Raw genomic sequence first — 54,288 nt, 5'->3', positions numbered from 1 at the left:
GACGCCCGTACCTTCTATAGATGCGGGCCTATATGTTCAGTTCGAGGAATTGCCGATGAACCGCCTGATGGCCTCCGCCCTTTTGGGCTCCGTCGCCCTGTCGCTCAGCGCCTGTGGCGGCCATGACCGCCCGAAGGCCGATCTCGCGGCGTCGAAGGTCACGACGATCGGCGTCAACAGCTATCTGTGGCGCGCATCGCTCGACACGCTGAGCTTCATGCCGCTGTTGCAGACCGATTCCAACGGTGGCGTGATCGTCACCGACTGGTACGTCAATCCGAACACCCCGAACGAACGGATGAAGGTTACGGTGTCGATCCTCGACCAGGATCTTCGCGCCGATGCGCTGCGCGTCGCCGCGCTGCGCGAGGTGAAGAAGGACGGCCAGTGGGTGCAGGCGCCGGTTCAGGCGGCCACGGTCCAGAAGCTTGAAGACATCATCCTGACGCGCGCGCGCGATCTGCGCCGTCAGGCGATCGCCGCTGACTGACGCGGGGAGAAAAGGCAATAATGGCGTCGCGTTTCAATGCGCTGAAGGCGGACGCGGCCTGGCAGGCGGTCTGGGAAGAACGCCGCACCTTCGCCGCGAAGGACGATAGCCCGCGTCCGAAATCCTATGTCCTCGAGATGTTCCCCTATCCGTCGGGGAAGATCCATATGGGCCATGTCCGCAACTATACGATGGGCGACGTGCTCGCCCGGTTCCGCCGGATGAAGGGCATGGAAGTGCTCCACCCGATGGGCTGGGACGCGTTCGGCATGCCAGCCGAAAACGCGGCGATGGAAAAGGGCGTCCATCCCGGCGCCTGGACGTACCAGAATATCGACACGATGCGGTCGCAGCTGAAGCGCATCGGCTTCGGGCTCGACTGGAGCCGCGAATTCGCGACCTGCGACCCCGAATATTACGGGCACCAGCAGGCGCTGTTCCTCGACATGGTCGAGGCGGGGCTCGTCTATCGCAAGGAATCGGCGGTCAACTGGGACCCGGTCGACATGACCGTGCTCGCCAACGAGCAGGTGATCGACGGCAAGGGCTGGCGCTCGGGTGCGGTGGTCGAGCGGCGGAAGCTCTCCCAGTGGTTCCTGAAGATCACCGACTTCGCCGACGAATTGCTCGACGGGCTCAAGGAACTCGAGCACTGGCCCGACAAGGTCAAGCTGATGCAGGAAAACTGGATCGGCAAGAGCCAGGGCCTGCAATTCCGCTTCGCGCTGTCCGACGGCGGCGAGGTGGAAGTCTTCACGACGCGGCCCGACACGATTTTCGGCGCAAGCTTCGTCGCGGTGGCGGCCGACCATCCGCTGGCGCTCAAACTGGCCGAGGGGAACCCGGAAGTCGCGGCTTTCGCCGACAAGTGCCGCGCGGGCGGGACGAGCGCGGCCGAGATCGAGACGCAGGAAAAGCTCGGCTACGACACCGGGCTGACCGCGGCGCATCCGTTCGATCCCGACTGGAAGCTGCCCGTCTATATCGCCAATTTCGTGCTGATGGATTACGGCGTCGGCGCGGTGTTCGGCGTGCCCGCGCACGATCAGCGCGACCTGGATTTCGCGCGCAAATATGATCTGCAAGTCCGCCGCGTGGTCAGCGACGGTGCCGAGGAAGCGCCCGAATTCCACGGTGATGAGGCCTATACCGGGCCGGGCACGCTGGTGAATTCGCATTTCCTGAACGGCATGGACGTGGTCGATGCCAAGCGCGAGGTGATCGAGCGCGCAGAGGAAGGCGGCTGGGGCACGGGGACGACCGTGTGGCGGCTGCGAGACTGGGGTGTGAGCCGCCAACGTTACTGGGGCACGCCGATCCCGATCATCCATTGCGAGACCTGCGGCCCGGTGCCGGTGCCGCGCGACCAGCTGCCGGTGAAGTTGCCCGAGGATGTCAGCTTCGACATTCCGGGCAACCCGCTCGACCGCCATGCGACCTGGAAGCATGTCGATTGCCCCAAATGCGGCAAAGCGGCGCGGCGCGAGACCGACACGCTCGATACCTTCGTCGATTCGTCGTGGTATTTCATACGCTTCGCCAGCCAGCCCGACGACAAGCCGTTCGACAAGGCGGTCGCCGAACAATGGCTGCCGGTGGGCCAGTATATCGGCGGCGTCGAACACGCGATCCTCCACCTGCTCTATGCACGGTTCTGGACGCGCGCGCTCAAGCATATGGGCAAGCTCGACATCGCCGAACCGTTCGCCGGGCTGTTCACACAGGGTATGGTCACGCACGAGACCTATTTCCGCGATGAGGGCGAAGGTCGGCGTAGCTGGTTCGGACCCGATGACGTCGAAATTTCGGGCAAGACCGGAACGCTAAAGGCGGATGGCCAGCCGGTGACGGTCGGCCGCGTCGAGAAGATGTCGAAGTCGAAGAAGAACACCGTCGACCCCGGCCCGATCGTCGAACAATATGGCGCGGACGCGGTGCGCTGGTTCATGCTGTCCGACTCGCCACCCGAGCGCGACCTCGAATGGTCCGAGGCGGGAATCGAGGGTGCATGGCGCTTCGTCCAGCGACTGTGGCGGCTGTTCGACGGCCTCGACGAGGCGCAGGGCGATGACGCTGCCGAAGATCGGGCGCTCGACCGCAAGCTGCACCAGACGATCGCCGGCGTCGCCGACGACATCGAGGCGCTGTCGTTCAACAAGGCAGTCGCCAAGCTCTATGAGCTTGTAAACGCTATCGAAAAGGCAAAGCCCTCGGCATCGCGCGCCAATGCGGTCCGCACGCTGATCCGTATCGTCGCGCCCATGGCGCCGCACATCGCCGAAGAGGCCTGGGCAGAAGCCGGCGGCGATGGTCTGGTCGCCGACGCCGAGTGGCCCGAGGTCGATCCGGCGCTGATCGTCGAGGACGAGGTGACCATCGCGATCCAGGTCAACGGCAAGCTGCGCGATACGATCACCATGCCCAAGGGCGCCCCAAAGGCCGATGTCGAGGCCGCCGCGCTGGCGACCGACAAGATCGTGCGGCAGCTGGATGGCAAGGCGCCGCGCAAGGTGATCGTCGTGCCCGACCGGCTGGTCAACGTCGTGGCATGAAACGCGTCACCGCCCTGATCGCCGCTGCGCTCGCGCTTTCGGGTTGCGGGCTCCAGCCGCTCTATGGCGGCGGCGAAGGCGGCACGATCCGCTCGACGCTATCGGAAATCGAGGTTGCACCGATTGCCGGACAGAATGGCTGGCTCGTCGCCAATGCGCTGCGCGACCGGCTGATCCAGAACAAGGGCACAGCGGCGCGGTACCGGCTGGAGGTCAAGCTCGACGACCGGATCACCGGGCTGGGCGTGCGGCGCGACGATGCCATCACGCGCGAGAGGCGGACGCTGCGCGCGCGGTATCAGCTGATCGACCTGTCCAATGGCGAAGTGCTGCTCGACCAGACGGCGGGCTCCGATGCCGGAATCGACGTGGTCGGCTCCGAATATGCGACGATCGCGGCCGAGCAGAGCGCGCTTGAACGGCTATCGGGCATCGTCGCCGACCAGATCGTCTCGCGCCTCGCGCTCTATGCGCGGCGGGCGCCGACCGCGCCGTGAAGGTCAGCGCCGGCCAGATCAACGGCCAGATCGACCGGCTGGCCAGCGATGTCCGGCTTTATCTGTTCCACGGTCCCGACGAAGCGGGGGCGCAGGCACTGGCCGAACGGCTCGCACGCGCTGTCGGCCCCGATGCCGAGCGGATCGACATCGAACCCGCCGCGCTGCGCTCCAATCCAGGGCTGCTCGCCGACGAAGCTGCGTCGATCTCGCTGTTCGGCGGCAGCCGCTTCATCCGGGTAAGCGGGGCGGGCGAAGAGGTGCTCGCGGCGTGTTCGACGCTGCTCGACGCGCCCCAGGCCGGAAATCCGGTCGTCGTCATCGCCCCCGGCGTCAAGACGTCGGGAAAACTCGTCAAAGCGGCGATTGCGGCACCCGGCGCGGTCAGTTTCGGTTGCTATGTCCCCGAAGGCGCGGAAGCCTCACGAATCGCGGCGGCCATGGCGCGCGACACGGGGTTGAGGCTGACCGGCGATGCGCCGGCGCGCCTGTGGGAGGCGACGGGTGGCGACCGCGCGATTCTGGCGCGCGAAATCGAAAAGCTCGCCATGTTCCTCGACGCCGCACCGGATCGCCCGCGCGATGCCGACGGGGCGACGCTCGATGCGATCGGCGCCAATCTCGAATCGGTCGAAATGTTCGGCGCGATCGATGCCATTATCGGCGGCAATGCGGCGGAAGCGGGTAGCGAACTGACCGCACTCGATGAAGCCGGAATATCGGCGATCCCGCTGCTGCGACAGCTCGCGCGGCGGATGCTGACACTGGCGACGCTGCGCGCAGAAGTCGATGCCGGCGATTCGATCGACGAGGTGATTGCGCGCCACCGCATCTTCTTCCGCGAAAAGGCCGCGACATCGCGCGCGCTGCGCAAATGGAATTCACGCCAGATCGCGCACGCGATCGACCGGATCCGCGAAGCAGAACGCGCGACGATGGCGAATTCGACGCTCGACAACCTGCTCGCCGAACAGATGGGTGTCGCAATGGCGCGCGCTGCGTCGCGCTCCGGACAGACCCGGCGCTAGATGCGCTCGCCGCTCAACCGCTGACAGACCATATCGAGCTGATCGAGCGTCGAATACTGGATCGTCAACTGACCGCCAGCCTCGCCATGGGCGATCTTGACGTTGAGTCCCAGAACATCACTAAGCTGTTGTTCTAGCGCGATAATATCGGCATTCTCCGCGCCCGAAGCCGGTGTCCCCGGGCGGCTGCCGCCACCACCGCTACCCGGCCGCGTTCCGCGCGCCAGGCGCTCGGTGTCGCGCACGGTAAGCCCCTTGTCGCGAACCTGCTCGGCAAGCGCTTCGGGGTCTGGTGCGTTGATTAGCGCGCGCGCATGGCCCATCTGAATATCGCCGTCGATGACCATCTTCTGCACCGATACCGGCAGATCGAGCAGCCGCAGCAGGTTGGCAATATGGCTGCGCGACTTGCCGACCAGGCGTGCGAGCGCGTCCTGCGTATGGCTGAATTCATCGATCAGCTTGCGATAGGCATCGGCCTCTTCGATCGCGTTGAGGTCCTGCCGCTGGATATTCTCGACAAGCGCGATTTCGAGCGTTTCGGCATCGCTGAGTTCGCGGACGATCACCGGAACGTCATGAAGCCGCGCACGCTGCGCCGCACGCCAGCGACGTTCCCCCGCGACGATCTGATAATCCTTACCGTGTGGGCGCACGACGATCGGCTGAATCAGCCCCCGCGATGCGATCGAATTGGCGAGTTCGCTGATAGCCTGATCGTCGAAGGTGCGACGCGGCTGCCCCGGGTGCGGCGCGAGCGCGCTTACGGGAAGCATGCGGATACCGCTCTGCGGTGCGCCGTCTTCGCTCGGCTGGTTGCGAGGCGCGTCACCCATCAGCGCGCTCAGGCCCCTGCCCAGCCCCGGACGCGGACGCCGTGCCTGCGCGGGCTGGCCGGCTGATTCGGGATCGTTCATGCTGCCTCCGCAGATTTTGGAATGCGCGCGATCACCTCACGCGCCAAGGCTATATACGCCTCCGACCCCGCACACCGGTGATCGTAGATCAGCGCCGGCAGCCCGTGGCTCGGCGCTTCCGAAAGGCGGACATTGCGCGGGATGACGGTTTCGAACACGACCTCACCCAGCACAGCGCGAACATCGTCGGCCACCTGGTCGGTCAGCCTGTTACGGCGGTCGTACATGGTCAGGACAACGCCGAGGATCGACAGGCCGGGGTTGAAGCGGCTGCGAATACGCTCGACCGTGTTGAGGAGCTGGCTAAGCCCTTCGAGCGCGAAGAACTCACATTGCAACGGCACCAGCAGCGCGTGCGATGCGACCATCGCGTTGATCGTCAACAGGCCTAGCGATGGCGGGCAATCTATCAGAACCACGTCCCATCGACCCTCGCTACGCGCGATTGCGCGATCGAGTCGGTGGGTCCGGGCGTCGAAATCGATAAGCTCGATCTCTGCACCCGACAGGTCGACCGTCGACGGCACGATATCGAGCCGCGGCACGCGCGTGGCGATTGCGGCTTCGTTGAGCGAGGTCTCACCGATCAGCAGCTCATAGGTCGATTGCAACCGCTCGGATCGCTCTATCCCCAACCCCGTCGATGCGTTGCCTTGCGGGTCGAGATCAAGCAGCAGAACGCGCTGGCCGGTCGCGGCGAGCGCGGTGGCCACGTTGATCGCGGTGGTCGTCTTGCCGACGCCGCCCTTCTGGTTTGCGATGGCAATGCAGATCATTTGCGGCGAACCTCCCGCGCGACGACGATCCGTGATTCAGGATGGGTGATACTCTGTTCCACGTGGAACGAACCTTGCCATGCATCGCGCGCGGCTTCCACCTCCGATTGCGCCGAAGCGCCCTTGGGAAGCAACCAGATGGTATCGCGGCGCGAGCAGTGGCGCGCCGCGGCGAACAGATCGGGTAGCGCTGCCACCGCCCGCGCGCTGATGATGGCGGCCTTTGGACCCGAATAGCGCTCGATTTTCGCCGCGACGATCTGCGTTCGCGATCCTATTCCCAGAGCGTCGACGCAGCGCTGGAGAAATTCCGCACGACGCCTTCTCGGCTCTACCAGCACGGTTTCGGCCTCGCGCAGGGCCGCGGCTACGATTCCGGGAAAACCCGCCCCGGTGCCAATATCGATCCACAGCCCTGCCTTTGCTTCATCGGGTGCAAGCGTAAGCAATTGTGCCGAGTCTACGATGTGCCGGTCCCACATCGCGTCGAGTGTCGCCTTTGAGATCAGGTTTTGATGCGCTGATTCGTCACGAACCATTTCGCCGAATTGCGCCAGCAGCGTTTCACGTGAAACACCGAAACGCGTTCGGACCCATTCGCGTGCTTCGTCTTCGGTCATTTTCAGGCGGCATTCCGGCGCTTGCTGTGCAGCAAAATAGCGGAAAGCGCCGCCGGAGTGATGCCGCGAATGCGCCCGGCCACGCCGAGCGTTTCGGGCCGTGCGGCGGACAGCCTCTCGATCATTTCGGCAGAAAGCCCCGGCACCATCGCATAGTCGAGCGATTGGGGCAGCGGCAGCGATTCGTTTGCGCGCAGCTCTGCTACCTCTCCCTCTTGCCGCGCAAGATACGGGGCGTAGCGGGCATCTTCGATGACTTCGTCCAGTACCGACGGGTCGGTGTCGCTCACCGCGTCGGGAAGAACATGCGCGGGCGAAACCGCGGGAAAACGCAGCCATGCGCTACCGCGGTCGGTACCGGCATCAAGCGGAACGTCAGCACCACGCTGACGCAGCGCGTGCGCCGAAACCGGGCGCTCCAGCGCGTGTTCGATCCTGGCTTTGGCGTCCATCCTTTTGCGGAAACGAAGGCGGCGGTCCTCGGTTAGGCAGCCCAGCCTCTCGGCGATAGGCGTGAGCCTGGTCTCGGCATTGTTCGCGCGCAGCCGAAGACGGAATTCGGCGCGCGATGTCAGCATGCGGTACGGTTCGGTAACACCCTGCAGAACCAGGTCGTCGATCATCACCCCCAGATAGCTTGCCGCCCTATCGACGACCAACGGCTCAAGCCCCATAGCATCGGCCGCGGCGTTCGCGCCCGCGATCAGCCCCTGCCCTGCGGCCTCCTCATATCCGGTCGTGCCGTTGATCTGCCCCGCGCAGAACAGCCCCGGGATGTCGGAAGCGGCCAGCCGGCGATCAAGCGAACGCGGATCGACATGGTCATATTCGACGGCATAGCCAGGCACGACGATCTCGCAGCGCTCGAGCCCAGCCATCGAGCGCACCATATCGAGCTGGACATCGGTCGGCAGCGACGTCGAAATGCCGTTGGGATAGACGAGGTTCGTCGCGAGGCCTTCGGGTTCCAGGAACACCTGATGCCCATCGCGATCCCCAAAACGATGGATCTTATCCTCGATCGAGGGGCAATAACGTGGCCCCTGCGCGTCGATTGCGCCGGAAAATAGCGGCGACCGGTCGAGCGCGCGGCGGATGATCGCGTGGCTGGCTTCGTTGGTACGCGTGATTGCGCAAAAGATTTGCGGCAAGGCGCGCCGCCCTGTCATCGGTGACATCGTCCAGGGCTCGGCGTCGGACGGCTGCTCCGCCAGCGCTCCCCAGTTGATGCTGCGCGCATTGAGCCTTGGCGGCGTCCCCGTCTTCAGGCGTGATATCGGGAGGCCGAGTTCGCGAAGCTGGACTCCGAGGCGGGTTGCGGCGCGTTCGCCGATCCGACCGCCTTCATGTCGTTCTTCGCCGCGGAATATGCGCCCGCCCAGAAAAGTACCCGTGGCCAGCACCACGGAGGGCGCGACCAGATCGGTGCCGCCAGCCAGTGAAACTCCCGCGATCCGCCCACCCGCAAGTACGAGACTCTCCGCCTCACCTTCAACGAGCGTCAGCCCGGGCTGCCCGGCGAGCATATGCTGGACCGCCGCGGCATAATAGGCGCGGTCGGCCTGCACCCGCGGCCCCTGAACCGCGCTGCCCTTGCTTCGGTTGAGCATCCGGTAATGGATCGCCGCTGCGTCGGCTGCACGCGCCATCAGACCATCAAAGGCGTCTACCTCACGGACAAGATGACCCTTGCCGAGGCCGCCAATCGCCGGATTGCAGGACATCGCCCCGATCTTCGTCAGATCAAAGCTTACCAGCGCCACACGCGCACCGCGGCGCGCTGCTACAGCAGCGGCTTCGACGCCGGCATGGCCGCCGCCGATGACGATGACATCGAACGTGTGCATGGCTTCTCCGCTAAACGCGAAGGCTGCTCCCGTCAAAAAGTTCCACGTGGAACATCGCTATTTGCCGATGCAGAAGCGCGAAAAAAGTGAGTCGAGCATCGCCTCGACGTCAGCTCGCCCGGTGATCCGGTCGATGCTTGCCCGGGCCGCACGCAACGATTCGGCGAGCAAAATCGGATCTCGCTCGACCGCGGCGTCGTCCAGCGCACTTACACAGGCGGCGCACAAGTCACGCTGGCGCTGGTTCATCGCGGCCTGATCGGGGCGCGGAATCAGGTCTCGCGACTCCGATTCGATGAGCGCCCACAAATCTTCGATCCCCTCACCTGTATGCGCCGATACGCGAATCCTCCCTTCAACCGCATCGGCCCTCGCCGCCTCATCGCTGCGCGGATGAACCGGGATGATCCTCGTCAGTCCGTCGACGTGCGGGGGAGCGTCGTCGCCGAGCCATAATAGAATGTCGGCGGTCTGCGCCGCAACGCGCGCGCGTTCGATCCCGATCGCTTCCACCGGATCATCGGTGCGCTCGGCCAGTCCCGCGGTGTCGGTAAAGACATATCCGACCCCGTGGCGCCGCACAGCAGCGTCGACCCGGTCGCGAGTCGTTCCCGCAATCGGCGACACGATGGCCGCCTCCCGCTCGACAAGCCGGTTGAGCAATGTCGATTTGCCGGCATTGGGCGGACCGGCAAGCACGACATTGATTCCCTCATTCAAACGTTCGACCGGCGGATTCCGAAGCGCGCGGGCGATCGCCCCCGCAAGTGCTCTGCATTGCTGCCGGAGGACATCTAGGATTGAGTCTTCATCGATATCGTCCTCATCGGCGTGATCGAGCACTGCCTCGACCCTGCTGGAAAGATCGACAATCGTACCGCCCCAATCGTCGATCTGCCGCCGCAACGCACCCCCGCTGTTGGCAAGCGCGATCCGCCGCGCGGTTTCCGTCTCCGCCGTCAGCAAATCGCCAAGCGCCTCGGCCTGGGTGAGATCGATCCGGCCATTGATCAGCGCCCGACGCGTAAATTCGCCCGGTTCGGCGGCCCGAAGCCCTGAAACAGCCGCAAGCGCACCTTCGACCGCTCGGATAACGGCGCGTCCGCCATGACAGTGTATTTCGGCGAGATCCTCGCCGGTGGCCGTCGCCGGCCCCTGAAACCATAGGAGCAGCGCATCATCGAGCACGGCGCCGTCGCGGGGATCGACGATACGGCGCAAGACCGCCTTGCGTTGGGTCGGAAGGCTGTCGCGTCCCGTCAGCGCAAGAAGCGCATCGCCCGCTGCGGCCCCGCTGACGCGGATGACGCCGATACCCGCGGGCGGCAAACCGCTCGACAGCGCAAAAATCGTGTCCACAACGTGCAATCAGCCGCTCTTGCCGCTCGCGTCGAACATGCGCTGCCAGAATTGCAGCCCCGCCTCACCCATGGGAGACCAGCTTTTCATCATCGATTCGAGCAATTCGGGTGTGGCGCCTTTTTCCAGTGTTTCCAGCAACATCGACACATATTTGTCGTGCACCGGGGTGAAATCGGGCAGGCCCATCGCGCGACGTGCCTCTTCGGGGGTGCAATCGACCTCGACATTGATCTTCATCGGGTTCTCCGCTTGAGCGCCCGCATATCGGGCTGCTAGATCTGCACCATGTATGCGCGCGACCACGGCATGATCGCAACGCCCATCGGCACAATCCATGTCGAGGGCGATGACGAGCTGCTCTACGCAATCCGGATCTGCGACAGCGAACCCGGCGAGCGGCGCGGAAGCGCAACGATGGTGCGCACGGCGATCGAGCAAATCGGGGCATGGTTCGCAGGCGACCGGACCCGGTTCGACCTGGCGCTCGCGCCGCTCTCCACTCGGCGAGGCGAACAATTGCGCGCGGGGTTGATCGATGTCGGATATGGCGAGACGCTCAGCTATGGCGCGTTTGCGAACATATTGGGGTCGAGCGCCAGGGCAATCGGTCAGCTTTGCGCGCGCAACCCCTTTCCGATCGTCGTGCCATGCCACCGTATCCTCGCAGCCGGTGGCGTGTTGGGGGCATATTCGGCGGGAACCGGTCCGGCCACCAAACGCTGGTTGCTCGACCACGAACAAGCCCATTTGTCGTTCAACCAGACCGGAGATGCAGCATGACCAAGACGATTACGATCGATTCGCCCGATGGCGGCAGCTTTAGCGCCTATTGCGCCGAACCCGAGGGAGAGCCCAGCGCGGCGATCGTCGTCATCCAGGAAATTTTCGGCGTCAATGCCGGCATCCGTCGCAAGTGCGACAAGCTGGCCGAGGCTGGCTATCTCGCGCTGGCGCCCGATCTGTTCTGGCGGCTCGAACCGGGGATCGAGCTCGACCCCGATGTCGAGCCCGAATTCCAGAAGGCGCTCGATCTGATGGGCAAGTTCAATCAGGACGCCGGCGTTCGCGATATCGAAGAGACTATCAAGCGAGCGCGCGCGATGACGAACGGCGGAAAGGTCGGCGCAGTCGGCTACTGCCTCGGCGGTCGCCTCGCCTTCATGACTGCGACGCGAACCGATGCCGATGCGGTTGTCGGCTATTATGGTGTCGGAATCGATAACCTGCTTGGTGAAATGAACGCGATCGGAAAGCCGGTCATGCTCCACATTCCGCAAGAGGATCATTTCGTCGACAAGGAAGCGCAGGCGAAGATGCACGAGGGGCTCGACGACCATCCGAAGGTCACGCTCTACGACTATCCAGGCGAAGATCACGGCTTTGCAACCGAGGTCGGCAAGCGGCGTTCGGAAGAGTCGGCCGATCTCGCCGACAAGCGCACATCGGAATTTTTTGCCGAACATCTGCGCGGCTAACGCTGTCGGAGGGCGGAGCGCCCCGGCGGCGCTCCGCGGTCCCCCCTGCTACATCAGCAGCTGCAGAATTCCGACATCGTGATCGAGCACGCCCTCATAGATCATGCGTAGCGCGACATAGAGGATCACGATCAGGCCGATATATGCGATCCAACGATAGCGATCGATGATCTTGGCGATGAAGTTCGCCGCCAGCCCCATCAGCGCAACCGACAGGATCAGCCCGATCATCAGGATGCCTGGATGCTCGCGCGCCGCACCGGCAACCGCAAGCACGTTGTCGAGGCTCATGCTAACATCGGCAATCGCGACCGACCAGGCGGCGGCAGCAAAGGTCTTTGAAGGCGAAATGGCGGCGCCCTCGCCTTCCTCGCCGATCGCGCCGTGGCGAATCTCGCGCCACATCTTCCACGCGACCCACAGCAACAGGATCCCGCCGGCAAAGATCAGCCCGACAATGCCCATCAGATAGGTCATTGTCAGCGCGAAGGCGATGCGCAGCACCAGCGCTGCGATGATGCCGATCGCAATGACCTTCTTGCGGTCCTGCGCGGGAAGCCCGGCGGCGAGCGAACCGACGACGATCGCATTGTCGCCCGCCAGCATCACGTCGATCGTCAACACCTGCAGGAACGCGGCGAGTTCCGACGGGCCGGTGATGTTGGAAAAATCGGCGACGATATGCTGCCAGATCTCGGCCGGCGATCCCATGCCGCCGCCCGTGGTAGATGCGATCAGATCGATCATCCCGGCAACAACTCCCAACGAACCTTATTGGTTCATCGAGTCGAAGAAATCCTCGTTGGTTTTCGAATCCTTCATCTTGTCGAGAAGGAACTCCATCGCGTCGATCGTACCCATCTGCATGAGGATACGGCGCAGCACCCACATCTTCGAGAGCGTCGCCTTGTCGACGAGCAGCTCTTCCTTGCGCGTGCCCGACTTGCCGACGTCGAGCGCCGGGAAGATGCGCTTGTCGGCGACCTTGCGGTCGAGAACGATTTCGGAGTTGCCGGTGCCCTTGAACTCTTCGAAGATGACTTCGTCCATACGGCTGCCGGTGTCGATCAGCGCGGTGGCGATGATCGACAGCGAACCGCCTTCCTCGATATTGCGGGCGGCACCGAAGAAGCGCTTCGGGCGCTGGAGCGCATTGGCGTCGACACCGCCGGTCAACACCTTGCCCGACGACGGAACGACGGTGTTGTAGGCGCGGCCGAGGCGCGTGATCGAATCGAGCAGGATCACGACATCCTTCTTGTGCTCGACCAAGCGCTTGGCCTTTTCGATCACCATCTCGGCGACCTGGACGTGGCGCTGCGCGGGTTCGTCGAAGGTCGAGGAAATGACCTCACCGTTCACCGAACGCTGCATATCGGTGACTTCCTCGGGCCGCTCGTCGATGAGCAGCACGATGAGGAACACCTCGGGATGATTGTCGGTGATCGCCTTGGCGATGTTCTGCAGCAGCACGGTCTTGCCGACGCGCGGCGGCGCCACGATCAGCGCACGCTGCCCCTTGCCCTGCGGCGACACGATATCGATCACGCGCGCCGACTTGTCCTTGATCGTCGGGTCCTGCGGATCGAGCGTCAGCTTCTGCTCGGGATAAAGCGGCGTCAGGTTGTCGAAGTTGACGCGGTGGCGGACCGCATCGGGATCGTCGAAATTGACCTTGAGCAGCTTCGTCAGCGCGAAATAGCGCTCGCCGTCCTTGGGGCCGCGGATCTCGCCTTCCACAGTGTCGCCGGTGCGCAGACCGAACTTGCGGACCTGGTTGGGCGAAACATAGATGTCGTCGGGACCGGCGAGATAATTCGCCTCCGGGCTGCGCAGGAAACCGAAACCGTCGGGCAGCACCTCGATCGTGCCCAGCCCCATGATCTGTTCGCCCTGTTCGGCCTCGACCTTGAGAATCGCGAACATCAGGTCCTGCTTGCGCATGGTCGAGGCGCCCTCGACGCCGAGCTTTTCAGCCATTTCGACCAGCTCTGCCGGTGCTTTCTTCTTCAGGTCCTTGAGATGCATCGAAGTTTTTCCGTCTGGGAAATCGGGGGAGCCGGTTCGAATGTGCGGACGCACGGTCACGGCAATGTAAGGAAGGTCGCGGCGCGCGATCGCAATGCCCGCGCGACGGATAGTGCCGAGTTAAGGTCGCTCCGATTCCAAGTCAAGCGCAACGCGCGTGCGCGCCCCGGATCAGAAGGGCCGCACGACCACCAGAATGACGATCAGCGTGACGAAGATCGCCGGCAGTTCGTTGAGCATCCGCAGCGTGCGCGGCGACAGCGTCGGCTTCTTTGCCGCAAGCCGCTTCGAATAGCCGACCATCCAGCCGTGATAACCCGTCAGGAGCACGACGAGCGCGATCTTGGCATGGAGCCACCCCATCCCCCCGGCACCGTCGAACATGCCGATATTGGCGGCCAGCATCAGCCCCAGCACCCAGACGAGCACCAGCGAGGGGGTCAGGATCATCTTGCGCAGCTTCGCCTCGCGCGCTTCCCAGCGCGCCGGCTCGGTCGGATCACCCAACCCTTCCTGGTGATGGACGAGGTAGCGCGGAAAGATGAACAGCCCCGCCATCCAGAAGATGACGAAGATGACGTGCGCGGCCTTTACCCACAGATAGGCCTCGCCAAGCCAGTTGGTCATGAATTCTCCCCGCGGATTCGCGCGATCAGGCGTTCGACATGTGCGATCGGGGTGTCCTTCTGGATCCCATGACCGAGGTTGAAGATATGCGGGCGATCGGCAAAGGCATCAAGGACCGCGTCGATTTCTTCATCGAGCCGCGCTCCGCCCGCAATCAGCGCGAGCGGGTCGAGATTGCCCTGAACCGGCAGACCCGCCGGCAATTCGCGATGCGCCCAGCGCGGATCGACCGTCTCGTCGAGCCCGATCGCATCGACCCCGGTTTCGCGGGCATAGGCGGCAAGCTTGCCCCCCGCCCCCTTTGGGAAACCAATGACCGGCGTGTCCGGATGGCGTTGCTTCAGCGCGGCGACGATGCGCGCGGTCGGCGCCACGACCCAGCGTTCGAACTCGCTCGGCGACAGGCTGCCCGACCAGCTGTCGAACAACTGCACCGCCTCCACCCCCGCGTCGACCTGGCGCGATAGATAAGCGATCGTCGCCGCCTCGATCCGCTCGATCAGCATCACCACCGCCTGTGGATCGGCATAGGCGAGCCTGCGCGCCTCCGCCTGTTCGCGGCTGCCCTGGCCTGCGATCATATAGGTCGCCACCGTCCATGGACTTCCTGCAAAGCCGAGAAACGTCACCGCGTCGGGCAGATCCTGCTTCACCAGCCGAACCGTCTCGATGATCGGCGACAGCATATCGGGATCGTCGTCGCCCAGCGCGGTAATCGCCGCGGCGCCATCCAACGGCGGTGCAAGCCTCGGCCCCTCGCCTGCTTCGAACCACAGCGTCTGGCCCAGCGCTTGTGGAATGACGAGAATGTCCGAAAACAGGATCGCACCGTCGAAGCCGAAGCGGCGGATCGGCTGGAGCGTCACCTCCGCGGCGGCAGCACTATCGTTCACAAGATCGAGGAATCCGCCCTTCTCGGCCCGAAGCGCACGGTATTCGGGAAGGTAACGTCCGGCCTGACGCATCAGCCAGATCGGCGGCACTGCCTGCTTTTCCCCGCGCAGCGTCGCGAGGAGCGATTTCGGGGTCTCGGTCAGGGTCGAACCTCTTTCCATCTAAATAATAAAGAATCTTGAAAAGGATGTTGGAGGATGTTGGGCCGTGGAAAACGGGGCTTATGACTCTCTGCCGATAATGCCAACAGCTTGACTCGTACCGACCCGCCGACAGGTTGCGATTCCATTTCGCGATCCCCGTTATCCACAGGCTGTTGAACGCTGGAGCCTCTGTCGATGGCGTGTGGAAAAATCGGTGCGGCTATCCACGGAAATCGCATGCTTGGCGAGAGGGGCAGGTTACGCTAGCTGCTATCCGCATGTTTTCCACAGGCTTGTCCTGACATGGCGATGCGGCTCCATCTGCACCTGCTTTCCGATTCCACCGGCGAGACGCTGGAGAATATCGCGAAGGCTGCACTCGCCCAGTATGACGATGTCGAAACGCTCAGGCATTTCTGGCCGATGGTGCGGAGCGAGGCGCATCTCGAGCGTATCCTCGAAGAGATTTCGCAAAATCCGGGACTCGTGTTGTTCACGCTGGTCAACAGCGAGATCCGCCGCACGCTGGAGGCGCGGTGTCGGGCGATGGGCCTGCCCGCGGTGGCGCCGCTCGATCCGGTCAACGATGCGCTGTCCAACCTGCTCGGCCAGGAAGCCAAGGCGCGGCCGGGGCGGCAGCACACGCTCGACGCCGCCTATTTCGCGCGCGTCGACGCGATTCAGTTCACCATCGCGCATGACGACGGCATCGGCTGGGAGGATTGGGAGGAAGCCGATATCGTGCTTGCGGGCGTGTCGCGTTCGTCGAAGACGCCGACATCGATCTATCTCGCCAATCGCGGCTACAAGACCGCCAACATCCCCATCGTCATCGAATCGCCGCCGCCGCAGGAGCTGTTCGGCCTGAAACATCCGATGGTCGTCGGACTGACGACGAGCGCAGAGCGGTTGATCCAGGTTCGCCGCAACCGATTGCTCACGCTCAACGAAAAGACCGAAACCGCCTATGTCGATCAGGACGCGGTGACGCGTGAAGTGGCCCATGCGCGGCGGATGTTCTCCGACAATGGCTGGCCGGTGATCGACGTGACCCGCCGTTCGATCGAGGAAACCGCCGCTGCGATCATCAAGCTGTGCAACGAACACGGTATCAAGGCGAGCGGATCGTGACCCTGGTCCTCGCCTCGCAAAGCGCGTCGCGGCGGGCGATGCTGAGTGCCGCCGGCGTCCCGCACGAAGCCATGGTCAGCGGAGTTGATGAAGACGCGGCCAAGGCGACACTGGCGGGTGAAGGACTGGGGCCGCGCGATTTCGCCGATGCGCTTGCCGAGCTGAAGGCGCTGCGCGTCAGTGGCCGCAGGCCCGACGCGCTGGTGCTGGGGTGCGATTCGGTCGTCGCGCTCGAAGACGGCACGTTGCTCGACAAGCCCGCCGATCGCGATCAGGCGCGCGCGCATCTGACGATGCTGTCGGGCACGCGACACGACCTCATCAGCGCGGCGGTGATTGCCGAGGGCGGGCGGCCGGTATGGCGTCATGTCGAGCGCGCCCGGATGCACGTCCGGCCATTGTCGGACCCCTTTATCGACGCCTATCTCGATGCCGAATGGCCGGCGATTTCGGGCTGTGTCGGCTGTTACCGGCTGGAGGCGATGGGCGCGCAGATATTCTCGCGCATCGACGGCGATCATTTCACCATCCTCGGCATGCCGCTGCTGCCGATCCTCGATTATCTGCGGACCAGGGAAATATTGCAGTCATGACGTCATCGCCTTCGTCCGCGAAACCCTATGCCGAGGTGATCGGTGATCCGATCGCGCATTCAAAATCGCCGCTGATCCATAATTTCTGGCTCGATGCGCTCGGGATCGATGCCGAATACCGTGCCACCCATGTCGCCGCCGACGCGCTCGGCGACTATTTTGTTCAGCGCCGCGCCGATCCTGACTGGCGCGGGTGCAACATCACGCTGCCGCACAAACAGGCAGCGCTCGACCATGTCGAGGATCGCGGCGGGGTGCGGCAGACGATCGGTGCGATCAACCTAGCCACGCGCGCGGAGGACGGTGCGATCATCGGCACCAATACCGACGCGGCGGGTTTCTATGCCCCGATCGCCGGCCTCCCGCTTGAAGGAGCGCATGTCGCGATCGTCGGGGCAGGCGGCGCGGCGCGTGCGGTGCTGTTCGCGCTGTCGCGAATGGATGTCGGGCGCGTGACGATCCTCAACCGCAGCCCGATGAAGGCAATGGGATTGCTCGCGACATTCGGGCTGAAGGGTGACGTGCTGCCGCTCGATGCGTCACTTCCGGCAGCGGCGCTTCTCGTCAACACCAGCTCGCTCGGCATGACCGGTCAGCCGCCGCTCGAAATCGACCTGTCGCCGCTTCCCGGTGACGCGGTGGTCTATGACATCGTTTATGCTCCGCTCGAAACGCCGCTGCTGGCCGCGGCGCATGCGCGCGAACTCGACACGGTCGATGGGCTTGAAATGCTGATCGGCCAGGCCGCATTCGCGTTCGAGATCCTGTTCGGCGCAGAACCGCCGCGCGATCGCGACGACGAGCTGCGCGACCTGCTGACGCGATGAACCGCCATCCGCTGATCCTGGGCCTTACCGGTTCGATCGGAATGGGAAAATCGACCGTCGCCGCGATGTTCGCCGATGCAGGCGTTCCCGTGTTCGATGCCGACGCCGCCGTTCACCGCATGCAGGGACCGGGCGGTGCGGCGCTTGCGGATATAGAGGCGGCCTTTCCCGGTGTGACCGGCGAATCGGGGGTCGATCGCCAGGCGCTGGGCGCGGCGGTGTTCGAAGACCCCGAAGCGATGAAACGGCTCGAGGCGATCATCCACCCAGCGGTCGCCGAAGAACGTGCGCGCTTTCTCGCCGAACACCGTGACACCGATATCGTCCTGTTCGACATTCCGCTGCTGTTCGAAACGGGTGGCGAGGCAAATGTCGACCGGATCGTCGTCGTATCCGCGCCCGCCGACGTACAGGAACGCCGCGTTCTCGCGCGGCCGGGCATGACGCGGGAAAAATTCGCCGCGATCCGCGCGCGACAGCTGCCCGATGCCGAAAAATGCGCCCGCGCAGACCATGTTATCGACACCGGCGGCGAGATTGAGCACGCGCGCGCGGAGGTACGCCGTCTGATCGCTTGCCTGCGGCGCGAAGTGGGTGAATAATCGCGCCATGCGTGAAATAGTTTTCGACACCGAAACGACGGGGCTCAGCTTTTCCGGCGGCGACCGGCTGGTGGAAATTGGCTGTGTCGAGATGATAAACCGCGTCGAGACCGGACGCGTCTTCCACGCCTATTTCAATCCCGAGCGCGCCATGCCGGCAGAGGCCTTTGCGGTGCACGGGCTGGGCGACAGCTTCCTGGCCGACAAGCCGCTCTTTGCGCATCAGGTCGAGGAATTGCTCGATTTTATCGGCGACAGCCCGCTCGTTGCGCACAATGCGAGCTTCGACTTCGGCTTTCTGAACGGCGAACTCGGCAAGTGCGCGCGCGACCATATTCCGCTCGACCGCATGGTCGACACGCTGGTGCTCGCGCGCAGCAAGCATCCCGGTGCCAAGCACACGCTCGATGCTTTGTGCGTGCGGTTCGGGATCGATCGCAGTCGGCGCACGCTGCACGGGGCGCTGCTCGACGCGCAATTGCTCGCGCAGGTCTATGTCGAGCTGACTGGAGGGCGCCAGATCGGCCTCGGCCTTGTCGCGGAAAGCGCGCCCGAACCCGAAACGTCCGCTGTTCCGCGCAGCGTCGTTCGCCCCGCGCGCGTTTTTGCACCCTCGGCGGAGGAACTTTCCCGCCATGCCGCGTTCATGGAAGATATCAGGGACCCGCTCTGGGCGTCCGCTTGACGGCGTTCGCGCGCGTTCCCAAGTCCGAGTAAACATATCAGGAGGAAATTATGGATATCCGGGTTTCGGGTCATCAGGTCGACACCGGCGAAGCGCTTCGCGAACATGTCGAGGACCGGCTCCAGGGTATCGCCGATAAATATTTCTCCCGCGCCATCGCGGCGCACGCGACCTTCGGAAAGGGGCCGCACGACAATGGCTTCACCTGTGATATCGTCGCGCATGTGATGCAGGGTCTCGTCCTGAAGGGCAGCAATGACGGCCAGGACGCGCATGGCGCGTTCGACGGCGCCGCCGACAAGATCGAAAAGCAGCTCCGCCGCTATATGCGGCGTCTGAAGGACCGCAAGGCGGGCGCCTCCGTCGATGCCGGCGCCTATGACAATGCAGCCTATACCGTCTTCGATTCGGATCATGCCGACGAAGAGGCCAGCGATGCGCCGGTGATCGTCGCCGAAACGCGTGTCGATATCCCCGACGCCAGCGTTTCCGATGCCGTGATGATGCTCGACCTGCGAGATACCAGTGCACTTCTGTTCCGCAATATCGGTACCGGCGCCCATAATATGGTGTATAGGCGCCGCGACGGGTCGATCGGTTGGGTCGAACCCGATCGCGCCAAATAACGGCAAGCGGGGAATTGTTCGCCGTCTTCGGGTGGCAGACCGGACCGAAAATGACAGATTTTAGCGACTTGATTACCCCGGAAACGGTGTTTTCGGAGGTGTGCGTAGCGAATCGCAAGGCGTTGTTTCACAAGCTCGGCCAGCTTGCTGCCGAGCAATGGGGGCTCGACGCCCGCGCCATTACAGAGGCGCTGACCGAACGCGAAAAGCTCGTTTCGACCGGTTGTGGCGCAGGGATCGCGATTCCCCACGCCCGCCCGAAGGAACTCGACCGGATCGTCGGCGCGGTGCTGCATCTCGAAGCACCGATCGACTTCGAATCGGTTGATGACCTGCCTGTCGACCTCGTATTCCTGCTCCTGTCGCCGGCCGATGCCGGGGCGGACCATCTGAAGGCGCTGGCGCGGATCGCGAGGGCGCTGCGCGACCGCGCCTTTGCCGACAAGTTGCGCGGCGCGGGTTCGCGTGACGCGCTCTATGCAATGCTCGCCGATCTGGAGACCTGTGAAGCCGTCTGACGACATCGCGCCCGAGTTGCTCGGCGAAGAGGCGCATTTCCGCGCGCTCGAGTCGCTATATGCGGCGGCGCCGATCAACGGGCTGTTCGAGTCGCGGCTCGAAATCGTCGAGAGCGGCGTGTCGCGTATCCGTTTCGACATCGAGGAACGGCATTATCACGCTGCCGGCGCCGCGCATGGCACGAGCTATTTCAAGATGCTCGACGATGCCGCCTTCTATGCCGCGAACAGCCTCGTCACCGACCGTTTTCTGCTCACGACGGCGTTCAACCTCCTCCTCACCCGCCCGTTAAAGGCGGGCCCCGTCATTGCCGAGGGGCGCTGGATCAGCGGTCGCCGCCGTGTTTTCGTTGCCGATGCGCGGTTGATCAATGCCGATGGCGAAGAGGCCGCGCGTGGCACCGGCACCTTCATGCGCTCGCGCATCGCGCTCGCCACACTCGACGGCTATCGCTCCGAATGAGCGCGCGCGTTGCCAGCGGCGTTCTGGTAAAGGCGCTGATGCGGCACGTACAGGCAGCCGGCGGGCACGCGACGCTGCTCGCGCGCGGCGATGAAAATGCCGGAGCGATCCTGGTTCTCGCGCTCGAACGGGGAGCCGATCCGCGCTTTTTCGAACGTGGTATCGGGCCGGATGGCACGGTCCAGCTGCTGCGGTCGGGACCGCGCGATTCGGAAAATGCCGATGAAATAGATAGCTACCGGCAAAAGCGGCGCAGGAGCGACCCCGATCTGTGGATCGTCGAACTGGATATCGCGGAGGCGGAACGATTCGCCGCTGAAATATTATTACCGGGTTGACTTTGGTCGCCAGCGAAACGATTAGGCCCGCCACTGTTTGGCGCGTTGCGCCGGTAAGGAGTGCGATTCCGAGCCGGTGACGCAGTCGGGGGGAAGTCCGGACGGCCCCAAAGACGTGTTTACAGCCGTACCGCACACCACCGCATTGAACTGAATATCGATGAAAACGACGCTACGCGCCGCGATTATCGCGGCTGTGTCTTTTTGTGCTATTGGTTCCACCGGTTTCACCAGCCCGGGCCGCGCGCTCGAACTGGATCAGACACCCGATGCGACCATTAACGCGGCGCCGGCCACAGGAGTTCCCATTCCGCCGCCGCCCATCGTTCCGGCGTCGCTGACGCCCGACGACAATGACCATGACGGGTCCGCCGACGCCGCATCGGATGCGCCGACCGGTGACGATCAGGATTTCGCCAGCCTTTCGGAGGCCGTGGCCGCACAGGCGATGCCCGAAACGCTCGACCGCGAGCTCAAATGCCTCGCGATCGGCGTCTATTTCGAATCGAAGGGTGAACCGCTCGCGGGGCAGCTCGCGGTTGCGGATGTCATCCTCAACCGCGCGCAATCGGCGCGCTTTCCCGGTTCGGTCTGTTCGGTGCTGACGCAGCGCAGCCAGTTCTCGTTCGTCCGTCACGGCCGCCTGCCGCGTGCGCGTACGCACAGCCGTGCCTGGAAGACTGCGGTCGCCGTGGCGCGCGTCGCGCGTCAGAAGCTTTGGGACAGCCCGGTGCCCAATGCGCTGTTCTTTCATGCGCGCTATGTCAGCCCGCACTGGCGGCTGGCGAAGGTCGGCACCGTCGGAAATCACATCTTCTACCGCTGACGAGGATTGCGGGCGGGCAATCGCCCGCTTCCCTTCGTTCGTGTAATGTTCTATCGGGGTGGACATGGCTTCGGCTTCGTCCACCCTTTCCTCGTCAGCGTCCGACACGCTAACCGCAATCGATGTCGCGCGCGGCGTGTCGCGCATGTTGTTGCGGCATGATTACACCGCGATGGCGGAGGTTCCGCTGTCCGACGGGCGGCGCGCCGACCTGATGGCGCTCGATTCGCGCGGGCGGATTATCATCGTGGAGATCAAGGTTTCGCGTGCCGACATGCTCGGCGATTGCAAATGGACCGACTATCTCGCCCATTGCGATCGATTCTTCTGGGCGGTGCCCGCCGGGTTCGACACCGCACCGCTCGATAGCGAGGCTTTTCTGCCCGACCGTGCCGGGGTCATCGTCGCCGATCAATATGACGCAGCGATCCTTCGCGAAGCGCGCAGCGAGCCGATCGCCGCCGCCACACGCAAGAAATGCACGCTCGCCTTCGGCCGCCGCGCCGCGCGGCGATTGCTCGGCACGATCGACCCGGATGTCGATACCGGTTTCTGACGGGTGCCCTAGAGGTGTGGCCCGATAATATCGTCGGCTTTCTTCTTCTTCGGTGCGTTTTCGATCGCCTTGACGATCTGCGGCGACCGGCCGTCGCGCTTGGCATAATCGCGCGCCGACATGCCTGCGATATTGTCGGTCTGGTCGGGGTCGGCGCCTGCATCGAGCAGCGCATGCACCGCGACAAGGTCGCGCATCTGCACGGCGCGGATCAGCGGTGTTTCTCCGCGGTCGTTCGCCACGTTGAAGTTGGCGTGATAGCGCGCCAGGATATCGATCGCCCCGTCGAACCCGTTTTCGACCGCCAGGATCGCCGGGGTGTTGCCGTCCTTGTCCTGAATGTCGGGATCGGCGCCCTTGGCGAGCAGGAAGCGCAGATAGGTGGCGTTGTTCTGTTTCACGACGATGTGGAGCGCCCCTTCGCCGCTGTTCGGGTCCTTGGCATTGACCACGCGACCATTGCTGTTGTTGATCGCTTCTGTGACCTTGTTCCCGTCATTGTCCTTCACGCCCGACAGGAAATTATAGCTGTTCGAATAATGCTGCGCGGCAGCCGGCGTGGCGACGGGAACGATCAACGCTGCGGCAAGCGCGAGCGGCAGGACGCGGTACTTCATGGCTGGCGAGAATCCCCGGTAAAACTGTGTCTGACCTTGCGCAGCGAAGCTTAACAGATCATGGCTGGCGCTGTCATGGACCATCGGAACCTTCGCGTATTCGCCCTTGCCGTTGCGCTCGTCCTGTCGGGTTGCGGCGCGTCGTCCGAACCCGCTCGCGACCAGGCGCCGCCGCTTGCCGGCGCTTCGATCGGCGGCCCGTTCACGCTGGTCAACCAGGATGGCAGGACCGTCACCCAGGCCGATTTCGCGGGCAAATACCGGATCATGTATTTCGGCTATACCTATTGCCCCGATGTCTGCCCCGTCGACATGCAGAATCTCGGTACCGCGATGCGCGATCTCGACAAGAACGATCCGGCGATTTCGAAAAAGATCGTCCCGATTTTCGTTTCGGTCGACCCCGCGCGGGACACGCCGGATGTGCTCAAGCAGTTCGTATCGGCTTTCTATCCGCGGCTGGTCGGCCTGACCGGCAGTGAAGATGCGATTGCAAGGACGGCGAAGGAATATGCCATCTTCTTCAAGAAGGTGCCGCCCAGCGAGGGCACCAAGGGATATCTCGTCAACCACAGCACCACCGCCTATCTGATGAGCCCCAATGGCGATCCCATCGCGCTCGTGCCGGTCGACGAATCGCCCGATGCGGTAGAGGCGGTGCTCAAGCGCTGGGTGCGATGAGCGATCGGTTCTGGGAAGGCGATACGCGGCTCGACCAGCTCGACCGCGCGCAGTGGGAGGCATTGTGCGACGGGTGCGGCAAATGCTGCCTCCACAAGCTTGAAGATGCCGATACGGGCGCACTTGCGGCAACCAATGTCGCCTGCCGCCTGCTCGACACCGAAGCCGCGCGGTGCCGCGATTATCGCCATCGCCATGCGCATGTCCCGGACTGTATCCGGCTAACGCCTCGCGACGCCGCGACGTTTCGCTGGCTCCCCTCGACCTGCGCCTATCGCCTGCGCGCGGAGGGTAAGCCACTCCCCGACTGGCATTATCTGGTCTGCGGCGACCGCGAGGCTGTCCACCGCGCGGGCGAATCGACGCGCGGCTGGACCGTTTCGGAGGATGAGGCCGAAGACCTCGAACATCATATGACCGACCGCGAGCTATGAACGAAGCGATCGAGGTCGTGCGTCATCCGCGCGCCCGTTCTGCGCGGTTGTCGGTCGATCCTGCGACCGGGGCGGTCCGGTTGACGATCCCTCGCCGCGCCTCCGAACGTGCAGCCCGCGCCTGGGCCGAGAGCAAGCGCGGCTGGATCGAGGCGCAGCGCGCGCAATTGCCCCAACCGCGCCCCTTCGTGCCCGGTGCCGAGCTGCCCTTTGCCGGCGAAACGGTTCGCATCGACTGGTGCGAACGCGGCGCTCGACGGCCAGCGATCATCGACGGCATCCTGCGCTGCGGCGGCCCGCGAGAAGGGCTCGAGCGCCGGATCGAGCGCTGGCTGCGCGGCGAGGCGCTGGCGCTGTTATCGGCGGAGACGGAAGAATTCGCCGAACGCGCGGGGGTTTCGGTAGAGCGCGTTTCGGTCGGCGATCCGCGTTCACGCTGGGGAAGCTGCTCTTCCCGTGGCGGCATTCGCTATAGCTGGCGGCTGATCCTCGCGCCGACGGCGGTACGGCGTGCGACCGTGGCGCATGAGGTCGCACACCGGGTCCATATGAACCACGGCCCCGACTTTCACGCGCTCGTCGCCAAAATCTATGGCGAGGACCCGAGTCCTGCGCGGCAATGGCTGCGCACGCACGGCGCGGCGCTTCACTGGTTCGGGCGCGAATCCTGATCGGATAGCTGCGGCTGGCGCTGTTGATCGGCGCCGCCCGGTTGCGGCGTCGATGTCGGCGCCGGTGCGGGATTGCGCCGCGATGGCGGCGGAGGCGGCGGGTTCGAGGTCCGGCCCGTCACGCGGTCGATCCAGCGCTGATCGAGCCGCTCAGGCGCCTGCGGTTGCGGTTGGGGCTGTTGCTGCTGTTGTGGCTGCAATGAATCCTGCGGGACCGGGAAGGCATCGGCGGGCGGCGTCGATCCGCCGGGATAGCCGCTGTCCGGCCCCATGGGGTTGCCGTTTTCATCGACGAACAGGCCATTGTCGGGCTCGCCATAATAGGATTCGGCGTCGGGCTCCATTTGCCAGTCGGGCAGCGTGACCTGCGTGTCGAACTGTTCGACAGGGCGCTTTGCCACGGCCTTTTTCATGAAGTCGGCAAAGGCGCGCGCGGGTGCGGTGCCGCCGTACAGGCCGCGCACCGGATCAGCATTGTCCTTGCCCATCCATACGCCCGTCGTGATCCCGCTCGAAAAGCCGAGGAACCAGCCATCCTTGTTCGAAGAGGTCGTACCGGTCTTGCCCGCGACGGGGCGGCCGATCTGCGCATTGCGTCCGGTGCCGGTGGCGACCGCGGTCTGGAGCAGGTCGGTCATTTCCGCCGCGACATAGGGCGCGACGAGCACGCGCGAGGTATCGACCTCATGCTGATAAATGACCTTGCCGTTGGCGGTGACGCGGGTGATGCCGAACGGCGTGACCGCGATGCCGCGCTGCGACACCGATGCGAAGGCGCGCGTCATGTCGATCAGATGGACCTCGGACGATCCCAGCACCATCGCCGGGTGCGTGTTGATGTCGGTGGTGATGCCGAACCGGCGCGCCATATCCGCGACGGTGCCGAACCCGACCGCCTGGCCCAGTTTCGCGGCGATGGTGTTGACCGAATAGGCGAAGGCGGAGCGGATCGAGATCGGCCCGGCAAAGCGGTTATTGTCGTTATGCGGGCTCCAGCCGTCGATCGTGACGGGTTCGTCGACCACCGTGTCGTCGGGTTTGTACCCCGCCTCCAGCGCGGCAAGATAGACAAACAGCTTCCACGACGATCCCGGCTGTCGCAGCGCTTGCGTGGCGCGGTTGTAGGTCGACGAGACATAGTCCTTGCCGCCGACCATCGCGCGCACCGCGCCGTCGCGGTCGAGCGCTACGAGCGCACCCTGCGCGCCCTTGGGCACATTGGCGTTGATCGCGGCATCAGCGGCGCGCTGCATCGACAGGTCGAGCGTCGTCCACACGTCGAGGGGTGCCTGGTTCTCGTCGATCAGCACCTCGAGCTGCGGCAGTGCCCAGTCGGTGAAATAGCGCACCGAATTGCGGTTCGGCTCGGGCACCATCTTCAGGTCCTGAATATCGGCGGTCTGCGCTTCGGCGCGGGTGATCGCGCCGGTATCGACCATCAGGTCGAGCACGACTCCGGCGCGACCGCGCGCGGCGTCCATGTCGGCGGTCGGCGAATAATGCGACGGCGCCTTCACCAGTCCGGCGATGATCGCGGCCTCGCCCAGGCTCAGATGCGTGGCGGGGTGGCCGAAGAACCGCCGCGAGGCCGCGTCGATGCCGTACGCGCCGCCGCCGAAATATACCTTGTTCAGATAGAGTTCGAGGATCTGGTCCTTGCTGAACTTGCGTTCGAGCGCCAGCGCCAGCACGGCCTCGCGAATCTTGCGGCCGACATCATATTTGTTCGAGAGGAAGATCGTTCGCGCGACCTGCTGCGTGATCGTCGAAGCGCCCTGGATGCGCCGTCCGGTGCCGCGATTGACATAGGCGACCTTTGCCGCGCGGATCAGGCCGATCGGGTCGATGCCGATATGCGAATAGAAGCGGCGATCCTCGACCGAAACCATCGCCTTGCGCATGATCGGCGGAATATCGTCATAGGACAGCCACTGGCCGTAGCTCGGCCCCAGCGACACGATGACGCTGCCATCGGCGGCATGGACGCGGATCATCTGACCGTTGGGCGAAGATTTGAGCTGGCTGTAGCTCGGCAGCGACGCCTCGGTCGAATAGACGGCGATGACCAGCGCGATCAGTGCGACCAGTCCGGCCACCGCGCCAGTGCCGATGGTCCAGAAAGCAATCCGCCGCCAGCGGGGTGCCTTCTTCTTGTTCTTTCGGGATCGGGGAGTTTTCGCCATCGCAGGAACTCCCCGATTACGCGTTAATCGGGTGCGTCACAAGCCGCTATCGGTTCGTTCCGTCGCTCGCCTCGGGGCGTTTGCGGAATTCCAGCGCCACCGAATTGATGCAATAGCGCAAGCCGGTCGGCGGCGGCCCGTCGGGAAAGACGTGGCCAAGATGCCCGTCGCAACAGGCGCAACGCGTCTCGGTGCGCGTCATGCCGTGGCTGACATCGCTATGGTCGGTCACGCAATCCGGCGAGATCGGACGGGTAAAGCTGGGCCAGCCGGAACCCGAATCATATTTGTCGGCACTGTCGAACAGCGCATTGTCGCACGCCGCGCAGTGATAGATGCCGTCGGCCTTGTTATCGGTATAGCGTCCGGTGAAGGCAGGCTCGGTGCCCGCCTCGCGCAGCACGGCATATTGTTCTGCCGTCAGCTTCTGGCGCCATTCGGACTCGGACAGGTTGATCTGGTTCATGACCGGCTAGATGTGTGGCGCGGCCAGCGCTTCGTCAATCACTTCTTGGTTAACCCGCGTCAAACGCGCGGCTGCACCGACGATCGGCGGCAACCATGATGCGGCCCGAACCATCCACGGCGCGGTGGCCGGCGCTTCGGCAAGGTCGCGAATCATGCCGGCCACGGCCAGCGGCCGGGCGATGCGCCCGGCGAAATCGCGCTGATAGCCGGGGGCCGCCCCCGCACCGCCCGTCAGCCATGCGCCTGCCGCGTACAGCCCGCTCGCCACGGCGATGCTCATGCCCTCGCCTGCCAGCGACGGAATGACGCCAGCCTGATCGCCGAGCCGGAACAGCCCGGACCTGGTCCCGGTCGCGCGCCAGCCATAGGGGACATTGGCAACCGCATCGATGGCGGTACCGGCTTCGCGATATTCGAGGCGACGCGCGAGGTCGGGACATTCGCCAGCAATCGCCGCGAGCAGCGCTTCCGCATCGCCCGCTTCGGCGAGCCGCGACCGGTGTACCGCCATGCAGAGATTGGCGCTCGCGTCCTCGTGGAGCACCAGACCGGCATAGCCGCGATCGAACAGATGCAGCTCGATCGCGCCGTCCAGCATGCGCGACAGCCCGGGGGCGGGTCCGAAACGCGTGCGCAGGCCGATTGCGGGATCGCTTCCCCGCGCATCGGCGGGCCGCATCGCCCCGCGCAGATCATGCTTACCGGTGGCGAGAAAGATGGTCTCGCTGCGAAGCGTTGCACCGTCGTCCAGCCGAACGCTGTCGTCCTCCAGGACGCGGACTCCGGCGCCGCGTTCGACCTTGGCGCCTGCCTGCGCCGCTGCGTCGAGCAGCAACGAATCGAGGCGTCGTCGCGAGATGCCACGCGCGGGGCGCGGTAGTGCGGCTTCGGCCGAGCGTTTTCCGGCGAATAGCCGGACGCGCGAAACCTCCTCGCCGCCCAGCAGCGCCGGATCGATGCCCAGCCGCGCAAGCGTCTCGATCGACCGCCAGCTGAGAAAGCCTCCGCACAGCGCGTCGCCCGGTTCGACCGTGCGTTCGATGACCAGCGGCGGGAATCCAGCGCGCGCGAGCCGTATCGCGGCAACCGCCCCGGCGGGTCCGCCGCCCAGGATCAGCGGAGGCGTGATACGCATAGGCGAAACGGAAAGGCGCGGTAGACGCGCGCATTGGCAACCCCGGCCTCGGCAAGGATCGGCGACCATTCGTGCTGTCGATAGCTGCGCGCGATCGACAGTGTGCCGTCAGCGCGCACCATGGGGTGCCAGCGCATGATCCGGGCGAGAACCGGATAGCCCCAATGCGCGAAACGGTGTCGATGCAGGTCGTTGACCAGCCAGCCGCGCGACGCATGACGCTCCATGAAGCGCAGAAAGGCGACCAGTTCGTCATGCGACATGTGATGCGCGACCAGACTGCTCACGATGATGTCCCATGGCTCGTCCGCCAGATCGACATAATCTCCGGTACGATAGACGATCGGCAAATCGGGTGCGGTATGCGCGGTTGCCGCCGCCTCGCTGCGTGGGTTGCAGTCGATTCCGACCAGATCAGCCGCTTTTCCCCGCTTCCTTGCCCAGCGCGCGATGCGGCGCAGCATGTCGCCATCGCCGAATCCGACGTCGAGCAGCCGGAATCGCGCATGATTGTCGACCGCCTTGTCGAGAAATGACAGTGTCGGCCGCGCCGCCATCGTGACCCGGTTGACCCTGGCGAGGTCGGCCAGCACCGCGTGATAGGTGTTCGCATCGAGGTCGGGGTCGTCCATCTGTTCCTCGGCGATGGCGCGCGTCGCGAGGCTGCTCACGTTGCGCTCCGGAAGCCGAATCCCTCGGCGGCCAGGCCGGGACCGAAGGCGAGGGCGACGCCGTTTTCGATTTTCTCGCCCGTCATCAGCCGTTCGAGGACGAACATCAGCGTTGCCGAGGACATGTTGCCGAAATCGCGCAGTACCGAGCGCGAAACCGAAAGCGCATTCGCATCGAGCGCAAAGCCGCGCTCGACGGCGTCGAGGATCGACCGGCCTCCGGCATGCACCGCCCAGCCGTCGATCTCGCCCGGCTCGCGCCCGCCGGTCGCGGCGTCGGCGAAGGCCGCGTCGCTCAGCCCCTCGGCGATCCGCCCCGGAACTTCTCCCGACAAATGCATCGCGAAGCCACGATCGGTGATGTCCCAGCGGATCAGCGAGTCCGAATCGGGGAGCGTGGTCGCGAACGGGTCGCCGAGCACCAGCCCCGCCGGCTCCGCCGTTACGAGCGCTGCCGCCGCGCCATCGCCGAACTGGAGCATGGCGAGCAACGGCTCGAGCGTGTCGTTGTCCTGCAGGTGGAGCGAGGACAGCTCGACACACAGCACCAGTACACGGGCATCGGGCTCCGACCGGACGATGTGCCGCGCGCTGCGCAGCGCCGACACCGCGGCATAACAGCCCATGAAGCCGATCAGCAGCCGTTCGACCGAGGGCAGCAGGCCGATGCGACGCGCAATGATCTGGTCGATACCCGGCGCGACAAAGCCGGTGCAGCTCGCCACGACCAGATGCGTGATGCCGTCCAGCGAGCATTTTTCGCGCAAGCGCCCGATCGCTGCGATTCCCAGTTCGGGAGCCGCCTCGGCATAAATCGCCATCCGGCTGGCGGTGCCGGGCATGCCGCCTGCATAGAACCCGCCCGGATCAACGGGACTTACCATCGCTTCGGTCTGCGGCAGAACCGACCAGCGATGCGCGATTCCAGAGCGTTCGGCCATGCGGTCGAACAGTTTGCGCTCGCGCGGGTTCGACAGCCTGTCCCGTGCCCAGCCGATAAAGGCGCCGTGGACATCCTGATCGGGAACCGCCGACGCGACGGCGTTCACACAGGCTTGATGTTGCAGCATCGATCTCCCGCAAACCGGCAATGGCCCGACGGGAATTCGGCGGGGTCTGGTATCAGCTACGCGCCGCTACCGGGTTCGTTCCCGTGCGCTGGCGTGCCGATGGTCGCCCGGACCTCAGTCCTTCCACGCCCAGTAGAGCTGCGCAGGCGGGATGTTCCACCATTCCATATCGTGGTCGATACGCTCGAATTCGGGGTCGAGAAAGTCCTTCACCTTGGGCGAGAACTGATAGACCAGAAACGCGCCGCCGGTGCGCAGCACCTGCGCGGTCTTCATCGCGATACGATCGCCGATGCCCGGCGGCAGCGTGGAAAAGGGAAGTCCCGACAGCACGTAATCGGCATTTTCATGGCCGTGCTCGGCAATGATCTTGTCGACATCGGCGGCCGACCCCTGCACCGCGAAGAAGCGCGGATCGTGGATGGTGTCGCGCAGATAGCCGATGAAATCGGCGTTGGTGTCGATCGCGATATAATGCGCATCGGGGCCGAGCCGATCGAGAATCGCCTGGCAGAAGGTGCCGACGCCGGGGCCGTATTCGACGAACAGCTTGGTCGCCTGCCAGTCGACGGGCGCAAGCATCTTGCGGATCAGCTTGTTCGAGGACGGGATTACCGAGCCGACCATCACCGGATGTTTCAGGAACCCCTGGAAGAACATTGCCCAGGGCGACGGAGTGCCGTTGCGCCGGGCGCCCTTGCGGGCGGCGGTGGTGGAGGGTGAATGCATGTCGATCCCGTGATTGCGTGCCCCCAATATGGTGGCGTTCGCGCTCCGTCGCAAAACTGGCCCGAACAATCAAGCGGGTCTGTGGCGGACATGGCGTGCTTGGCGGCTGCGTTGAAAGGCCGTAGGCCTGACTTATGGGCAGGGGGCGCAGGGGTCAGATAGCGGTGATCTTCACCTCGCGGCGGACCGCGAACGACGGCGTCGGCTATGATCGCGCCGCCGCGCAGATGGAGGCGCTCGCCGCCGCTCAGCCGGGCTTTGCCGGTTTCGAAAGCGTGCGCGGAGCCGACGGGGTGGGGATCACGGTCAGCTATTGGCAGGACCGCGAAAGCGCCTGCGCGTGGCGCGATCATCCCGAACATAGCCGCATTCGACAGCTCGGGCGCGATCGCTGGTACCGGTCCTATTCGATCACCGTGGCCGAGGTCGAGCGCGCGTATGACTGGACTGCGCCGTGAACGCGCGTCGTCCCCCGGCGGTCTTCGCGCTGCTCTTCACCGTCATGCTGACCACGGCGGCGGGCAATACCGCGCTGCAATCGGTGCTTCCCGCGCTGGGCCGGTCGCTGGGCGTCGTCGATAGCGCGGTTGCGGCGGCATTTTCGGTGTCGGCACTGCTATGGGTGATCGCTGCGCCCTTCTGGGCCAACCGTTCCGACCGGCATGGCAGGCGTGCGATGGTCATGCTCGGCATCAGCGGGTTCACGCTGTCGCTGGTGCTGTGCGGCAGCTTTCTCGCGGCGGGCATCAACGGGTGGATCGCGCCGACCACCGCCTTCCTGCTCTTCGTGTGCGGACGAATGATCTACGGCGCGTTCGGGTCGGCGGCACCGCCCGCGGTGCAGGCCGTGGTCGCCGGGCAGACGACGCGAGACGAACGCACGCGCGCGCTCACGCTGCTGTCGTCGGGGTTCGGCCTGGGTACGATCCTCGGTCCCGCGATCGCGCCCTATGTCGTGTTCGAATATCTCGGCCCGGTGCGCGTGGGGCTGGCCAGCCCGGCCTTCGTGTTCGCGCTGTTCGGGCTTGGCGTGCTGTTTTTCGCGCACCGCATGCTCCCGCGCGACGATCAGGACGGCGTGCACGGTGCCGCCGCCAGCTACCCTTCGATCGGCGGCCAGAGTTCGGGCGCGAGCATCACTGCCGCGACCGCCGAGCGTGCCGAGCCTGTCGGCTATTTCGACCGCCGCATCCGCAGCTGGATCGTCGTCGGCCTCGTCGCGGGCCATGCGCAGGTGATGGTCAGCCAGACGATGGGATTTCTCGTCATCGACCGGCTGAACGTCTCGCCGATGGAGGCGATCGAACCGACCGGCATGGTGCTGATGATGGGTGCGGGCTCGGCGCTGCTTGCGCAATGGGGGATCATCCCGATCCTCAACCTCGCACCGCGCACGCTGGTGCTGGCGGGCGCGGTATTCGGCGCGCTGGGGTGCCTCATCACCGGTACCGCAACATCGCTCTACACCATCGCGATCGGCTATTCGCTCGCCGCGCTCGGCTTCGGCTTTGCCCGGCCGGGCTTCACCGCCGGGTCGTCGCTTGCGGTCGGCGCTGCGGCGCAAGGTTCGGTCGCGGGCAAGGTAACCTCGATCAACGGCGCATCGTTCGTACTCGGCCCGTCGATCGGCGTCGGCATGTACGAACTGTGGCGGCCGCTGCCCTATTGGGTCGCGGCGGCGGCCCTCGTCGCCACGCTCGCCTACGGCTTTTTCACGCTGCGCAGCGGTGCCGAGGTCGAACCGGCGGACTGAATCGGCGCAGCACCGTCAGTCGCCGTCGCCGCCCTTCACCGCGTCGCGCGGTTCGAGCTGTCCCGGCGCGATGAAACCGATCGGCTGGATCGACACCGCCTCCTGCTTCAGCTTTGCCGCCATCCGCTCGTAATCGCGCTCCATTTCGGGCGTCACCGATGCGCGCGATTCCTTCAGTGCGGCGCGGAAATGCGTCATCGACACCTGCGTGTTGTCGCGCGATTCGCGCAGCGCGATCAGGCCGGCGCGGCGCACCACATCTTCCAGATCGGCACCGGTGAAGCGATCGGTGTCCGCGGCGATCGCGCGCAGATCGACATCGTCGGCCAGCGGCATCTTCTGCGACTGGATCTTCAGGATGCGCTCGCGGCCATCCTGATTGGGCACGCCGACATAGACGAGCTCGTCGAAGCGGCCGGGGCGCAGCAACGCCGGATCGACCAGATTGGGCCGGTTGGTCGCGCCGATCACGACCACCGACTGCAATTCCTCTAGCCCGTCCATTTCGGCGAGGATGGTGTTGACGACGCGTTCGGTGACCTGCGGCTCGCCCAGCCCGCCGCCGCGCGCCGGGACAAGCGAATCGAGCTCGTCGATAAAGATCACGCAGGGCGATACCTGTCGCGCCCGCGCGAACAGCCGCGCGATCTGCTGCTCGCTTTCGCCATACCATTTGGACAGCAGGTCGGACGATTTGGTGGCGATGAAATTCGCCTCCGCCTCGCGCGCGACCGCCTTGGCGAGCAGCGTCTTGCCGGTTCCGGGCGGGCCATAGAGCAGGAAACCCTTGGCGGGCCGAATTCCCAGCCGGCGAAAGGCGTCGGGTTCCTTGAGCGGCAGTTCGACGCCTTCCTTCAGCCGCATCTGCGCATCGTCGAGGCCGCCGATATCGTCCCAGCGAACCTTGGGCGCCTGGACCATCACCTCGCGCATGGCAGAGGGCTGGATACGCTTGAGCGCCTCGAGGAAGTCGCTGCGTTCGACCGAGAGATTCTCGAGCACTTCGGGCGGAATCGTCCCGTCGGTCAGGTTGAGCTTCGGCATGATGCGGCGCACCGCCTCGATCGCCGCTTCGCGCGCGAGTGCCGCGATGTCGGCGCCGACAAAGCCGTAAGTCGTGCGTGCCAGCTCATCGAGGTCGACCTCGTCGCCCAGCGGCATGCCGCGCGTATGAATGCCCAGTATCTCTCGCCGCCCGCGTTCGTCGGGCACGCCGACGACGATCTCGCGGTCGAAGCGTCCCGGTCGGCGCAGCGCCTCGTCGATCGCCTCGGGCCGGTTGGTTGCCGCGATCACGATCAGGTTGGTGCGCGCTTCCAGCCCGTCCATCAACGTCAGAAGCTGTGCGACAAGCCGCTTTTCGGCCTCACCCTGCACGCGGTCGCGCTTGGGTGCGATCGAATCGACCTCGTCGATGAAGACGATCGACGGCGCCGACTTCGATGCGTTCTCGAAGACCTCGCGCAGCCGCCCTTCCGACTCGCCGTACGCCGAACCCATGATCTCGGGCCCGTTGATGAGGAAGAATTCAGCATCCGATTCGTTGGCGACGGCGCGCGCAAGCCGGGTCTTGCCGGTTCCGGGCGGGCCGTGGAGCAGCACCCCCTTGGGCGGGTCGACGCCAAGCCGCTGAAACAGTTCGGGATAGCGCAGTGGCAGCTCGACCATCTCGCGAAGCTGGTCGATCGTCGCGGCCATGCCGCCGATATCGTCATAGGTGACATCGGCGCGGCGGCTTTCGCGCGCTTCCTCGTAATCGGTGCGCAGCTCGACCTCGGTATCGGCGTCGATATGGACGACGCCCTTGGGGCTTGCCGACACGACGTTGAGACGGATTTCCTGAAGCGCATAGGCCGGCGCGCGGAGGTGGCGTGCAACCTCGGGCGGGATATTGCCGACCGGTTTCTGCCCGACCGTGGCAACGACGTCGCCCTGGCATAGCGGGCGCCCGGCAAAGGTCCGCTTGATGGCCTCGGCAGAGCCCTGAAGCCGCAGATTCTTTTGCGCCGGTGCAAACACCACGCGAGTCGCGGGCTTGGCGTCGGCCTTGCGGATTTCGACCATGTCGCCCGATCCGACGCCGGCATTGGCGCGCTGAAGCCCGTCGAGGCGGATGATGTCCAGCCCCTCGTCCTCCGAATAGGGAAAGACGGCGAAGGCTGGCGTCGCGCGCTTGCCGACGATCTCGACCACATCGCCCTCGCCCACGCCCAGCGCGGCCATCACGGCGCGCGGAAGGTGCGCAAGACTTCGTCCCGAGTCTTCCGACCGGGCGTTGGCAACCTGCAAGCTCTGGGGGGTGGACTCGTCGTCGGCCATGCCGGCTCCTCTTGTTCTCGCGTCCCGGGGACGCGTGACATAGGGTCGCGGTTCCGCGATGACGAGGGCGGCGGCGGACAAAAAAAGGGCCAGCCCCGAGGGGCCGGCCTTGAAAAGGTTTAGGAGAGGATGCCTGAAAGGCCTGTCCTATGTGCAGTGCAGCAGAGTTTTGTGCAAGTGCGAAAAGGCTTTTCGCGATTTACATAATTGCAACTTGATAGCGGTAACAACCGTGAAACAGACTATCATTGCTTGCAATCGTCCTGACGCGGCGCACAATAATCGGCGATGCGCAGACTCCCGCCCCTGACCGCCATAGAGGCGTTCGTCCATGTCGCCCGGCTCGGTTCGATAAAGGCCGCCGCCGACGAACTCGCGTTGTCCTCGCCTGCGCTCAGCCGCCGCGTCCAGGCGCTCGAGCGCTTTATCGGCAAGTCGCTGTTCGAACGACGACATCAGGCATTGGTGCTCAATGCCGATGGTGAGCGTCTGTTGTCGCGGGTCGCGCCCGCGCTCGACATGATGGCCGATGCGGTCGAGGAAATGACGACCAGTTTCGACATTCTCCGCCTGCGCCTCGGCGTGCTGCCGCTATATGCGACGCAGCAGTTGCTGCCGCGCCTGCCCGACCTGCGTAAGCGCCATCCCGAGCTTCACCTCGATGTCGATACCGCCGGGCACGGCCTCGCCCGCTTGGGCGACGGACTCGATGCCGCGATCGTCCTCGCCCAGGATATCGACCCGTCGATCTATGCCCGCCGACTCGACCGCAACAAGGTCTATGTGATCGGCGCGCGGTCGCTCGTCGAAGGCGACGATCCGGTAACCCGGCCCGAGCAGTTGAAGGGCCAGACCGCGCTTCTGCACCGCGAAATGCCCGACACCTTCGTCGCCTGGCGTCACGCCGTCGGCCTGCCCGATCTCGAACCGGGGGCGGTCGATCATTTCGATTCGGGGTCGCTGATGCTCGAAGCCGCGGCGCAGGGTCTCGGCATCGCCTTCATGCTCGAGGCGCATTTCAACGCTGCGCATGACGAACGGCTGGTGCGGCTGTTCGATATCGAGGTGGAAAGCAGCTACAGCTACTGGTTCGTCTGCCGGCCGCGCGCGCTGGCGCAGCGACCGGTCAAACTGTTTCACGACTGGGTGCTGGAAGCGTTCGGCGCCGAACCCGAATAGGGCCGGCGCCGGCGCATTCTTTACGCGGTGGTGCGCGCCTTCACGATCTTGCCCGGTTCACGCGGCGGCTCGCCCTTGGGCAGCGCGTCGACATGTTCCATGCCAGAGGTGACTTCGCCCCAGACGGTGTACTGACCGTCGAGGAACGTCGCGTCGTCGAGGCAGATGAAGAACTGGCTGTTCGCGCTGTTCGGATCCATCGTCCGCGCCATCGAACAGACGCCGCGGATATGCGGTTCCTTGCTGAATTCGGCGGGCAGGTCGGGCTCGTCCGAACCGCCGGTACCGGTGCCCGTCGGATCACCACCCTGCGCCATGAAGCCGTCGATCACGCGGTGGAACACCACACCATCGTAAAAGCCCTTGTCGGCGAGCGTCGAGATGCGTTCGACATGCTTGGGCGCGAGATCGGGGCGAAGGCGGATCGTGACGTCGCCACCCTCGAGAGTCATTACGAGCGTGTTGTTGGCGTCGGACATGGGCAAGCGATACTCCGGTTAGTGGAAACCGGCCCGTAGGGATATCGCGAGCCGTTTGCAACAACCGCGTGAACCGCGCAAAGCGGCTATCGACAGGCCCCGGGAATGCACCGATTCGGGGCACATTCTGCTATCTTCTTGGCGCCGTTGAAAAGTTTCTGCTGCCGCCCTGTTTTGCACGATTGGCAGGCCGCGGCGTGATCGCTAGACCGGCACGGGGCAACGGGAAAGGAGGTCCGGACCATGAGCGAGACCGAGCTTTCCGACCCCGTCGAGACGCCCGAGAGCGAGCTTGACGAGGACGACCGGCTGAAGGCCGATTTCGTCCGTGCGGTGCTCGACGCGGTCGAAGAAGGCGATGGCGAGGCTGCGCGCGAAAAGGTCGAGCCGCTGCACCCGGCCGACATTGCCGACCTGATCGAGCTGACGCCGGGCGAGCAACGGCCTGCGCTCGTCGCTGCGATCGGCGACCTGATCGACGGCGAAGTGCTGACCGAGATGAACGACTGGGTGCGCGATGCGCTCGTCGAATCGCTCGATCCGAAACAGATCGCCGGCATGGCCGCCGAACTCGATACCGACGACGCGGTCGCGATCATCGAGGATCTCGGCGAGGCCGGGCAGCGCGCGGTGCTGCGCGCGCTCGACCCCGATAACCGCGCGGCGATCGAGGAAGCGCTCAGCTATCCCGAGGAATCGGCCGGCCGCCTGATGCAGCGCGAGCTGATCGCGGTGCCCGAACACTGGACCGTCGGCGACGTCATCGACTATCTGCGCGGCGACGAGGAACTGACCACCGATTTCTGGGAAATCTTCGTGGTCGATCCGGGCCACCACCCGCTCGGCACCTGTCACCTTTCCTGGATTCTCCGCGCCCCGCGCAGCGTGCTGGTGGGCGACGTGATGAAGCGCGAACAGACGCTGATCCCGGTCGACATGGATCAGGAAGAGGTCGCGCTGCGCTTCCAGAAATATGCGCTTATCTCCGCGGCCGTTGTCGATGGCGGCGGGCGGCTGGTCGGCATGATTACCGCCGACGACGTCGTGCATATCATCTCGCAGGAAGCCGGCGAGGACGCGCTGCTGATGTCGGGTGCGGGCGAGGGCGACATCAACGAACCGATCCTCGACAGCTACCGCGCGCGGGTGCGCTGGCTGATCGCCAACCTTGCCACCGCGCTGGTCGCGGCGACCGTCATCACGCTGTTCGAAGGCACGATCAGCCGAATGGTCGCGCTTGCCGCGCTGATGCCGATCGTCGCCGGTGTCGGCGGCAATGCGGGGACGCAAACGATGGCGGTGACGGTGCGCGCGCTCGCCACCAACCAGCTTACCGAATCGAACACGTTGCGCGCTATCCGGCGCGAGATCACGATCGCGCTGCTCAACGGATCGACCGTGGCGGTGGTCATCGGCACCGCGGTCGCGCTGTATTACCACCACCCCGCACTCGGCGCGGTAATCGCCACGGCGATGATGACCAACATCCTGATCGCCGGGCTGGCCGGTGTGGTCGTGCCGCTGACGCTCGAACGCTTGCGGGCCGACCCGGCCGTGGCGTCATCGGTATTCGTCACGATGACGACCGATTCGATGGGGTTTTTCGTCTTTCTCGGGCTTGCGACGGTCAGCGGACTGGTGGGTTGATCACGGCTGTCGCCGCGCCCAGATCATGCACGTGCCGCTTCACATCACCAAGGTCGCCTTCGGCAATCCGAGCGTCGAGCATCTCGCGCAGCGGCTCGCGATTCGCGGGCGCGACGGGCCGATGTTCCTGACGACGCGCTATCTGCCCAAGCGGCACGAAGAGATTGCGGGGCAGGGATCGCTGTTCTGGATCATCAAGCATCAGCTTGTCGCCCGCTCGCCGATCATCGGCTTTGCCGGTGCCGAGGATGGCCGCACGCAAATCCATATCGCGCCGCGGGTCGTGCGCGTCGCGCCGCAGCCAAAGCGCGCGCATCAGGGGTGGCGCTATCTGGAAGACAAGGATGCACCGGCCGACCTGGTCGAGGCCGCCGAAGGCATCGCCGACCTGCCGCCCGCACTTGTCGGCCAGCTCACCGACCTTGCGCTGATCTAGCGCGAGAGCGTGGGATAGGCCGCCTTCAACGCCGCCACCTTGGGTTTGTCCCAGCGCACGATATACGCGCTGTTCGGGTGTTTGCGGTAATAATCCTGGTGATAGCGTTCCGCCGGATAAAATCGGCCGCCTTCCAGCCTGGTCACGATCGGCTTTCCGAACGTGCCGGCCTTGCGAAGTTGCTCGATATAGCGCGCAGCGACCATCTTCTGCGCATTGTTCTGCGGAAAGATCGCCGATCGGTAGCTCGGGCCGCGATCGGGGCCCTGCCGGTTGAGCTGTGTCGGATCGTGCGCGACCGAGAAATAGATGCGCAGCAGCGTGCCGTAGCTCACCACGCCGGGATCATAGGTGATCTTCACCGCCTCGGCATGGCCGGTTTTCTCGGTGCCGACCTTGGCATAGCTCGCGGTCGACGCCTTGCCCCCGGCATAACCGTTGGTCACCGACTTCACACCCTTCACATGCTCGAACACCGCTTCCATGCCCCAGAAGCAGCCCCCGGCGAGCACCGCGGTCTGCAGCCCGTGCGGCTTTGCCATGGTGAAAGCGGGTGCGGGAACCGGCACCGCGCGCTCGGCGCCGCCGGCAGGGTTCAGCGCAGCGGCGGCCAGCAGGCCGGCACCGGCAATGGCGAACAGCGATTTGGGCATCATGTCTCTCCGTTTGCGAGGGCGTTCGGCTGCGGCGTCGGCTTCCTGCCGCCCGCGCCCCTCGACGGAGATACGGGTCAGCGGATCAGCTGGATTTCCGAATGCGTCGGCGCAGGCGTCGGATGCTCGTCGGCATGCACCGACTGGACGGCCACCAGGCCGACCGCGCCAATTGCAAAACCACCAAGGAAGAGCCGGAAAAAGCCGGCATTCTGTACCTTACGCATCGTAACCACTTTCACGTCTTTCGGGCGTATCGCCGCTATCTCGTTTGGAAACGCCAACGACCCCCGCCGCCGACGGCGGCCAGATCGCAGGCGAATCGCCAATTTTCAAGCCCAAACTATACTTGGGCGTACATTAATAGAAAATGGACGCGCCGTTCAGCTAAGCGCGGCGCAGGCCTCGGCAATCCGGTCGCACGCCTTGGCGAGCAGTTCTTCCGAGGTGGCGTAGCTTATGCGCATCGCGGGAGACAGGCCGAACGCCTCGCCATGCACCGCCGCGACGCGCGCTTCGTCGAGCAGATAGCCGACCATTGCCGCGTCATTGTCGATCACCGCGTCCTTGGGCGTTTTCTTGCCGATCAGGCCGGAAAATTCGGGATAGACGTAAAAGGCGCCCTTGGGCGTCGGGCACTGCATGCCGTCGATCGCGTTGAGCCGCGCAACGACCAGGTCGCGCCGCTTCTGAAAGGCCATGTTGCGCTCCTTCAGGAACGACTGGTCGCCACCCAGCGCCGCCACTGCCGCGGCCTGCGCGATCGAACTCGGGTTCGACGTCGATTGCGACTGGAGCTTGGCCATCGCGCGGATCAGCCATTGCGGCCCGCCGGCGAAACCGATCCGCCAGCCGGTCATCGCATACGCCTTTGAACAGCCATTGACCGTCAGCGTGCGCTCGTAAAGCTGCGGGCAGGCCTGCGCGATCGTCGTGAATTCGAACCCGTCATAGACGATGTGCTCGTACATATCGTCGGCGAACACCCAGACATGCGGGTGCCGGTCGAGCACCTCGCCCAGTGCTTTCAGCTCGTCGGCGGTATAGGCGGCGCCGGTCGGGTTCGACGGCGAATTGAGCACCAGCCACTTGGTACGGTCGGTGATCGCCGCTTCGAGCTGTTCGGGGCGCAGCTTGTACCCCTGATCGGCGCCCGCCGCGACGAACACCGGCTCGCCGCCGCAGAAGCGCACGACATCGGGATAGCTCACCCAATAGGGCGCAGGGACGATCACCTCGTCACCTGCGTCGAGCGTCGCGACCATCGCGTTGAACAGCGTGTGCTTGCCGCCGACATTCACGCAGACCTGCGTCGTCGCGTAATCGAGTGCGTTGTCGCGCTTGAACTTGGCGACGATCGCTTCCTTCAGTTCGGGCGTGCCGTCGACATTGGTATATTTGGTCTTTCCCGCGCGGATCGCCTCGATCGCCGCTTCCTTGACGAAATCGGGCGTGTCGAAATCGGGCTCGCCGGCGCCCAGGCCGATGACGTCGATGCCCTGGCGGCGCAGCTCGGCGGCGCGGGCGGTCATGGCCAGCGTGGCCGAGGGCTGGATACGGTCGATCGCGGCGGAAGTCTTCATGGCGGTGGGGCCTGCGGGTCTGGAGGAACGGGCGGCGCGCTCTTACCCGGCACAGCCCCGTTAGGCAACCAGCCGCGCAACGATCAGGCCGCGAAGGGCGTTGCCGACGTAAAATCCTTGCGCAAGATCGGCCTCGGTAACGTCGCCCTCGACCGCCTTGCCAGTCGCCAGCAGTTCGGCGCGCAGGATGCCGGGCAGCAGCCCCAGATCGGCGCGCGGCGTCACCAGCACTCCGTCGCGCTCGACAAAAACGGACGTGAAGCTGCCTTCGGTGACGAGGCCGTCCTCGCCGACGAACACCACCTCGTCGGCGCCGCTTGCCGCGCGCGCGCCGTCATAAAAGCCGCGATCGCTCGTCTTGTGACGCAGCCGGAAATCGTCGCGCGCCACGGGAAGCGGCGCCAGCGCGACCGATAGCGGTTGCCGGATCGCGGCCGGCATCGGCGCGATCTCGATGGCGACCGCGCCGGTCCGGGAAAGGAGAAGGCGAATCTTGCGCGGCTCGCGCAGCCGGAAGGTAGCGGCCTGCAACTCGTTGCGCGCGCCGTGCCGGTCGAAATGGAAATCGAACGCTGCCGCGCTCGCCTTCATCCGTTCGAGATGCCGCTCGAGCAGCACAATTCCGGCATTGGGATCGAACTTCATCGTTTCGATCAGGTCGAACTGGCGCTGTCCGGCGGTCAGAAACGCCCCCTTTGATAAGCATTCGTCCCATTCATCGCCGGGAACCGAATCGGCGACCAGCCCGGACCCGAGGCCGAGCGTGTACGAACCGTCCTTGTCGCGCGTGAGCGTGCGGATCGCAACGTTGAACATCGCGTCTCCGTTCGAATCGATCCGTCCGATCGCTCCGGTATAGACGCCGCGCGGCCGCCCCTGTTCGACCTCGCCGATCACCTGCATCGCGCGGATCTTGGGAGCGCCGGTCACCGATCCGCAGGGAAACAGCGCGCGCAGCGCATCGACCGGCGAGCGGTCGGGGGCGAGCTTCGCCTTCACCCCCGACACCATCTGATGCACCGTCGGATAATGTTCGACGACGAAGCGTTCGGGCACGCGCACGCTGCCGGGTTCGGCGATGCGTGCGAAGTCGTTGCGCATCAGATCGAGAATCATCAGATTTTCGGCGCGCTGCTTTGGGTCGCCGTGCAGCGCCTCGGCCAGTGCGCGGTCCTCCTGCGCCGTTTTGCCGCGCGGGGCGGTGCCCTTCATCGGTCGCGCGGTCAGCACGCCGTCCTGCAGCGCGAAGAACAGCTCGGGCGAAAAGGACAGGATGAGCGCGTCGCCGGTCGATACGATCGCGCCATATCCCGCATTCGCGCGGTCCCGGATCGCGGCGTACAGCGCGAGCGGATGGCCATGCGCGCGAACCGTCGCGCGAAAGGTCAGATTGGCCTGATAGATATCGCCCGCCGCGATGAGATCGGCGATCCGGGCCGCCCGGCGCTCATATTCGGCGCGGTCGATATCGGGCTGCGGTGCCCCGATCCAGGCGCCGCCGGGACCGCCGAGCAGCGAAGGAAAATCGTCTGGCGCGATGACCTCATAGCGGTCGAACAGTCCGAACCAGATGATCGGCACGCCGTCCGCCCCGGCATCGCCCGCACGCGGTTCGAAGGCGGGCGCGGCGGCATAGGACAGATATCCTGCCGCGCTCAGGCCCCTGTCGCGCGCGCCCTCGATCCGTTCGAGCACGTCATCGACCGAGGCGAGGTCGTCGGCGCGAACGATTTCCACCGGCGCGCGGTACAGCCGCGGCGATGCGCCGCCCTTTCGGGCGTCGTCGAGCAGGACGAAGGGATGGCGGATGTCGAGGCGCATGGCTGGTCCGGCGCATGCAGCGGCGCGGCGCGGGGGGCAAGCCCATGTTGTCGCACCGCCGCCATGCGCCTATGTCCGATCGCATGGCCAATCCACCGCTTCGCGCCGCGATCATCCCCGTCACGCCGTTCCAGCAGAACTGCACGCTCCTGTGGTGCACGGAAACGATGCGCGGGGCATTTGTCGATCCCGGCGGCGATCTGCCCAAGCTGCGCGCGGCGATGGAGCAGCACGGCGTCACGATCGAGAAGATCATCCTGACTCACGGCCATATCGACCATTGCGGCGAAGCCGGCATATTGGCGAAGGAACTGGACGTTCCGATCGAAGGCCCGCATGAGGCCGACCGTTTCTGGATCGCGCGGCTCGACGAGGACGGCCGGCAATATGGTTTCCATGCGCAGGTGTTCGAACCCGATCGCTGGCTCGACGAGGGCGACCGGGTGAGTATCGGCAATCTGACGCTCAACGTTTATCACACGCCCGGCCACACGCCGGGGCACATCATATTCCACCATCCCGAATCGAAGCTCGCGCTGGTCGGCGACGTGCTGTTCGCCGGGTCGGTCGGCCGCACCGATTTCCCGATGAGCGATCCGCAGGCGCTCATCGATTCGGTTGTCACCAAACTGTGGCCGCTCGGCGACGACACCCGGTTCCTGCCAGGCCACGGCGCGATGAGTGATTTCGCGCGCGAGCGGCAGACCAACCCGTTCGTATCCGACGCCGCGCTCGCGCGCGCCTAGGCGGTCGGCGACACCGCCTGGACCGGTGCTGCGGGCTGCGCATGCGTGATGCCGCTTTCGAACGGTAGGATGACCGCATACAGGCCGAGGATGGCGAGCAGCAGCAGGGTAACCGCGATGCCGGTAACGCGCCCCGGCATCCAGCCGTCCATGCCGAAGGCGTGAAGGATGCGCGCGATCACGAAGGCGGCTGCCGCCACCCACAGCAGCACCGAACTGCCCTGCGCATGTTCGATCAGCGCGATCAGGATCAGCACGAAGGGCGCATATTCGACGAAGTTCATCTGCGCGCGCATCCTCGCGATCAGCCGCATATTGCCGCCATCGCCGACGCTGATTCCCTCCGCGCGGCGGATCTGGCCGACGCGAAAGCCCAGCCACACGGCGATCAGCGCGCAAGCGCCAGCAGTAACCAGCGTGATCGTCAACATTGCCTGTTTCCCCCGAATGATGGTGATGCCGCTCTCGTGGCACGACGTCTGACGGCTTGCAACGCCGCAGAAAATCGCTATAGGCGCTCGCTCGCTCCGTGACCTGCCGCTTGCCGGTCCGGCGAGTGGCCGAGGCCCGTGCCGCTTGCCTGTTTGGCTGCTGGCGCGTATCGCGACCCCGAACGTACAGAAGTTTTTGGATAAAGGTGCCGAAATGGCAGTTCCCAAGAGAAAGACTACGCCCTCCAAGCGCGGCATGCGCCGCTCGCACGATTCGCTTAAGGTTTCGGCATTCCAGGAATGCCCGAACTGCGGCGAGCTGAAGCGTCCGCACAATCTGTGTGGTGCTTGCGGCCATTATAACGGCCGTGAGGTCGTTTCGGTCGAGGGCTGACCGACAACAGGATACGAGGCAAGTACGGCATGACTTCTAGCTCCCGGATCGCCATCGATGCGATGGGCGGTGACGAGGGGTTGGCCGTAATGCTCGCCGGTGTCGCGCAGGCGCGGCGCCGTTTTCCTGCGATGGAATTCCTCCTCGTCGGGGACGAGGCTGCGATTCGGGAGGGGTTGAAGAATCACCCCAACCTGACCGCGGCGTCCGAAGTCGTGCATGCGCCGGAAGTGGTCGCGGGCAACGAAAAGCCCAGCCAGGCGATTCGCCGTGCCAAGACGACGTCGATGGGCGTTGCGATCGACCTCGTAAAACAGGGGCGTGCGGGTGCCGCGGTATCGTCGGGCAATACCGGCGCGCTGATGGCGATGGCGAAGCTTTCGCTGCGCACGATGCCGGGGATCGACCGGCCCGCGCTCGCCGCGCTGCTGCCCAGCCTTGGCGATAACGACCTCGTGATGCTCGACCTCGGCGCCAATACCGAGTGCGATACGCGTAACCTCGTCCAGTTCGCGGTGATGGGCGCCGCCTATGCGCGCACTGCGCTCGATCTTCAGGCGCCGCGCGTTTCGTTGCTCAACATCGGCACCGAGGATCAGAAGGGCACCGACCAGATCCGCGAGGCCGCGAACCAGTTGCGCACAGCGCTCCACCTGCCGATGCAGTTTTCCGGCTTTATCGAGGGCGACCGCCTGTCGCGCGGAGAGGTCGATGTCGTGGTGTGCGACGGTTTTTCGGGCAATATCGCGCTCAAGACCGCTGAAGGAACGGCGCGCTTCGTCGCCGACCTGCTCAAACAGGCCTTTCGCAGCTCGGCGCGATCAAAGATCGGCTTTCTGATCTCGCGCCCGGCGACCGACCTGCTGCGCAACCATCTCGATCCCAACAATCACAATGGCGCGGTGTTTCTGGGCCTCAACGGGCTTGTCGTGAAAAGTCATGGCGGCGCGAACGAGATCGGCGTCGCCAATGCCTGCGGTGTCGCTGCCAAGATGGTTCGCGACGATCTGACGCGGCGCATCACCGAAGACCTCGCCAATTTCGAAGCGGAGGCTGCATGACGCGCCGTTCGGTCATCGCGGGTACCGGATCGGCGCTGCCTGCGCGCCGCGTCTCGAATGCCGAACTGGCCGAAACCGTCGATACGTCGGACGACTGGATCGTCGAGCGTACCGGAATCCGGTTCCGTCATATCGCGGGGCCGGAGGAAACGACAGGCACGCTCGCCGCCGACGCGTCAAAGGCAGCGCTCGCATCGGCGGGGATAGCGGCCGAGGACATCGACCTGATCGTGCTCGCCACCGCGACGCCCGACCAGACCTTTCCCGCCACCGCGACGCGCGTTCAGACCGCGCTGGGTATCGACGATTGCACCGCCTTCGACGTGGCCGCCGTGTGTTCGGGATTCCTGTATGCGCTCCAGGTTGCCGACAGCATGATCGTCGCCGGAGCCGCCAATCGCGCGCTCGTCATCGGCGCCGAAACCTTCAGCCGCATCCTGGACTGGGAAGACCGGACGACCTGCGTGCTGTTCGGCGACGGCGCGGGCGCGGTCGTGCTCGAAGCTCGCGAGGGCGAAGCCGGTGTGCTGGCGACGCGGCTTCACGCCGATGGGCGTCACAACCAGCTTCTGTATGTCGATGGCGGTCCGTCAACGACGGGCACGGTGGGCAAGCTTCGGATGAAGGGACGCGAGGTGTTTCGCCACGCCGTCGTCAATCTGGCGGCTGTGATGGGCGAAGCGCTCGAGGCCGCGGGGCTCAGCGCCGACGATGTCGACTGGGTGGTTCCGCATCAGGCCAATGCCCGCATTCTCGATGCGACGGCGCGCAAGCTCGACCTCGCGAATGAAAAGGTGATCGTCACCGTCGATCAGCATGCCAACACCTCCGCCGCATCGGTTCCGCTAGCGCTCGACACCGCGGTTCGCGACGGACGGATCAAGCGCGGCGACCTGCTGGTGCTGGAGGCGATGGGCGGCGGGTTTACCTGGGGCGCGTCGATTGTCCGATTTTGAAACGTAACGCATGCGTCACATTCTATTTGCGACATTGCGTTACTGTGATACTCTCCAGATTGAAGTAATTTAGTACCGAGGAGGCTAGCGATGGCAACGGGAACGGCCGGAACGCTGACCAGGGCGGACCTGGCGGATGCCCTCAATCGCGAGATTGGCCTCTCGCGTGCCGAATCGAGCAAATTCGTCGAGGATATCCTCGACAAGATGTGCGGCGCGCTCGCCGATGGCGAAAACGTCAAGATTTCGGGCTTTGGAAGCTTCATCCTGCGCGACAAGGGAGAGCGGATCGGCCGCAACCCCAAGACCGGGGTCGAGGTGCCGATCGCGCCGCGCCGCGTGCTGACCTTCCGCGCCAGTCAGATGATGCGCGACCGGATCGTCGAGGCAGGATAACCTGGTGGCGGGATCGTCGTCCGCCAAATCCAGCGGTGCCTTCCGCACGATCGGCGAGCTTTCGAAGGAACTCGGCCTCCCGCAGCACCGTCTGCGCTATTGGGAAACCCGCTTTTCGCAGCTCCGACCGCTTCAGCGCGCCGGCCAGCGGCGCTATTACCGACCGGAGGATGTCGAACTAGTCCGGCGGATAGACCGGCTGCTCAACAGAGAAGGCTATACCATCCGCGGCGTGCAGAAGGTGCTGGCGGGCGGTAGTGAGACGCCGGTGGCGGCCGCAACATCGGCAACGCCCTTGCGCCGGATACGCGACCGGCTGGCCGATGCGCTCGCCGCCGATGCGCGCTAGATAATATCGGGGCCGAGCGCGGCATCGAGGTCGCGCGGGCGGACGAATGTCTCGATATGCCCGGTCGCGGGGGCGACATCGGCCCAATGATCGACATCGAAACGCAGTTCGGCGACGCTGGCGGTCGGAAACTTCTCCTCGATTGCCGCACGCGCTTCGCTTTTGCCGATTTCGGAAAGCGCCAGCGCCAGTTCTTCGAGTCCCGGATTATGCCCGACGATCAGAACGCGCGCCAAATTGTCGTCGAGCTCGCGGACAATGTCGATCAGCGTCGCGCAGGATGCCAGATAGACGCGCCGGTCGGTCATGGTCGGCGATGACCGGCCATACCCCTCGGCGAAGTGATCGAGCGTTTGCGACACGCGCAGTGCCGGCGACGCGACGATCTGGTCGAAGCGCAGGCCCAGATTGCGAAGGTGCCGCCCCATCGTCGTCGCCGCGCGCTCGCCCTTGGGGTTGAGCGGGCGGTCGAAATCGCGCGCGACCGGGTCGTCCCAGCCGGACTTGGCGTGGCGCAGCAGGATCAGCGTCTTCATGGCGCTCCGTCAGGCTTCCTCCACCCGCTCATGCACCATGGTTCTTACGGAAGAAAGACGCTGCGCGCGTACAATCGCCTCGTCGAGCGTCATTCGCGTGACCGGCGTGCCCTCGGGAAAGGCCGATAGCAGCCGCGACGGCATTGCCGCCGACAGCAGCACGAACATGCCGCGATCGTCGGCGCGGCGGATCAGCCGGCCGAACGCCTGGGCGAGCTTCGCGCGCACCACCCGGTCGTCATATTCGCGCCCGCCCGCCGCCATCCGCCGTGCGGCGTGGAGCACGGTAGGCTTGGGCCAGGGCACGCCTTCCATCACCACCATGCGCAGCGAATTGCCCGGCACGTCGACCCCGTCGCGCAGCGCATCGGTGCCGAGCAGCGAACTGCGCGGATCGTCGCGGAAGATATCGACCAGCGTCCCGGTATCGATCGGGTCGACATGCTGCGCGTGGAGCGCCAGCCCCTCGCGCGCGAGCCGGTCGGCGATCCGCGCATGGACGCCGCGCAAGCGCCGGATCGCGGTGAACAGCCCCAGCGTTCCGCCTTCCGCCGCCGCGATCAGCCGCGCATAGGCGTTGGCGAGGCTGCCCAGATCGCCGCGCTTCACATCGGTCACGATCACCACCTCGGCCTGTTCGGCATAATCGAACGGGCTGACGGCTTCGAAATGGCTCGGACCGCGCAGCAGGTGGTTGGCGCCGCTGCGCGCCTCGGCGACGTCCCAGCCACCGCCCGCGCGCAGCGTTGCCGAGGTGATCAGCGCGCCGTGGGCGGGTTCGAGCACGGTCTTGGCGAACGGGCGGCTGGGGTCGAGCCAGTGGCGGTGCAGCCCGATGTCGAACTCGCGCCCCTCGAACCGATCGACCGCCAGCCAGTCTACGAAATCGGGATCGGCCGGCCCGCCGATCCGCGCGATCAGTGCCAGCCACGCGGTCACCGTGTCGGTGCGCCACCCGAGCGAGGCGATCGCGCCCTCGATCCGCGCGCGCGCCGGGCCGTCCATCCAGTCGGGTGCTTCGGCAAGCACCGCCTCGAGCCGCCGCCCCAGCGCCACCAGCGGGCGCACCATCGCGTCGAGCGCCTCGCCCGCCGGCCCCGCCGCCTCGACCAGCTCGGGCGACGGTTCGGCGAGCTCGGTCTCGAGCCCGTATCCAGCCTCCGCCCCCTTGGTGTCGCGCGCATAGACGAGCCCGCGCACCGCGGCGAGCAGCGCCTCGATCGGCCCGAACGGCTCACCCTCGTTCAGCCGCTGGAGCCACTGGTCCGACGGCAGCGCCATCGCCGCGTCGACCGCCTGGGTGATCGCGCGGGCGCCTTCCTCGTCATAGCTCGCGACATCGGACAGCCGTGCCGCCAGCCCGCGCCGTCGCCCGCGGCTGCCGCGTTCGGGACCGATGATCCAGCGCCTGAGCTCAATCGCCTCCTGCCCGGTCAGCGCGGCGGCGAACATCGCGTCGGCGGCGTCGAACAGGTGATGTCCCTCGTCGAAGACGTAGCGCGTCGGCCGCGTTCCCGTCTCTCGCCCGCGTGCGGCGTTGACCATCACCAGCGCGTGGTTGGCGATGACGATATCGGCCTGCGCCGAATCGCGCGCGGCGCGTTCGATGAAGCATTTCCGGTAGTGCGGGCACCCGGCATAGATGCATTCGCCGCGCCGGTCGGTCAGCGCGGTAGATCCGTTGCGGCGGAACAGCGTCGGCAGCCAGCCGGGCAGGTCGCCGCCGATCATGTCGCCGTCCGAGCTATAGGCCGCCCAGCGCGCGACGAGCTGCGCCAGGATCGCCGCGCGCCCCGCAAAGCCGCCCTGCAGCGCGTCCTCGAGGTTGAGCAGGCACAGATAATTCTCGCGCCCCTTGCGCGTGACGACGCGGGCGCGGCGCTCCCTCGCATCGGGGAACAGCCGCTCGGTTTCGTGCCCCAGTTGCCGTTGCAGCGCCTTGGTAAAGGTCGACACCCATACCGCGCCGCCCGCCTGTTCGGACCAGAGCGAGGCGGGCGTCAGATAGCCGAGCGTCTTGCCGATCCCCGTTCCCGCCTCGGCGAGCACGAGATTGGGCGCGTCGCGCATGTCGCGCGGGGCAAAGGCATGCGCGGTGGCGCTGGCATAGCTGCGCTGCCCCTCGCGCCGTTCGGACCCGTGGCCGGTCAGCTGATCGAGCCGCGTTTCGATATCCGCGTCATGCAGCGTCACGGTGCGCGGGGCAGGGCGCGCAGCCGCCTCTTCCCATTCGGGCAGTTTCGAGAACAGCCAGCGCTCGGCGCGCTCGGGCTTGGCGATCAGTGGTCCGACCGCCGGCGCCCAGGGCCAGCGCAGCCGCATCAGCGACTGCACCGCCGTCCAGGCGCCCTCGCGTTCGGGCCAGTCGCTTTCGGGTACCGCGAGCAGCTTTGCCGCTGCCTCGCGCAGCATCGGTGCGATCGCCGCATCGTCTTCCGGCACGTCGAGGCCCAGCGTGCGCGCCAGCCCGCGCGGCGTCGGCACCATGAACCGCGCGGGGTGGAGAAAGGCGAACAGTTCGAGCAGGTCGAGCCCCGACAGGTCGCCATAGCCGAGCCGCTGCCCGACCAGCGGCGCGTTGAGTAGGAGGACCGGCGTATCCGCCGCGATCCGGATCGCTTCGCCGCGCCCGACCGAGCGTGTCTCGCCATCCGGCATCGCGATCCACGCGCCGGCATGGCTGGCATGAAGGGCAGGATAGAGGAGGTCGGCCACACCCCCTTTTCGCGAACCGGGAACAGATTGGCAACAATTGTCGCGCCGTCGCTTCTGCGCAGGCAGGAGCCTATCGCTGACGCCGCATATCGGACCGTTCGCGCAATACGCGGCAAAAGTCGTTGCGCGCCATTCCATTGAGCGAAAGGCTTCCCGCGGCCCCGCATTGATTCAAAGCCGTGCGCCACTGATGATGATAGCGATAACAAAAGGCGGGGGCGGATATGCGAAAGGCAATCATCGCGACAGGGCTGGCGCTGAGCGCGACCGTGGCGGTCGCCGCCCAAAAGCCCGTTTCCGACGCGCCGCGCGATCTGAGCGCCGCGCAGGGTCGCCAGATCATGATGGACAAGCTCGACGTCACCGCGCTCCGGCCGGGGCCGAGCAGCGATCCCAATGCTCCCAACCACGCCAATTACGACGAGGCGAAGGCCAATCCGCATCCCGAGCTTCCGCCCGTCCTGACAACCTTCGACGGGCGCAAGGTGACGACGCCCGACATGTGGTGGAAGGTCCGGCGGCCCGAAATCGCCGAGACCTATGCGCGCGAAGTCTATGGCCGTGTTCCCGACACCGTCCCGTCGGTCACCTGGCGCGTGCGCGCGACCGACACGGAGGAGATGGGCTGGCCGCGAACCAGGGTGAGGGCGCGTCAGTTGGTCGGCCATGTCGACAATTCGGCCTATCCCGCGATCGACGTGAATATCCGCATGACGGTGGTAACGCCCGCCGATGCCAAGGGGCCTGTGCCGTTGCTCATCATGTTCGGCCGCGACGAATTTCCCGCCCCGTCGCAGCCGAGCCGCGCAGAATATGAGCGCATCGACGCCGCGATGAAGGCGCTGCTCGTCCGGCAGGACCCGTCACTCGCAAAGGTCTTCGACGATCATCAGGCGCTTGCGCTTGCATCGCAGCCACCGGTTGGGTGGCCCGATCCGAACGAGATTTCGCGCCCCGACGTGCTGATAAAGGCCGGCTGGGGCTATGCGCTGCTCGATACCGCCAGCGTCCAGGCCGACAATGGCGAGGGGCTGACGCGCGGGATCATCGGTCTGACCAACCATGGCCGCACGCGCGAGCCCGACCAATGGGGTGCACTGCGCGCATGGGCCTGGGGCGCCAGCCGCGCGCTCGACTATCTGCAAACCGACCCGACGGTGGACAGCGACCATGTCGGCATCGAAGGCGTATCGCGCTGGGGCAAGGCGGCGCTGGTCACGATGGCGTTCGACCGCCGCTTCGCGATGGGCCTGATCGGCTCGTCGGGCAAGGGCGGAACGACGCCGCTGCGCCGCAATTTCGGGGAGGCGGTTGCCAATCTCGGCACCGGCGAATATTACTGGTTCGCCGGTAATTTCCTCAAATACAACGCGACCGCAGGGCCGGGTGCGAAGACGATCACCGATCTGCCGGTCGATTCGAACGACCTGATCGCGCTATGCGCCCCGCGGCTCGTGTTCGTCAGCTACGGTATCCCTGAAAAGGGCGACGCGAAGTGGCTCGACCATCGCGGCAGCTGGATGGCAACGCTCGCCGCCAGTCCGGCATGGGAGTTGTTCGGCCATCACGGCCCGATGCCCGGCGCCGATTATCGCACCACGCCGATGCCGCCGGTCAATCACGGCCTGACCGACCACCGCCTCGCCTGGCGCCAGCACGACGGCGGCCACACCGACGCACCCAACATCAAGCCCTTCACCGAATGGGCGAGCAAGATGATCGGATTTTCGCCCGAATAAGCGCCGCACGACGCCCGTCACGACGAGGCCGAATCCCGGTGCCCGCACCGCAGCCGCCGCGGCGACGCCCCGATGATGGCCGAGTTCGGTCGGCCGGCCGGGCCCAATACCCGTTCCTATTCCAAATCGCGTCGTTCCTGCGCGGGAGCGACGGATCTGCAGGAAACGCCGACCCCCACCGTCACCCCGGACCTGATCCGGGGTCCAAGGCGATATGGTACCAAAGCGCTCTCGGCGTGTGTATTTCCGGGTATGCCCGATCAGGTCCGGCATGACGAGATGGCAATCCCACCACGCCGATCCCCCACTTCCCAGTCGGCAAGGCGATTCGCATTTGCGATTTTGCGGCGCACAAGGCAGATGCCGCAGCACCATGACCGATACCGAACTCCGCACCGCCGCTCTCGAATCCAAGGCCTGGCCCTTCGAAGAGGCCCGGAAGCTGCTCAAACGCTATCCAGACGGCAAACCCGGTGGCGCGCCGATCCTGTTCGAAACCGGTTATGGCCCCTCGGGCCTGCCGCATATCGGCACGTTCAACGAGGTGCTGCGCACGACGATGGTGCGCCGCGCGTTCGAGGCGTTGTCGGACCAGCCCACGCGGCTCGTCGCCTTTTCGGACGATATGGACGGGCTGCGCAAGGTGCCCGACAATGTCCCCAACCAGGCGATGCTCGCAGAACATCTCGGCAAGCCGCTGACGAACATCCCCGACCCGTTCGGCAAGTATGAAAGCTTTGCGCACCACAACAACGCGATGCTGCGCGACTTTCTCGACGCCTATGGCTTCGACTATGAATTCGTGTCTTCGACCGAGCGTTATACCTCGGGCGCGTTCGACGATGCGCTGAAGAACGTCCTCGCCAATTATCAGGCGATCATGGACATCATGCTGCCGACGCTGCGCGCCGAACGCGCCGCGACCTATTCGCCGGTGCTCCCCGTCAGCCCGAAATCGGGCGTCGTGCTGCAGGTGCCGGTCGAGGTCGTCGATGCCGCCGCCGGGCTCGTCCGGTTCGAGGATGAGGGCGAGATGGTCGAGCAGTCGATCCTGTCTGGCGGCGCGAAGCTGCAATGGAAGGTCGACTGGGCGATGCGCTGGGTCGCGCTCGGCGTCGATTACGAAATGTACGGCAAGGACCTGACCGACAGCGGCGTCCAGTCGGGCCGCATCGCCAAGGTGCTCGGCGGCCGCAAGCCCGAGGGGCTGATCTACGAGATGTTCCTCGACGACAAGGGCGAGAAAATCTCGAAATCGAAGGGCAATGGCCTCAGCCTCGAACAATGGCTGACCTACGGCTCGCAGGAAAGCCTCGCCTTTTACATCTACCGCGAACCGCGCAAGGCGAAGCAGCTCCATATGGGCGTGATCCCGCGTGCGGTCGATGATTATTGGCAGTTCCGCGCCGCATGGCCCGATCAGGAACTCGACAAGAAGCTCGGCAATCCGGTCCACCATATCCACAATGGCGATGTGCCGTCCGAAACGCTGCCCGTGACCTTCGGCCTGCTGCTCAACCTGGTCGGCGTGATGGGCGAGGCGACCAAGGACCAGGTCTGGGGCTATCTCGCCAATTACGTGCCCGATGCGGATGCCGATACCTATCCCGCGCTCGACGCGCTGATCGACCATGCGCTTGCCTATGGCCGCGATTTTGTCGCGCCGACGCTCCATCGCCGCGCGCCCGAGGGCGAGGAAGTGGCGGCGCTGAAGGAACTCGACGCGGTGCTGGCGAAGGATGACGGGACGGGTGGCGAGGCCGATCAGGCGGTCGCGCTCCAGAACCATGTCTATGAAATCGGCAAGGCGCATTTCGGCAAGGAACGGCTGCGCGACTGGTTCAAGGCGCTCTACGAAACGCTGCTCGGGTCGAGCCAGGGGCCGCGCATGGGCAGCTTCATCGCGCTCTACGGTGTCGAGAACACGCGCAAGCTGATCGCCGAGGCGCTGGCAAGGGCCTGAGCGCTAGCCCTCGTCGGGGGCTAGCCAGCGCAGCCTGACCGTACCGTCGCTG

60 protein-coding genes (1 of these 60 cut by a window edge) are annotated in these 54,288 nt (G+C 65.2%); 33 read left to right on the top strand and 27 right to left on the bottom strand.

From position 1 onward, the window contains the following. Positions 1–55: 55 nt before the first annotated feature. From J7S20_RS10865 to holA, 4 genes are read left to right on the top strand one after another with little or no spacing between them, the layout of a single operon-like run. Entirely contained in the window at positions 56–490 is a 435-nt protein-coding gene (locus tag J7S20_RS10865) for a DUF3576 domain-containing protein (protein WP_284054253.1), read from the top strand. Between the two features lie 20 nt (positions 491–510). After that, a complete protein-coding gene (leuS, locus tag J7S20_RS10860; RefSeq protein ID WP_284054252.1) occupies positions 511–3,042 on the top strand; it encodes a leucine--tRNA ligase in 2,532 nt (843 codons plus the stop codon). Further along, positions 3,039–3,539 carry an LPS assembly lipoprotein LptE gene (gene lptE / locus J7S20_RS10855; protein WP_284054251.1) on the top strand — a complete coding sequence of 167 codons (501 nt, stop codon included), beginning with the start codon at positions 3,039–3,041 and terminating at the stop codon, positions 3,537–3,539. The genes leuS and lptE overlap by 4 nt, the downstream gene beginning before the upstream one ends. Continuing rightward, the gene (holA, locus tag J7S20_RS10850) at positions 3,536–4,567 is read left to right on the top strand and encodes a DNA polymerase III subunit delta (protein ID WP_284054250.1); all 1,032 of its coding nucleotides are present in this window, start codon (positions 3,536–3,538) and stop codon (positions 4,565–4,567) included. Before lptE ends, holA begins: the two co-directional genes overlap by 4 nt. Here holA and J7S20_RS10845 read toward each other — a convergent pair. Genes J7S20_RS10845 through J7S20_RS10820 form a run of 6 tightly spaced genes read right to left on the bottom strand, consistent with a single transcriptional unit; the run spans position 4,564 to position 10,326 of the window. Then, a complete protein-coding gene (locus J7S20_RS10845) occupies positions 4,564–5,484 on the bottom strand; it encodes a ParB/RepB/Spo0J family partition protein (RefSeq protein ID WP_284054249.1) in 921 nt (306 codons plus the stop codon). The genes holA and J7S20_RS10845 overlap by 4 nt on opposite strands. Further along, complete coding sequence (locus J7S20_RS10840) at positions 5,481–6,260, bottom strand: ParA family protein (RefSeq protein WP_284054248.1); 780 nt, start codon at positions 6,258–6,260, stop codon at positions 5,481–5,483. The genes J7S20_RS10845 and J7S20_RS10840 overlap by 4 nt, the downstream gene beginning before the upstream one ends. Continuing rightward, a complete protein-coding gene (locus tag J7S20_RS10835) occupies positions 6,257–6,880 on the bottom strand; it encodes a 16S rRNA (guanine(527)-N(7))-methyltransferase RsmG (protein ID WP_284054247.1) in 624 nt (207 codons plus the stop codon). Before J7S20_RS10835 ends, J7S20_RS10840 begins: the two co-directional genes overlap by 4 nt. 2 nt (positions 6,881–6,882) lie before the next feature. After that, on the bottom strand, positions 6,883–8,727 hold the full coding sequence (mnmG, locus tag J7S20_RS10830; protein ID WP_284054246.1) for a tRNA uridine-5-carboxymethylaminomethyl(34) synthesis enzyme MnmG: 1,845 nt from the start codon (positions 8,725–8,727) through the stop codon (positions 6,883–6,885). A 57-nt stretch (positions 8,728–8,784) separates the two neighbouring features. Then, entirely contained in the window at positions 8,785–10,086 is a 1,302-nt protein-coding gene (mnmE, locus tag J7S20_RS10825; protein WP_430980935.1) for a tRNA uridine-5-carboxymethylaminomethyl(34) synthesis GTPase MnmE, read from the bottom strand. A gap of 9 nt (positions 10,087–10,095) precedes the next feature. Beyond that, positions 10,096–10,326, bottom strand: a complete 231-nt coding sequence (locus J7S20_RS10820; RefSeq protein WP_284054244.1) for a DUF6489 family protein — start codon at positions 10,324–10,326, stop codon at positions 10,096–10,098. A gap of 48 nt (positions 10,327–10,374) precedes the next feature. On the opposite strand from J7S20_RS10820, the gene J7S20_RS10815 reads away from it, so the two are divergent. Then, the gene (locus J7S20_RS10815; RefSeq protein ID WP_284054243.1) at positions 10,375–10,869 is read left to right on the top strand and encodes a methylated-DNA--[protein]-cysteine S-methyltransferase; all 495 of its coding nucleotides are present in this window, start codon (positions 10,375–10,377) and stop codon (positions 10,867–10,869) included. Further along, complete coding sequence (locus J7S20_RS10810) at positions 10,866–11,564, top strand: dienelactone hydrolase family protein (protein WP_284054242.1); 699 nt, start codon at positions 10,866–10,868, stop codon at positions 11,562–11,564. The genes J7S20_RS10815 and J7S20_RS10810 overlap by 4 nt, the downstream gene beginning before the upstream one ends. A gap of 48 nt (positions 11,565–11,612) precedes the next feature. Here J7S20_RS10810 and J7S20_RS10805 read toward each other — a convergent pair whose 3' ends face one another. The 4 genes from J7S20_RS10805 to hemE form a co-directional block, all read right to left on the bottom strand. Then, positions 11,613–12,311 (bottom strand): TerC family protein, encoded by a 699-nt coding sequence (locus J7S20_RS10805; protein WP_284054241.1) that lies wholly within the window; start codon positions 12,309–12,311, stop codon positions 11,613–11,615. A 24-nt stretch (positions 12,312–12,335) separates the two neighbouring features. Next, a complete protein-coding gene (gene rho / locus J7S20_RS10800) occupies positions 12,336–13,592 on the bottom strand; it encodes a transcription termination factor Rho (protein ID WP_284054240.1) in 1,257 nt (418 codons plus the stop codon). A gap of 171 nt (positions 13,593–13,763) precedes the next feature. Further along, entirely contained in the window at positions 13,764–14,219 is a 456-nt protein-coding gene (locus J7S20_RS10795; RefSeq protein ID WP_284054239.1) for a CopD family protein, read from the bottom strand. Continuing rightward, a complete protein-coding gene (gene hemE / locus J7S20_RS10790) occupies positions 14,216–15,274 on the bottom strand; it encodes a uroporphyrinogen decarboxylase (RefSeq protein ID WP_284054238.1) in 1,059 nt (352 codons plus the stop codon). Before hemE ends, J7S20_RS10795 begins: the two co-directional genes overlap by 4 nt. A 291-nt stretch (positions 15,275–15,565) precedes the next feature. Between hemE and J7S20_RS10785 the strand changes: the two genes are divergently transcribed. The 11 genes from J7S20_RS10785 to J7S20_RS10735 all read left to right on the top strand — a co-directional run bounded on the left by J7S20_RS10785 (position 15,566) and on the right by J7S20_RS10735 (position 22,421). Beyond that, complete coding sequence (locus J7S20_RS10785; RefSeq protein WP_284054583.1) at positions 15,566–16,387, top strand: pyruvate, water dikinase regulatory protein; 822 nt, start codon at positions 15,566–15,568, stop codon at positions 16,385–16,387. Then, positions 16,384–16,980 carry a Maf family protein gene (locus J7S20_RS10780; protein WP_284054237.1) on the top strand — a complete coding sequence of 199 codons (597 nt, stop codon included), beginning with the start codon at positions 16,384–16,386 and terminating at the stop codon, positions 16,978–16,980. The genes J7S20_RS10785 and J7S20_RS10780 overlap by 4 nt, the downstream gene beginning before the upstream one ends. Beyond that, positions 16,977–17,807 (top strand): shikimate dehydrogenase family protein, encoded by an 831-nt coding sequence (locus J7S20_RS10775; protein ID WP_284054236.1) that lies wholly within the window; start codon positions 16,977–16,979, stop codon positions 17,805–17,807. The genes J7S20_RS10780 and J7S20_RS10775 overlap by 4 nt, the downstream gene beginning before the upstream one ends. Then, positions 17,804–18,409 carry a dephospho-CoA kinase gene (gene coaE, locus J7S20_RS10770; protein ID WP_284054235.1) on the top strand — a complete coding sequence of 202 codons (606 nt, stop codon included), beginning with the start codon at positions 17,804–17,806 and terminating at the stop codon, positions 18,407–18,409. Before J7S20_RS10775 ends, coaE begins: the two co-directional genes overlap by 4 nt. A 7-nt stretch (positions 18,410–18,416) precedes the next feature. Further along, the gene (dnaQ, locus tag J7S20_RS10765) at positions 18,417–19,094 is read left to right on the top strand and encodes a DNA polymerase III subunit epsilon (protein ID WP_284054234.1); all 678 of its coding nucleotides are present in this window, start codon (positions 18,417–18,419) and stop codon (positions 19,092–19,094) included. Between the two features lie 50 nt (positions 19,095–19,144). Next, positions 19,145–19,720: a ribosome hibernation-promoting factor, HPF/YfiA family gene (hpf, locus tag J7S20_RS10760; RefSeq protein ID WP_284054233.1), complete on the top strand. Its 576-nt coding sequence runs from the start codon at positions 19,145–19,147 to the stop codon at positions 19,718–19,720. Between the two features lie 50 nt (positions 19,721–19,770). After that, entirely contained in the window at positions 19,771–20,238 is a 468-nt protein-coding gene (locus J7S20_RS10755; protein WP_284054232.1) for a PTS sugar transporter subunit IIA, read from the top strand. After that, a complete protein-coding gene (locus J7S20_RS10750; protein WP_284054582.1) occupies positions 20,198–20,701 on the top strand; it encodes a PaaI family thioesterase in 504 nt (167 codons plus the stop codon). The genes J7S20_RS10755 and J7S20_RS10750 overlap by 41 nt, the downstream gene beginning before the upstream one ends. Next, entirely contained in the window at positions 20,698–21,039 is a 342-nt protein-coding gene (locus J7S20_RS10745; protein WP_284054231.1) for a DUF1491 family protein, read from the top strand. Before J7S20_RS10750 ends, J7S20_RS10745 begins: the two co-directional genes overlap by 4 nt. A gap of 160 nt (positions 21,040–21,199) precedes the next feature. Then, entirely contained in the window at positions 21,200–21,865 is a 666-nt protein-coding gene (locus J7S20_RS10740) for a cell wall hydrolase (protein WP_284054230.1), read from the top strand. Between the two features lie 64 nt (positions 21,866–21,929). Then, positions 21,930–22,421 carry an MmcB family DNA repair protein gene (locus J7S20_RS10735; protein ID WP_284054229.1) on the top strand — a complete coding sequence of 164 codons (492 nt, stop codon included), beginning with the start codon at positions 21,930–21,932 and terminating at the stop codon, positions 22,419–22,421. 8 nt (positions 22,422–22,429) lie between these two features. Here J7S20_RS10735 and J7S20_RS10730 read toward each other — a convergent pair whose 3' ends face one another. Further along, entirely contained in the window at positions 22,430–23,038 is a 609-nt protein-coding gene (locus J7S20_RS10730) for an ankyrin repeat domain-containing protein (protein ID WP_284054228.1), read from the bottom strand. Positions 23,039–23,098: 60 nt separating this feature from the next. Here J7S20_RS10730 and J7S20_RS10725 point away from each other — a divergent pair, with 60 nt between their 5' ends. The 3 genes from J7S20_RS10725 to J7S20_RS10715 are packed head-to-tail and all read left to right on the top strand — an operon-like array spanning position 23,099 to position 24,824. Further along, positions 23,099–23,719, top strand: coding sequence for an SCO family protein (locus J7S20_RS10725; protein ID WP_284054227.1), 621 nt, complete (start codon positions 23,099–23,101; stop codon positions 23,717–23,719). Further along, positions 23,716–24,153, top strand: coding sequence for a YcgN family cysteine cluster protein (locus J7S20_RS10720; RefSeq protein WP_284054226.1), 438 nt, complete (start codon positions 23,716–23,718; stop codon positions 24,151–24,153). The genes J7S20_RS10725 and J7S20_RS10720 overlap by 4 nt, the downstream gene beginning before the upstream one ends. Continuing rightward, on the top strand, positions 24,150–24,824 hold the full coding sequence (locus tag J7S20_RS10715; RefSeq protein ID WP_284054225.1) for a M48 family metallopeptidase: 675 nt from the start codon (positions 24,150–24,152) through the stop codon (positions 24,822–24,824). Before J7S20_RS10720 ends, J7S20_RS10715 begins: the two co-directional genes overlap by 4 nt. Here J7S20_RS10715 and J7S20_RS10710 read toward each other — a convergent pair. The 6 genes from J7S20_RS10710 to J7S20_RS10685 all read right to left on the bottom strand — a co-directional run bounded on the left by J7S20_RS10710 (position 24,800) and on the right by J7S20_RS10685 (position 31,080). Further along, positions 24,800–27,007, bottom strand: a complete 2,208-nt coding sequence (locus J7S20_RS10710) for a transglycosylase domain-containing protein (protein ID WP_284054224.1) — start codon at positions 27,005–27,007, stop codon at positions 24,800–24,802. The two genes, J7S20_RS10715 and J7S20_RS10710, sit on opposite strands and share 25 nt — an antisense overlap. Positions 27,008–27,053: 46 nt before the next feature. After that, positions 27,054–27,473: a peptide-methionine (R)-S-oxide reductase MsrB gene (msrB, locus tag J7S20_RS10705; protein ID WP_284054223.1), complete on the bottom strand. Its 420-nt coding sequence runs from the start codon at positions 27,471–27,473 to the stop codon at positions 27,054–27,056. A 6-nt stretch (positions 27,474–27,479) separates the two neighbouring features. After that, positions 27,480–28,610 (bottom strand): NAD(P)/FAD-dependent oxidoreductase, encoded by a 1,131-nt coding sequence (locus tag J7S20_RS10700; protein ID WP_284054222.1) that lies wholly within the window; start codon positions 28,608–28,610, stop codon positions 27,480–27,482. Next, entirely contained in the window at positions 28,589–29,242 is a 654-nt protein-coding gene (locus J7S20_RS10695; RefSeq protein WP_284054581.1) for a methyltransferase domain-containing protein, read from the bottom strand. Before J7S20_RS10695 ends, J7S20_RS10700 begins: the two co-directional genes overlap by 22 nt. A gap of 35 nt (positions 29,243–29,277) precedes the next feature. Further along, on the bottom strand, positions 29,278–30,351 hold the full coding sequence (locus tag J7S20_RS10690; RefSeq protein ID WP_284054221.1) for a type III polyketide synthase: 1,074 nt from the start codon (positions 30,349–30,351) through the stop codon (positions 29,278–29,280). 114 nt (positions 30,352–30,465) lie between these two features. Further along, positions 30,466–31,080 carry a class I SAM-dependent methyltransferase gene (locus J7S20_RS10685; RefSeq protein ID WP_284054220.1) on the bottom strand — a complete coding sequence of 205 codons (615 nt, stop codon included), beginning with the start codon at positions 31,078–31,080 and terminating at the stop codon, positions 30,466–30,468. A 164-nt stretch (positions 31,081–31,244) separates the two neighbouring features. Between J7S20_RS10685 and J7S20_RS10680 the strand changes: the two genes are divergently transcribed. Then, complete coding sequence (locus J7S20_RS10680) at positions 31,245–31,538, top strand: antibiotic biosynthesis monooxygenase family protein (RefSeq protein ID WP_347709231.1); 294 nt, start codon at positions 31,245–31,247, stop codon at positions 31,536–31,538. A 44-nt stretch (positions 31,539–31,582) separates the two neighbouring features. Continuing rightward, a complete protein-coding gene (locus J7S20_RS10675) occupies positions 31,583–32,833 on the top strand; it encodes an MFS transporter (protein WP_284054580.1) in 1,251 nt (416 codons plus the stop codon). 15 nt (positions 32,834–32,848) lie between these two features. On the opposite strand, the gene J7S20_RS10670 is transcribed toward J7S20_RS10675, so the two are convergent. Further along, the gene (locus J7S20_RS10670; RefSeq protein WP_284054218.1) at positions 32,849–35,152 is read right to left on the bottom strand and encodes a CDC48 family AAA ATPase; all 2,304 of its coding nucleotides are present in this window, start codon (positions 35,150–35,152) and stop codon (positions 32,849–32,851) included. 288 nt (positions 35,153–35,440) lie between these two features. On the opposite strand from J7S20_RS10670, the gene J7S20_RS10665 reads away from it, so the two are divergent. Continuing rightward, on the top strand, positions 35,441–36,331 hold the full coding sequence (locus J7S20_RS10665; protein WP_284054217.1) for a LysR substrate-binding domain-containing protein: 891 nt from the start codon (positions 35,441–35,443) through the stop codon (positions 36,329–36,331). 20 nt (positions 36,332–36,351) lie between these two features. Here J7S20_RS10665 and J7S20_RS10660 read toward each other — a convergent pair whose 3' ends face one another. After that, a complete protein-coding gene (locus J7S20_RS10660; protein ID WP_284054216.1) occupies positions 36,352–36,810 on the bottom strand; it encodes a peptidylprolyl isomerase in 459 nt (152 codons plus the stop codon). Positions 36,811–37,053: 243 nt separating this feature from the next. On the opposite strand from J7S20_RS10660, the gene mgtE reads away from it, so the two are divergent. Next, the gene (mgtE, locus tag J7S20_RS10655) at positions 37,054–38,457 is read left to right on the top strand and encodes a magnesium transporter (protein ID WP_284054215.1); all 1,404 of its coding nucleotides are present in this window, start codon (positions 37,054–37,056) and stop codon (positions 38,455–38,457) included. A 25-nt stretch (positions 38,458–38,482) separates the two neighbouring features. Then, entirely contained in the window at positions 38,483–38,893 is a 411-nt protein-coding gene (locus J7S20_RS10650; RefSeq protein WP_284054214.1) for a DUF1489 family protein, read from the top strand. Here the strand turns inward: J7S20_RS10650 and msrA are convergent. The 4 genes from msrA to pabB form a co-directional block, all read right to left on the bottom strand. Next, complete coding sequence (gene msrA / locus J7S20_RS10645) at positions 38,890–39,546, bottom strand: peptide-methionine (S)-S-oxide reductase MsrA (protein ID WP_430980942.1); 657 nt, start codon at positions 39,544–39,546, stop codon at positions 38,890–38,892. The genes J7S20_RS10650 and msrA overlap by 4 nt on opposite strands. A gap of 77 nt (positions 39,547–39,623) precedes the next feature. Beyond that, positions 39,624–39,773 (bottom strand): hypothetical protein, encoded by a 150-nt coding sequence (locus tag J7S20_RS10640; protein ID WP_284054212.1) that lies wholly within the window; start codon positions 39,771–39,773, stop codon positions 39,624–39,626. Positions 39,774–39,929: 156 nt separating this feature from the next. Next, on the bottom strand, positions 39,930–41,129 hold the full coding sequence (locus J7S20_RS10635) for a pyridoxal phosphate-dependent aminotransferase (RefSeq protein WP_284054211.1): 1,200 nt from the start codon (positions 41,127–41,129) through the stop codon (positions 39,930–39,932). A 60-nt stretch (positions 41,130–41,189) separates the two neighbouring features. Then, positions 41,190–42,950 carry an aminodeoxychorismate synthase component I gene (pabB, locus tag J7S20_RS10630; protein ID WP_284054210.1) on the bottom strand — a complete coding sequence of 587 codons (1,761 nt, stop codon included), beginning with the start codon at positions 42,948–42,950 and terminating at the stop codon, positions 41,190–41,192. 83 nt (positions 42,951–43,033) lie between these two features. Here pabB and J7S20_RS10625 point away from each other — a divergent pair, with 83 nt between their 5' ends. Next, positions 43,034–43,696: an MBL fold metallo-hydrolase gene (locus J7S20_RS10625; RefSeq protein WP_284054209.1), complete on the top strand. Its 663-nt coding sequence runs from the start codon at positions 43,034–43,036 to the stop codon at positions 43,694–43,696. Here J7S20_RS10625 and J7S20_RS10620 read toward each other — a convergent pair. Next, positions 43,693–44,127: an MAPEG family protein gene (locus J7S20_RS10620; protein ID WP_284054208.1), complete on the bottom strand. Its 435-nt coding sequence runs from the start codon at positions 44,125–44,127 to the stop codon at positions 43,693–43,695. The two genes, J7S20_RS10625 and J7S20_RS10620, sit on opposite strands and share 4 nt — an antisense overlap. Before the next feature lie 214 nt (positions 44,128–44,341). Here J7S20_RS10620 and rpmF point away from each other — a divergent pair, with 214 nt between their 5' ends. From rpmF to J7S20_RS10595, 5 genes are all read left to right on the top strand, one after another. Beyond that, positions 44,342–44,521 (top strand): 50S ribosomal protein L32, encoded by a 180-nt coding sequence (gene rpmF / locus J7S20_RS10615; RefSeq protein ID WP_284054579.1) that lies wholly within the window; start codon positions 44,342–44,344, stop codon positions 44,519–44,521. A gap of 29 nt (positions 44,522–44,550) precedes the next feature. After that, the gene (gene plsX / locus J7S20_RS10610; protein ID WP_284054207.1) at positions 44,551–45,582 is read left to right on the top strand and encodes a phosphate acyltransferase PlsX; all 1,032 of its coding nucleotides are present in this window, start codon (positions 44,551–44,553) and stop codon (positions 45,580–45,582) included. Continuing rightward, complete coding sequence (locus J7S20_RS10605) at positions 45,579–46,538, top strand: beta-ketoacyl-ACP synthase III (protein ID WP_284054206.1); 960 nt, start codon at positions 45,579–45,581, stop codon at positions 46,536–46,538. The genes plsX and J7S20_RS10605 overlap by 4 nt, the downstream gene beginning before the upstream one ends. A 90-nt stretch (positions 46,539–46,628) precedes the next feature. Further along, complete coding sequence (locus J7S20_RS10600) at positions 46,629–46,934, top strand: integration host factor subunit alpha (RefSeq protein ID WP_284054205.1); 306 nt, start codon at positions 46,629–46,631, stop codon at positions 46,932–46,934. Positions 46,935–46,938: 4 nt separating this feature from the next. Continuing rightward, a complete protein-coding gene (locus J7S20_RS10595; protein ID WP_284054204.1) occupies positions 46,939–47,283 on the top strand; it encodes a MerR family transcriptional regulator in 345 nt (114 codons plus the stop codon). Here J7S20_RS10595 and J7S20_RS10590 read toward each other — a convergent pair. After that, positions 47,280–47,819, bottom strand: coding sequence for a SixA phosphatase family protein (locus J7S20_RS10590; protein ID WP_284054203.1), 540 nt, complete (start codon positions 47,817–47,819; stop codon positions 47,280–47,282). The genes J7S20_RS10595 and J7S20_RS10590 overlap by 4 nt on opposite strands. A gap of 9 nt (positions 47,820–47,828) precedes the next feature. Continuing rightward, positions 47,829–50,477, bottom strand: a complete 2,649-nt coding sequence (locus J7S20_RS10585) for an ATP-dependent DNA helicase (protein WP_284054578.1) — start codon at positions 50,475–50,477, stop codon at positions 47,829–47,831. 281 nt (positions 50,478–50,758) lie between these two features. Here J7S20_RS10585 and J7S20_RS10580 point away from each other — a divergent pair, with 281 nt between their 5' ends. Both J7S20_RS10580 and J7S20_RS10575 read left to right on the top strand, forming a co-directional pair. Further along, a complete protein-coding gene (locus J7S20_RS10580; RefSeq protein ID WP_284054202.1) occupies positions 50,759–52,273 on the top strand; it encodes a glucuronyl esterase domain-containing protein in 1,515 nt (504 codons plus the stop codon). 373 nt (positions 52,274–52,646) lie between these two features. Next, entirely contained in the window at positions 52,647–54,236 is a 1,590-nt protein-coding gene (locus J7S20_RS10575; protein WP_284054201.1) for a lysine--tRNA ligase, read from the top strand. 3 nt (positions 54,237–54,239) lie between these two features. On the opposite strand, the gene J7S20_RS10570 is transcribed toward J7S20_RS10575, so the two are convergent. Continuing rightward, positions 54,240–54,288 carry the 3' portion of a DUF389 domain-containing protein gene (locus J7S20_RS10570; RefSeq protein WP_284054200.1) on the bottom strand. The gene runs 1,484 nt beyond the window's last position, so the window shows 49 of its 1,533 coding nt (coding positions 1,485–1,533); its start codon lies off the right edge, out of view; the stop codon is at positions 54,240–54,242.

The organism is Stakelama marina (genome assembly GCF_018122655.1).
Classification (GTDB): domain Bacteria; phylum Pseudomonadota; class Alphaproteobacteria; order Sphingomonadales; family Sphingomonadaceae; genus Sphingomonas; species Sphingomonas marina.
The sequence above is the reverse complement of the archived record's forward strand: the minus strand, read 5'-3'. Positions and strand labels throughout refer to the sequence as shown.

Excerpts from the sequence above, each read along its gene's own strand:
- J7S20_RS10865 (WP_284054253.1), top strand. The coding sequence starts at position 56 with ATGAACCGCCTGATGGCCTCCGCCCTTTTGGGCTCCGTCGCCCTGTCG.
- leuS (WP_284054252.1), top strand. The coding sequence starts at position 511 with ATGGCGTCGCGTTTCAATGCGCTGAAGGCGGACGCGGCCTGGCAGGCG.
- lptE (WP_284054251.1), top strand. The coding sequence starts at position 3,039 with ATGAAACGCGTCACCGCCCTGATCGCCGCTGCGCTCGCGCTTTCGGGT.
- J7S20_RS10845 (WP_284054249.1), bottom strand. The coding sequence starts at position 5,484 with ATGAACGATCCCGAATCAGCCGGCCAGCCCGCGCAGGCACGGCGTCCG.
- J7S20_RS10840 (WP_284054248.1), bottom strand. The coding sequence starts at position 6,260 with ATGATCTGCATTGCCATCGCAAACCAGAAGGGCGGCGTCGGCAAGACG.
- J7S20_RS10835 (WP_284054247.1), bottom strand. The coding sequence starts at position 6,880 with ATGACCGAAGACGAAGCACGCGAATGGGTCCGAACGCGTTTCGGTGTT.
- mnmG (WP_284054246.1), bottom strand. The coding sequence starts at position 8,727 with ATGCACACGTTCGATGTCATCGTCATCGGCGGCGGCCATGCCGGCGTC.
- J7S20_RS10820 (WP_284054244.1), bottom strand. The coding sequence starts at position 10,326 with ATGAAGATCAATGTCGAGGTCGATTGCACCCCCGAAGAGGCACGTCGC.
- J7S20_RS10815 (WP_284054243.1), top strand. The coding sequence starts at position 10,375 with ATGTATGCGCGCGACCACGGCATGATCGCAACGCCCATCGGCACAATC.
- J7S20_RS10810 (WP_284054242.1), top strand. The coding sequence starts at position 10,866 with ATGACCAAGACGATTACGATCGATTCGCCCGATGGCGGCAGCTTTAGC.
- J7S20_RS10805 (WP_284054241.1), bottom strand. The coding sequence starts at position 12,311 with ATGATCGATCTGATCGCATCTACCACGGGCGGCGGCATGGGATCGCCG.
- rho (WP_284054240.1), bottom strand. The coding sequence starts at position 13,592 with ATGCATCTCAAGGACCTGAAGAAGAAAGCACCGGCAGAGCTGGTCGAA.
- J7S20_RS10795 (WP_284054239.1), bottom strand. The coding sequence starts at position 14,219 with ATGACCAACTGGCTTGGCGAGGCCTATCTGTGGGTAAAGGCCGCGCAC.
- hemE (WP_284054238.1), bottom strand. The coding sequence starts at position 15,274 with ATGGAAAGAGGTTCGACCCTGACCGAGACCCCGAAATCGCTCCTCGCG.
- J7S20_RS10785 (WP_284054583.1), top strand. The coding sequence starts at position 15,566 with ATGCGGCTCCATCTGCACCTGCTTTCCGATTCCACCGGCGAGACGCTG.
- J7S20_RS10775 (WP_284054236.1), top strand. The coding sequence starts at position 16,977 with ATGACGTCATCGCCTTCGTCCGCGAAACCCTATGCCGAGGTGATCGGT.
- coaE (WP_284054235.1), top strand. The coding sequence starts at position 17,804 with ATGAACCGCCATCCGCTGATCCTGGGCCTTACCGGTTCGATCGGAATG.
- dnaQ (WP_284054234.1), top strand. The coding sequence starts at position 18,417 with ATGCGTGAAATAGTTTTCGACACCGAAACGACGGGGCTCAGCTTTTCC.
- hpf (WP_284054233.1), top strand. The coding sequence starts at position 19,145 with ATGGATATCCGGGTTTCGGGTCATCAGGTCGACACCGGCGAAGCGCTT.
- J7S20_RS10755 (WP_284054232.1), top strand. The coding sequence starts at position 19,771 with ATGACAGATTTTAGCGACTTGATTACCCCGGAAACGGTGTTTTCGGAG.
- J7S20_RS10750 (WP_284054582.1), top strand. The coding sequence starts at position 20,198 with ATGCAATGCTCGCCGATCTGGAGACCTGTGAAGCCGTCTGACGACATC.
- J7S20_RS10745 (WP_284054231.1), top strand. The coding sequence starts at position 20,698 with ATGAGCGCGCGCGTTGCCAGCGGCGTTCTGGTAAAGGCGCTGATGCGG.
- J7S20_RS10740 (WP_284054230.1), top strand. The coding sequence starts at position 21,200 with ATGAAAACGACGCTACGCGCCGCGATTATCGCGGCTGTGTCTTTTTGT.
- J7S20_RS10735 (WP_284054229.1), top strand. The coding sequence starts at position 21,930 with ATGGCTTCGGCTTCGTCCACCCTTTCCTCGTCAGCGTCCGACACGCTA.
- J7S20_RS10730 (WP_284054228.1), bottom strand. The coding sequence starts at position 23,038 with ATGAAGTACCGCGTCCTGCCGCTCGCGCTTGCCGCAGCGTTGATCGTT.
- J7S20_RS10725 (WP_284054227.1), top strand. The coding sequence starts at position 23,099 with ATGGCTGGCGCTGTCATGGACCATCGGAACCTTCGCGTATTCGCCCTT.
- J7S20_RS10720 (WP_284054226.1), top strand. The coding sequence starts at position 23,716 with ATGAGCGATCGGTTCTGGGAAGGCGATACGCGGCTCGACCAGCTCGAC.
- J7S20_RS10715 (WP_284054225.1), top strand. The coding sequence starts at position 24,150 with ATGAACGAAGCGATCGAGGTCGTGCGTCATCCGCGCGCCCGTTCTGCG.
- J7S20_RS10710 (WP_284054224.1), bottom strand. The coding sequence starts at position 27,007 with ATGGCGAAAACTCCCCGATCCCGAAAGAACAAGAAGAAGGCACCCCGC.
- msrB (WP_284054223.1), bottom strand. The coding sequence starts at position 27,473 with ATGAACCAGATCAACCTGTCCGAGTCCGAATGGCGCCAGAAGCTGACG.
- J7S20_RS10700 (WP_284054222.1), bottom strand. The coding sequence starts at position 28,610 with ATGCGTATCACGCCTCCGCTGATCCTGGGCGGCGGACCCGCCGGGGCG.
- J7S20_RS10695 (WP_284054581.1), bottom strand. The coding sequence starts at position 29,242 with ATGGACGACCCCGACCTCGATGCGAACACCTATCACGCGGTGCTGGCC.
- J7S20_RS10690 (WP_284054221.1), bottom strand. The coding sequence starts at position 30,351 with ATGCTGCAACATCAAGCCTGTGTGAACGCCGTCGCGTCGGCGGTTCCC.
- J7S20_RS10685 (WP_284054220.1), bottom strand. The coding sequence starts at position 31,080 with ATGCATTCACCCTCCACCACCGCCGCCCGCAAGGGCGCCCGGCGCAAC.
- J7S20_RS10675 (WP_284054580.1), top strand. The coding sequence starts at position 31,583 with ATGCTGACCACGGCGGCGGGCAATACCGCGCTGCAATCGGTGCTTCCC.
- J7S20_RS10670 (WP_284054218.1), bottom strand. The coding sequence starts at position 35,152 with ATGGCCGACGACGAGTCCACCCCCCAGAGCTTGCAGGTTGCCAACGCC.
- J7S20_RS10665 (WP_284054217.1), top strand. The coding sequence starts at position 35,441 with ATGCGCAGACTCCCGCCCCTGACCGCCATAGAGGCGTTCGTCCATGTC.
- J7S20_RS10660 (WP_284054216.1), bottom strand. The coding sequence starts at position 36,810 with ATGTCCGACGCCAACAACACGCTCGTAATGACTCTCGAGGGTGGCGAC.
- mgtE (WP_284054215.1), top strand. The coding sequence starts at position 37,054 with ATGAGCGAGACCGAGCTTTCCGACCCCGTCGAGACGCCCGAGAGCGAG.
- J7S20_RS10650 (WP_284054214.1), top strand. The coding sequence starts at position 38,483 with ATGCACGTGCCGCTTCACATCACCAAGGTCGCCTTCGGCAATCCGAGC.
- msrA (WP_430980942.1), bottom strand. The coding sequence starts at position 39,546 with ATGCCCAAATCGCTGTTCGCCATTGCCGGTGCCGGCCTGCTGGCCGCC.
- J7S20_RS10640 (WP_284054212.1), bottom strand. The coding sequence starts at position 39,773 with ATGCGTAAGGTACAGAATGCCGGCTTTTTCCGGCTCTTCCTTGGTGGT.
- J7S20_RS10635 (WP_284054211.1), bottom strand. The coding sequence starts at position 41,129 with ATGAAGACTTCCGCCGCGATCGACCGTATCCAGCCCTCGGCCACGCTG.
- pabB (WP_284054210.1), bottom strand. The coding sequence starts at position 42,950 with ATGCGCCTCGACATCCGCCATCCCTTCGTCCTGCTCGACGACGCCCGA.
- J7S20_RS10625 (WP_284054209.1), top strand. The coding sequence starts at position 43,034 with ATGGCCAATCCACCGCTTCGCGCCGCGATCATCCCCGTCACGCCGTTC.
- J7S20_RS10620 (WP_284054208.1), bottom strand. The coding sequence starts at position 44,127 with ATGTTGACGATCACGCTGGTTACTGCTGGCGCTTGCGCGCTGATCGCC.
- rpmF (WP_284054579.1), top strand. The coding sequence starts at position 44,342 with ATGGCAGTTCCCAAGAGAAAGACTACGCCCTCCAAGCGCGGCATGCGC.
- plsX (WP_284054207.1), top strand. The coding sequence starts at position 44,551 with ATGACTTCTAGCTCCCGGATCGCCATCGATGCGATGGGCGGTGACGAG.
- J7S20_RS10605 (WP_284054206.1), top strand. The coding sequence starts at position 45,579 with ATGACGCGCCGTTCGGTCATCGCGGGTACCGGATCGGCGCTGCCTGCG.
- J7S20_RS10600 (WP_284054205.1), top strand. The coding sequence starts at position 46,629 with ATGGCAACGGGAACGGCCGGAACGCTGACCAGGGCGGACCTGGCGGAT.
- J7S20_RS10590 (WP_284054203.1), bottom strand. The coding sequence starts at position 47,819 with ATGAAGACGCTGATCCTGCTGCGCCACGCCAAGTCCGGCTGGGACGAC.
- J7S20_RS10585 (WP_284054578.1), bottom strand. The coding sequence starts at position 50,477 with ATGCCGGATGGCGAGACACGCTCGGTCGGGCGCGGCGAAGCGATCCGG.
- J7S20_RS10580 (WP_284054202.1), top strand. The coding sequence starts at position 50,759 with ATGCGAAAGGCAATCATCGCGACAGGGCTGGCGCTGAGCGCGACCGTG.
- J7S20_RS10575 (WP_284054201.1), top strand. The coding sequence starts at position 52,647 with ATGACCGATACCGAACTCCGCACCGCCGCTCTCGAATCCAAGGCCTGG.